46 protein-coding genes, 2 pseudogenes and 1 riboswitch (2 of these 49 only partly in view) are annotated in these 57,671 nt (G+C 53.3%); of the genes and pseudogenes, 21 read left to right on the plus strand and 27 right to left on the minus strand.

The features are described 5' to 3' along the window. The 7 genes in view from wcaD to L462_RS12785 are tightly spaced (at most 22 nt apart) and all read right to left on the minus strand, a layout consistent with a single transcriptional unit that may run on beyond the window. On the minus strand, window positions 1-867 hold the 5' portion of the coding sequence (gene wcaD / locus L462_RS12815; RefSeq protein WP_020883262.1) for a colanic acid polymerase WcaD. It extends 354 nt beyond the left edge of the window; only the first 867 of its 1,221 coding nucleotides appear in the window; it begins with the start codon at window positions 865-867; the stop codon falls past the left edge of the window. After that, entirely contained in the window at window positions 842-2,059 is a 1,218-nt protein-coding gene (wcaC, locus tag L462_RS12810) for a colanic acid biosynthesis glycosyltransferase WcaC (protein ID WP_014170823.1), read from the minus strand. Before wcaC ends, wcaD begins: the two co-directional genes overlap by 26 nt. After that, window positions 2,056-2,547 carry a colanic acid biosynthesis acetyltransferase WcaB gene (wcaB, locus tag L462_RS12805; protein ID WP_014170825.1) on the minus strand — a complete coding sequence of 164 codons (492 nt, stop codon included), beginning with the start codon at window positions 2,545-2,547 and terminating at the stop codon, window positions 2,056-2,058. Before wcaB ends, wcaC begins: the two co-directional genes overlap by 4 nt. After that, window positions 2,547-3,389 carry a colanic acid biosynthesis glycosyltransferase WcaA gene (wcaA, locus tag L462_RS12800; protein WP_014170826.1) on the minus strand — a complete coding sequence of 281 codons (843 nt, stop codon included), beginning with the start codon at window positions 3,387-3,389 and terminating at the stop codon, window positions 2,547-2,549. Before wcaA ends, wcaB begins: the two co-directional genes overlap by 1 nt. A 22-nt stretch (window positions 3,390-3,411) precedes the next feature. Beyond that, entirely contained in the window at window positions 3,412-5,574 is a 2,163-nt protein-coding gene (gene wzc / locus L462_RS12795; protein WP_032678534.1) for a tyrosine-protein kinase Wzc, read from the minus strand. Window positions 5,575-5,576: 2 nt separating this feature from the next. Next, window positions 5,577-6,020, minus strand: coding sequence for a low molecular weight protein-tyrosine-phosphatase Wzb (wzb, locus tag L462_RS12790; protein WP_032678535.1), 444 nt, complete (start codon window positions 6,018-6,020; stop codon window positions 5,577-5,579). 6 nt (window positions 6,021-6,026) lie between these two features. Continuing rightward, entirely contained in the window at window positions 6,027-7,166 is a 1,140-nt protein-coding gene (locus L462_RS12785) for a polysaccharide export protein (protein WP_014170829.1), read from the minus strand. 692 nt (window positions 7,167-7,858) lie between these two features. Here L462_RS12785 and L462_RS12780 point away from each other — a divergent pair. Continuing rightward, window positions 7,859-9,442 (plus strand): TerC family protein, encoded by a 1,584-nt coding sequence (locus L462_RS12780; protein ID WP_032678536.1) that lies wholly within the window; start codon window positions 7,859-7,861, stop codon window positions 9,440-9,442. A 46-nt stretch (window positions 9,443-9,488) separates the two neighbouring features. Here L462_RS12780 and asmA read toward each other — a convergent pair whose 3' ends face one another. From asmA to udk, 3 genes are all read right to left on the minus strand, one after another. Continuing rightward, entirely contained in the window at window positions 9,489-11,339 is a 1,851-nt protein-coding gene (gene asmA, locus L462_RS12775; protein WP_032678537.1) for an outer membrane assembly protein AsmA, read from the minus strand. Between the two features lie 22 nt (window positions 11,340-11,361). Further along, window positions 11,362-11,943 carry a dCTP deaminase gene (gene dcd / locus L462_RS12770; RefSeq protein WP_020883257.1) on the minus strand — a complete coding sequence of 194 codons (582 nt, stop codon included), beginning with the start codon at window positions 11,941-11,943 and terminating at the stop codon, window positions 11,362-11,364. A 91-nt stretch (window positions 11,944-12,034) separates the two neighbouring features. Further along, window positions 12,035-12,676: a uridine kinase gene (gene udk / locus L462_RS12765; RefSeq protein ID WP_020883256.1), complete on the minus strand. Its 642-nt coding sequence runs from the start codon at window positions 12,674-12,676 to the stop codon at window positions 12,035-12,037. Between the two features lie 343 nt (window positions 12,677-13,019). On the opposite strand from udk, the gene L462_RS12760 reads away from it, so the two are divergent. Continuing rightward, window positions 13,020-16,349 (plus strand): diguanylate cyclase, encoded by a 3,330-nt coding sequence (locus L462_RS12760; RefSeq protein WP_032679713.1) that lies wholly within the window; start codon window positions 13,020-13,022, stop codon window positions 16,347-16,349. On the opposite strand, the gene alkA is transcribed toward L462_RS12760, so the two are convergent. Continuing rightward, window positions 16,314-17,186 carry a DNA-3-methyladenine glycosylase 2 gene (alkA, locus tag L462_RS12755; RefSeq protein ID WP_032679714.1) on the minus strand — a complete coding sequence of 291 codons (873 nt, stop codon included), beginning with the start codon at window positions 17,184-17,186 and terminating at the stop codon, window positions 16,314-16,316. The genes L462_RS12760 and alkA overlap by 36 nt on opposite strands. Window positions 17,187-17,316: 130 nt before the next feature. Here alkA and yegD point away from each other — a divergent pair, with 130 nt between their 5' ends. Beyond that, window positions 17,317-18,669, plus strand: coding sequence for a molecular chaperone (gene yegD, locus L462_RS12750; RefSeq protein ID WP_032678538.1), 1,353 nt, complete (start codon window positions 17,317-17,319; stop codon window positions 18,667-18,669). Window positions 18,670-18,710: 41 nt separating this feature from the next. Here yegD and L462_RS12745 read toward each other — a convergent pair whose 3' ends face one another. From L462_RS12745 to L462_RS12710, 8 genes are all read right to left on the minus strand, one after another. Continuing rightward, complete coding sequence (locus L462_RS12745) at window positions 18,711-20,198, minus strand: EAL domain-containing protein (protein WP_050595778.1); 1,488 nt, start codon at window positions 20,196-20,198, stop codon at window positions 18,711-18,713. 358 nt (window positions 20,199-20,556) lie between these two features. After that, window positions 20,557-21,030: a hypothetical protein gene (locus L462_RS12740; protein ID WP_032678539.1), complete on the minus strand. Its 474-nt coding sequence runs from the start codon at window positions 21,028-21,030 to the stop codon at window positions 20,557-20,559. After that, window positions 21,005-21,733: a winged helix-turn-helix domain-containing protein gene (locus tag L462_RS12735; protein ID WP_032678540.1), complete on the minus strand. Its 729-nt coding sequence runs from the start codon at window positions 21,731-21,733 to the stop codon at window positions 21,005-21,007. The genes L462_RS12740 and L462_RS12735 overlap by 26 nt, the downstream gene beginning before the upstream one ends. 96 nt (window positions 21,734-21,829) lie before the next feature. Next, window positions 21,830-22,525, minus strand: coding sequence for a fimbrial biogenesis chaperone (locus L462_RS12730; RefSeq protein ID WP_032678541.1), 696 nt, complete (start codon window positions 22,523-22,525; stop codon window positions 21,830-21,832). Then, complete coding sequence (locus L462_RS12725) at window positions 22,522-24,138, minus strand: fimbrial protein (protein ID WP_164724163.1); 1,617 nt, start codon at window positions 24,136-24,138, stop codon at window positions 22,522-22,524. The genes L462_RS12730 and L462_RS12725 overlap by 4 nt, the downstream gene beginning before the upstream one ends. Window positions 24,139-24,142: 4 nt before the next feature. Next, window positions 24,143-26,635, minus strand: coding sequence for a TcfC E-set like domain-containing protein (locus tag L462_RS12720; protein WP_032678542.1), 2,493 nt, complete (start codon window positions 26,633-26,635; stop codon window positions 24,143-24,145). Window positions 26,636-26,690: 55 nt separating this feature from the next. Continuing rightward, the gene (locus L462_RS12715) at window positions 26,691-27,368 is read right to left on the minus strand and encodes an EcpB family pilus assembly chaperone (protein WP_032678543.1); all 678 of its coding nucleotides are present in this window, start codon (window positions 27,366-27,368) and stop codon (window positions 26,691-26,693) included. Between the two features lie 51 nt (window positions 27,369-27,419). Then, window positions 27,420-28,004, minus strand: coding sequence for a common pilus major fimbrillin subunit EcpA (locus L462_RS12710; RefSeq protein WP_020883247.1), 585 nt, complete (start codon window positions 28,002-28,004; stop codon window positions 27,420-27,422). Between the two features lie 729 nt (window positions 28,005-28,733). On the opposite strand from L462_RS12710, the gene L462_RS12705 reads away from it, so the two are divergent. The 9 genes from L462_RS12705 to yegS all read left to right on the plus strand — a co-directional run bounded on the left by L462_RS12705 (window position 28,734) and on the right by yegS (window position 42,809). Then, entirely contained in the window at window positions 28,734-29,942 is a 1,209-nt protein-coding gene (locus L462_RS12705) for an MdtA/MuxA family multidrug efflux RND transporter periplasmic adaptor subunit (protein WP_020883246.1), read from the plus strand. Then, window positions 29,942-33,064 (plus strand): MdtB/MuxB family multidrug efflux RND transporter permease subunit, encoded by a 3,123-nt coding sequence (locus tag L462_RS12700; protein WP_032678544.1) that lies wholly within the window; start codon window positions 29,942-29,944, stop codon window positions 33,062-33,064. Before L462_RS12705 ends, L462_RS12700 begins: the two co-directional genes overlap by 1 nt. Next, window positions 33,065-36,142: a multidrug efflux RND transporter permease subunit MdtC gene (gene mdtC, locus L462_RS12695; RefSeq protein WP_032678545.1), complete on the plus strand. Its 3,078-nt coding sequence runs from the start codon at window positions 33,065-33,067 to the stop codon at window positions 36,140-36,142. Continuing rightward, window positions 36,143-37,558 (plus strand): MFS transporter, encoded by a 1,416-nt coding sequence (locus tag L462_RS12690; protein ID WP_032678546.1) that lies wholly within the window; start codon window positions 36,143-36,145, stop codon window positions 37,556-37,558. Continuing rightward, entirely contained in the window at window positions 37,555-38,958 is a 1,404-nt protein-coding gene (baeS, locus tag L462_RS12685; RefSeq protein WP_020883244.1) for an envelope stress sensor histidine kinase BaeS, read from the plus strand. Before L462_RS12690 ends, baeS begins: the two co-directional genes overlap by 4 nt. Beyond that, window positions 38,955-39,677, plus strand: a complete 723-nt coding sequence (baeR, locus tag L462_RS12680; RefSeq protein WP_014170852.1) for an envelope stress response regulator BaeR — start codon at window positions 38,955-38,957, stop codon at window positions 39,675-39,677. The genes baeS and baeR overlap by 4 nt, the downstream gene beginning before the upstream one ends. Before the next feature lie 135 nt (window positions 39,678-39,812). Beyond that, a complete protein-coding gene (locus tag L462_RS12675) occupies window positions 39,813-40,145 on the plus strand; it encodes a YegP family protein (RefSeq protein ID WP_014170853.1) in 333 nt (110 codons plus the stop codon). A 154-nt stretch (window positions 40,146-40,299) separates the two neighbouring features. Then, a complete protein-coding gene (gene yegQ / locus L462_RS12670) occupies window positions 40,300-41,661 on the plus strand; it encodes a prephenate-dependent tRNA uridine(34) hydroxylase TrhP (RefSeq protein ID WP_014170855.1) in 1,362 nt (453 codons plus the stop codon). Window positions 41,662-41,909: 248 nt separating this feature from the next. Continuing rightward, window positions 41,910-42,809, plus strand: a complete 900-nt coding sequence (gene yegS, locus L462_RS12665; RefSeq protein WP_032678547.1) for a lipid kinase YegS — start codon at window positions 41,910-41,912, stop codon at window positions 42,807-42,809. Window positions 42,810-42,863: 54 nt separating this feature from the next. Here the strand turns inward: yegS and fbaB are convergent, their stop codons facing one another. Beyond that, window positions 42,864-43,916, minus strand: a complete 1,053-nt coding sequence (gene fbaB, locus L462_RS12660) for a class I fructose-bisphosphate aldolase (protein ID WP_014170857.1) — start codon at window positions 43,914-43,916, stop codon at window positions 42,864-42,866. A gap of 251 nt (window positions 43,917-44,167) precedes the next feature. On the opposite strand from fbaB, the gene L462_RS12655 reads away from it, so the two are divergent. The 3 genes from L462_RS12655 to L462_RS12645 are packed head-to-tail and all read left to right on the plus strand — an operon-like array spanning window position 44,168 to window position 47,396. Then, the gene (locus tag L462_RS12655; RefSeq protein WP_025203667.1) at window positions 44,168-45,445 is read left to right on the plus strand and encodes a nucleoside permease; all 1,278 of its coding nucleotides are present in this window, start codon (window positions 44,168-44,170) and stop codon (window positions 45,443-45,445) included. After that, window positions 45,442-46,446, plus strand: coding sequence for an ADP-ribosylglycohydrolase family protein (locus tag L462_RS12650; protein ID WP_032678548.1), 1,005 nt, complete (start codon window positions 45,442-45,444; stop codon window positions 46,444-46,446). The genes L462_RS12655 and L462_RS12650 overlap by 4 nt, the downstream gene beginning before the upstream one ends. Then, window positions 46,443-47,396: a PfkB family carbohydrate kinase gene (locus tag L462_RS12645; RefSeq protein ID WP_032678549.1), complete on the plus strand. Its 954-nt coding sequence runs from the start codon at window positions 46,443-46,445 to the stop codon at window positions 47,394-47,396. Before L462_RS12650 ends, L462_RS12645 begins: the two co-directional genes overlap by 4 nt. Here L462_RS12645 and L462_RS12640 read toward each other — a convergent pair. From L462_RS12640 to thiM, 3 genes are read right to left on the minus strand one after another with little or no spacing between them, the layout of a single operon-like run. Further along, a complete protein-coding gene (locus L462_RS12640) occupies window positions 47,370-48,116 on the minus strand; it encodes a GntR family transcriptional regulator (RefSeq protein ID WP_014170861.1) in 747 nt (248 codons plus the stop codon). The two genes, L462_RS12645 and L462_RS12640, sit on opposite strands and share 27 nt — an antisense overlap. A gap of 42 nt (window positions 48,117-48,158) precedes the next feature. After that, the gene (thiD, locus tag L462_RS12635; protein WP_032678550.1) at window positions 48,159-48,959 is read right to left on the minus strand and encodes a bifunctional hydroxymethylpyrimidine kinase/phosphomethylpyrimidine kinase; all 801 of its coding nucleotides are present in this window, start codon (window positions 48,957-48,959) and stop codon (window positions 48,159-48,161) included. Then, entirely contained in the window at window positions 48,956-49,726 is a 771-nt protein-coding gene (gene thiM / locus L462_RS12630; RefSeq protein WP_032678551.1) for a hydroxyethylthiazole kinase, read from the minus strand. Before thiM ends, thiD begins: the two co-directional genes overlap by 4 nt. Window positions 49,727-49,761: 35 nt before the next feature. Continuing rightward, window positions 49,762-49,859: riboswitch (TPP riboswitch) on the minus strand. 388 nt (window positions 49,860-50,247) lie between these two features. On the opposite strand from thiM, the gene L462_RS12625 reads away from it, so the two are divergent. After that, window positions 50,248-51,390, plus strand: coding sequence for an HNH endonuclease signature motif containing protein (locus tag L462_RS12625; RefSeq protein WP_032678552.1), 1,143 nt, complete (start codon window positions 50,248-50,250; stop codon window positions 51,388-51,390). Window positions 51,391-51,408: 18 nt separating this feature from the next. Beyond that, the gene (locus L462_RS12620; protein ID WP_032678553.1) at window positions 51,409-51,903 is read left to right on the plus strand and encodes a YrhA family protein; all 495 of its coding nucleotides are present in this window, start codon (window positions 51,409-51,411) and stop codon (window positions 51,901-51,903) included. A 122-nt stretch (window positions 51,904-52,025) separates the two neighbouring features. Here L462_RS12620 and L462_RS12615 read toward each other — a convergent pair whose 3' ends face one another. Then, window positions 52,026-52,706 (minus strand): RipA family octameric membrane protein, encoded by a 681-nt coding sequence (locus L462_RS12615; protein ID WP_032678554.1) that lies wholly within the window; start codon window positions 52,704-52,706, stop codon window positions 52,026-52,028. An 81-nt stretch (window positions 52,707-52,787) separates the two neighbouring features. On the opposite strand from L462_RS12615, the gene L462_RS25555 reads away from it, so the two are divergent. Continuing rightward, window positions 52,788-52,934 (plus strand): hypothetical protein, encoded by a 147-nt coding sequence (locus tag L462_RS25555; protein WP_236900318.1) that lies wholly within the window; start codon window positions 52,788-52,790, stop codon window positions 52,932-52,934. Window positions 52,935-52,937: 3 nt separating this feature from the next. Continuing rightward, window positions 52,938-53,596 (plus strand): annotated as a pseudogene (locus L462_RS0123585) (DUF4225 domain-containing protein). On the opposite strand, the gene L462_RS12610 reads toward L462_RS0123585, so the two are convergent. Next, window positions 53,593-53,907, minus strand: coding sequence for a hypothetical protein (locus tag L462_RS12610; protein ID WP_032679717.1), 315 nt, complete (start codon window positions 53,905-53,907; stop codon window positions 53,593-53,595). The pseudogene L462_RS0123585 and the gene L462_RS12610 sit on opposite strands and share 4 nt — an antisense overlap. A gap of 142 nt (window positions 53,908-54,049) precedes the next feature. Further along, a pseudogene (locus L462_RS25560) lies at window positions 54,050-54,196 on the minus strand (integrase); the annotation flags it as partial. Between the two features lie 336 nt (window positions 54,197-54,532). Here L462_RS25560 and L462_RS12605 point away from each other — a divergent pair. Next, window positions 54,533-55,909, plus strand: a complete 1,377-nt coding sequence (locus tag L462_RS12605; RefSeq protein ID WP_014170865.1) for a diaminobutyrate--2-oxoglutarate transaminase — start codon at window positions 54,533-54,535, stop codon at window positions 55,907-55,909. An 18-nt stretch (window positions 55,910-55,927) separates the two neighbouring features. Further along, entirely contained in the window at window positions 55,928-57,394 is a 1,467-nt protein-coding gene (locus tag L462_RS12600) for a pyridoxal phosphate-dependent decarboxylase family protein (RefSeq protein WP_032678556.1), read from the plus strand. Window positions 57,395-57,430: 36 nt separating this feature from the next. On the opposite strand, the gene L462_RS12595 is transcribed toward L462_RS12600, so the two are convergent. Beyond that, window positions 57,431-57,671, minus strand: the final stretch of a protein-coding gene (locus tag L462_RS12595) for a protein disulfide oxidoreductase (protein ID WP_032678557.1). It continues 275 nt past the right edge of the window; 241 of the gene's 516 nt are visible here — the last part of the coding sequence; the start codon falls outside the window, past its right edge — the gene reads right to left on this strand; it ends in the stop codon at window positions 57,431-57,433.

A 57,671-nucleotide genomic window follows, 5' to 3' on the forward strand; every position in this document is an offset into this window, starting at 1 on the left:
CACCATCACCAGCGGACCAATGATACGATAATAGGATGACGAGCCTTCGGTTCCCAAATCTCCCAGGCGTTCTGAGATGTATGGGAAGGCAAATATCACGCCAACCATAAATACTGTCAGAGAGATAATCGCCAGCGGCAGTTTTTTCTTAATCGCATCTTTGTTCAGGTACTGGAACGCCCACTCCAGCAGGTAAAACAGGATAAATGTCATTACCCCTGAGAACGATCCTGACAGAACAATTCCTGCAAGAATCATAGCATCGGTCTTAGGGGTTTTGATACCAAACTGTTTGATGCTGAGCCAAATTGAGATTAGTGCCAAAGCAAAAAACGCCGGTTCAAAATAGAGGGCTGTCGTACGCTTTCCGCCAAACTTGATGAAGTTCAATACATAGCTGTTACTGTAAATGAGATATTTCGAAATTATCTCCATCAGGCTACTGCCACCGGTCAAAATAATTTGTGCCATTTCCAGTGCAGCAAGCATAACAATTAACGCAACGGCAATATAAAAGAACCTAAGGATTTTCCGATAATTGTGTGGTGAAATAACCTTGAAGCGAATACTCCAGACCATGCCAATAATAATGACGATATAAACAAACAGCATGGTGGAGGTGACGTATTTACTGGCATCCAGAGACTGACCAAAGATGTAGTTAAATAGCGTCAGACCCACGCCCAGCCCTAAGGCCATCATCAGCTTCTTGAGGTTGATTTTGTCGACATACAGCAGAAGCAGAACGGGCAAGAAGGTCACTATGGTTATCGGGAAGCTTTCGCCAAGCTGGGCAATTTTGACGTTGACCAGCAGGTAAATCAGCGGCAGCAGCAGATAACTACAGACTCTGATAGAACGAGACATATTCCTCCAGCATCTGTTGTCCACTGTAGGCCTTGCGGCTGCGGTTGCGGAACGATTCCAGGTCGGTGCCAAAAACAGCCTGCGCGATCTGCGCCTTCGGCAGTTGCACCAGGGGCAGCACCTCATGCTCCGCAAACGTGGTCCCGCCCGATTTTTCCAGCACTTCACGTGCCGCATCGCTGTGGGTGGCAATCACCGGCACACCGATGGAGAGCGCTTCGCACAGGATCAGCGGGTAGTTATCCACGCGCGAACTGAATACCAGCGCATCCATCCCATTGAGGGCGCTCATCAGTTTGCGCTTGTCGGTTTCAAACCCGTGATTCACCACGTTAGCCCCTTCGAACGGCGAGAACTTGCCGAAGGTGTGCAGTTCAATCTTGTCACCCAGCGCCATCATGTCGCGCACCAGCTGCTGATTGGTTTTGCCGTCGTAACGCAGGTCATGCGCAACGATAGCGATTTTTGGTTTACCCGGGGTTTCTGCAACCGGGGTAAGTTCGGCCAGAATCGCTTCCGTCGCCACGTCGATACCGTTATTGATGATCTGACAGCGCCCTGCCCCATACAGACTGTTAAAGGCATCGGCCACGTGCTGGCTTGGGGAGATAAACGTACAGCCGAGCGAGAGCATGTCGCGAAACAGCTGGCGCTTTCCGGCCACCAGCTGATGGGCACGATCCACTTTCACCGGCGGATAGTTGCTCAGCGTCGGGCACTTCTGGCAGTTGCTTTTCCAGCCTTCACACCCGTCGGTAAAGGCGCAGCGACCGGTCACGCTCCAGTGATCGTGCAGCGTCCAGACGAAGCGGGTATCCGGTTTGTGGGCCTGCACCTTCTGGCAAAACGCCACCACCTCTTCCAGGTTCAGCCAGTAGCTGTGAAGCACATGGAAATGCAGCACAACCGGCCCCTGGGAGCGCGTTACTGTGCGATAAAGGGTATTAAGATTGCCAAACAGATCGCGGTTAAACAGGCGGAACAAGGCAATGTTGGCCACGGAAGTCAGGCGCGGCGTGTGCTTATGCACCTGCGGGTAGTTATCGTGACTGACGCTTTTCTTACCGCCTTTGCCATAACCGTAAATAAAACGAGACTGAAGTCCTTTTTGCAGCGCGCGCTGGTGAAGATCCAGCGCCACACCGGCCGCCCCGCCCTCTGCGAGACGGACGTTAAATTGCAGAATGTTCATTTGATCACCTTCACGCGGGCTTTCTCACCCACCACCAGCGCGTTATCCGGAATACTGTCCAGCACCACGCTCCCTGCGCCTATCGTGACGTTATTACCAATCGTGATGTCGCCAATGATGACCACGTTCGCGCCCAGCTCGACGTTATTGCCAATCACCGGGCAGGCCAGGCTGTCGGGCCCACGGTTACCGATGGTGACGGCGTGGCGAATAGTGAAATCATCACCGGCTACAACGAATTTGTTGATCACCACGGCATAACCGTGATGAATGGTAAAACGGCGACCAATGGTGGCAGCGGCCTGAATTTCATAACCAAAAAAACATTCAGTAATGATGCGGTACAGCACCAGCACCGGTGCTGCCCAGAGATTGTTTAAAACATTTTTCTTGCGCCACACCGAGCAAAAATGCGCGATGCGGTACGCCAGAACCATGCAGCACGGGCGCAGGCTCCAGCTGTTAGCGCGGCAATCTTCCAGAAACATTATTTCCCCCGAAGTCCATCAGCCAGACGCTTGCCGTTACGCACGGACAACAACGTGAGCAGCGTGCGCCAGTTCATGCGCTTATTGCGGATCTGATAGAGGGTAAACAGCTGATACTTCCGGCTGGCACGGTCGAACTTGTCCTTGTGCTTGCGGTAAAAGTGGAAGTAACCAGAGAATTTCTTCGGCGACGAGGTGATTTGCATCTCCCCGTGATTGATATGCAGGATCTGCGTCGCCTCTTCCACCTTCCACGGCTCGCCATACTCCATCACCATGCGCAGGAAGATGTCGTAATCCTGCGCAGCCTTCAGCTCGGTATCGAACAGGCACTCCTTAAAGCGCCACGCCCAGGTAAAGACCTGATTACCGATGATGTTGCGTTTATAGAACAGGCGGCGTGAGTAAGGCGATTTCGGGTACAACGGCAGGCTGGCAGGCTGCGAGTAAACTTCACCCTGACAGACATAGTCGTTGGCATACAAAAACGCATGCGTCACCAGCTGTGCTTTGTGCGACAGGAAGATCGACAGACGGTTCGGCGTCCATTCGTCATCGTCGTCGATGCCGGTCAGATACTGGCCTTTAGCCTGCATAATCGCCTGGTTACGCACCGCGCACGCACCGGAGTTAATCTCGTTGTGCGTGTAAACCACGCGCGGGTCGTTAAGGTCAGTCACAAACTTTTGCAGCTGTTCGTACGAGGAAGAACAGTCATCAACGATGATCAGTTCCCAGTTATCGTAATCCTGTCGCAGCACAGATTTTATTGCGCGGATCGCCAGCTGCTGACGATTCCATGTCGGCATATAAATAGAAACTAAAGGGCGTTGTGTAGTCATGGTCTTCCCCGAAAGCTAACGATTAGTGACTGTCAGACTTGTATTCGTACTCGTAGTAACCGTAGTCCTGGTAACCGGTCGCACGACGGAAGATGGAGTTCAGGATCACCCCTTTCACTTCAATTCCGTTTTGCTCGAAGCGGCTCAGGCTGGTTTCCACTTCCTTCAGCGTGTTCACCGCGTAACGCGCCACCATCAGCGTGGTGCCGGCATGGCGGCCCACAATGGCGGCATCGGTCACCGCCAGAATTGGTGGGGTATCAATCAACACCAGGTCATAGTTTTTGCTCGCCCACTCCACCAGCTCGCTAAAACGTTCACTCATCAGCAGCTCTGATGGATTCGGCGGCACCTGACCACGCGGAATAAGGTCAAACTTCGGCACCGTCGTCGGTTTTGCACTCTGGCTAATCTCACCTTTGCCCAGCAGGATTTCCGACAACCCGTTGACGTTATTGGTACCCAGCAGTTCGTGGGTATAGCCCTTACGCATATCACAGTCGATCAGCAGCACCCGTTTATTGGTCTGGCTCACCACCGCCGCCAGGTTGGCACAAACAAAGGTCTTACCAATTGACGGGCTGACACCGGTCAGCATCAGGACGTTGTTTTTGGCCTGCATCATGGCGAAGTGCAGACTGGTACGCAGACTACGAATCGCTTCGATGGCCAGATCGGTTGGGTTACCCACGGCCAGCAGCTGGCTTTGTTTGTAACGCTTAACGCCTTTGGTGGTTTTGGCGCTGTCACGTGATTTTTGCCACTCCGACAGCGGGATGCTGGCGTAGACGTTGATACCGCTCTCTTCCAGTGCCTGCGGGCTTTCGATTCCACGGTTGAACAGCGAGCGAAGCAGCACGCCAACGATGGAGAGGATAAGACCCAGAATAATGCTGCCGAGAATGATGAGGGCTTTCTTCGGCTTCAACACCCCAGGCTGGGTGATGGCCGGGTCAACGATGCGCACATCACCAACGGTACTGGCTTCGGTGATTTTCAGCTCCTGCTGTTTATTCAGCAGCTGCATGTACACCTGCTGTCCGGATTCCACATCGCGGGTCAGACGTACGATTTCCTGCTGCGTTTTAGGCATCGCAGTGACGCGGTCGTTGAGTTTCGCCTTCTCTTCTTCCAGCGTGCGGCGTTTCTCAAGCAGCGTACGGTAGGCCGGGTGACGCTTGGTATAAAGCTTGGAAATTTCCGCCTCTTTGAAGGTCAGCTCGTTAAGCTGGGCATCAATGTTAACCATCGAGTCGAGAACGGATTTCGCTTCCAGCGGCAGGTCGACAGAGTCTTTATCCTGACGATAGGCGTTCAGCTTGTTCTCGGCATCATCCAGACGGGCGCGGACTTCCGGAAGCTGTTTGGCGAGGAATGCCAGGCTTTTCGCTGCTTCAGCCGATTTACGCTCAACGTTCTGCTCAAGATAGTTACGGGTGATGCTGTTGAGGATGTCGCGGATCTGATCCTTATCTTCACCGGTAAAGGTCATGCTCAGGACACCGGTGTCCTTGCCGTTTTCGGTGACGGTCAGGTTGTTCTGCAGATTGTTAATCATTCCCAGCGTGGAGAATTTGGTCACGGTAAATTCACCGCCCTCCTGGGCGTGGATCGCGCTGACCATCATGCTGACACCCTCTTTCGTCAGCATCTGCCCCACTTCACCGCGCGCGCTAAAGCCCGCATCGCTGGTCAACTGGTACTGTTTCGGGCCTAACACCGTCAGGGTAAAGGTCTGATCCGCGCTTCCTTTTGGCAGCACAAAGTCAGTCACTTTGACCGTGTCGTTGCTGCGTCCCATCAGACGGTCCCAGCCGGCACCAAAGATCGGGAAGGTATTTTTGGTGACGGAGATATCAAGGCCGAGGTCGTGAACGGTTTTACCCAGAACCAGGCGCGACTGGATCAGCTGAATTTCCGCATCGGAGGCCGGCGGTTTGTTCGCCAGTGCGGAGCCAATGTCCTGCACCAGCGAGTTACCGGTATTCTGCTCAATCTGCACCAGCGCATCGGCACTGTAGATGGGCGTCGCAAACAGCGTATAGACGACGGCCGCCGCGGCAAACACGGCGGTGATCCCAAGCACCCACCACTTTGCCTCTACGACGGTGCCGACCAGGCGACCAATATCGATTTCATCACTGCCCGAAGTCGGGGCGGCAGAAGGTTTTGTTTTTTCTGTCATTGTTATCCCTGCTGAACTTTCAGTGCCTGCGCCCACTGACGGGCAGACTGGTCAAGTAAGGTGTATACCGCCTCGAAGGCCTCATGGCTTTTGCGATATGGATCGGGGATTTCGCGTTCATTGTCCCAGTGACCAAACAGCATCACCTTGCCGCGCATCTCCGGTGCGATATCACACAGCGCATGGATATGGCGTTTTTCCATCGTCAGGATCAGGTCATACTCCCGGCACATACGGCCGGTGACCTGACGGGCGATGTGCCCGTCGAGAGAAAGGTTATGATCGCGGGCCACGCTCGTTGCGCGCTCATCGGCACCTTTACCGACCAGCGCACCCAGCCCTGCGGATTCAACGGTCAGTTCGGGCTGGTAGAGTTTCAGCAGCCGTTCAGCCGTGGGGGAACGGCAAATGTTCCCCACGCATACCACCAGAATTTTGTTAAACATCGCGGATTACCAGGTATGAATGTCGCGCGCCGTATCCGTCATGTAGCGAACGCCACTGATGGTTGGCAGCAACTGGTTGATCAGACGGTTCCAGCGGGCAACCGGTGCGGTGGTGACATACACCACATCGTATGGCTGGAGACGGAACTCCGTTGCCATCACCAGAGACGTCGCATCGGACATATCCAGCTGGTAGATGTTGGCAATCTTGCCTTTCGCACTGCCCTCACCTTTCAGCGGACGGATCACGAAGATACCGGTGGCGTTGGAGGTGGTCAGATCAATACCCTCTGCATTACCCAGCGCTTCGGTCAGGGTCATGCCGCTGAAGTCCATTTTGAGGGTGCTCTGTTTCTTAACTTCGCCCATCACGAACACTTTCAGATCGTCATTGCGCGGTACGTAGAGAATGTCGCCCGGATAGAGCAGACGGTTCTGAGTCAGGTCACCGTTTTGCATCAGCGCCTGCAGCGAAATGCGCTGCTCTTTGCCGTTGTGCGTCAGAACCACGTTGCGCCAGTCGGCACCGTCGGTTAAACCACCAGCGGCGTTAATGGCATCCAGAACGGTCAGCGGTACGTTGGTGATGGCCTGTTGACCGGATTTATTCACCTGTCCGGAGATATAGGCTTTTTGCGAGCGGAATGCGGCGATATTAACGTCCACCTGCGGATCGGCGATGTACTGCGCTAAGCGGCCGGTAATATCACTGCGGATTTCGGCGAGCGTTTTCCCGGCAACGTGTACCTTGCCAATATAGGGATAGAACATGGTGCCGTCTGACTGTACCCAGTTACCGGTGTCGCTTGAGCTACGGTACTGGCCCGCTGGTGTGGTCAGTTCAGGGTGGTCCCAGACGGTGACGTTGATGACATCACCCGGCCCCACGCGGTACTGGTAGGAGGCAATCTCCTGATCCAGAGACATATTCGGCTGAGCAACATTCGGACGTGGACGTAATTGTTCGACCAGACGTGGCGTGAGTGGATAAACATTCACCATTTTGTCGAGATCAAAATCGGCATCCTGCTGCTTGATCACATCCTTACCCATTGTTGACATATTGCTGCCGGGAAAGACCGTACAACCACTCATCAAGGTCACAGACACCAATAATGGCATCAATTTCATTTTGGATTTCATCATTGATTATTTATCACTTTGGCAGAGTAATTATCCTGTGCAATTTAAAATAAGCCGGGTCGTATTGGGTTTCAGCATGCAGTTAATCAAATAGAAATATAACTGGCATCAGTCCTAAAAAAAGCTTATTCATCCATTGGCTATTGACAGAATAATCGAGGCTGATTCACACGCTTTCAGGCACGCTACCGCCCTTGGCTTTCAGTTACCAATCCACTGACTAAACAATGTGTTATGGATAGACACCCTCTTGAACAAGGTCTTCTGGAAATATATCAGCCGCAAAAACGCCCGACGGATAATCAATAACCATTCCTGAAGACCGAAACAATAATAGCAACAAGGAGATTTAACATTTGATGCTGGAGGAATTGTTGCAGCTAACCTAATAGCAGGCAAGGAGACAACTGTCCTAATAACTGTTTTTAAGATTAATATTAAGAGCAAAGTTTTGACCTTTTAGGATTTTCTTTATATTGACAAAGCAACAATAAAAACCATTAATTGCGATATATCCTAAAATGTACTGTGCGTAATAAAATATACGTAATTACCTTATTTACAGCGCCAGCGTATTGCTCTCTTTTTGTTCGGCCTTATTAAGAGAAATCTCAGCCCGGCATTGCAATTTCCCGCCGCTTTATCCATGATCGAAGTGTGACATTCGTCATATAACAGAAGGTATTGCTATTACTATGGAATGGATTGCCGATCCATCAATCTGGGCCGGACTGGTGACGCTGGTCGTCATCGAATTGGTGCTCGGTATTGATAATCTGGTCTTTATCGCCATCCTCGCCGAAAAACTGCCCCCTTCTCAGCGTGACCGCGCTCGCGTAACGGGCCTGCTTTTGGCGATGGTGATGCGGTTGCTGCTGCTGGCCTCTATCTCCTGGCTGGTCACGCTGACACAGCCTCTGTTCTCCGTTCACGGCCTGAGCTTCAGCGCCCGTGACCTGATCATGCTCTTCGGTGGCTTGTTCCTGCTGTTTAAAGCGACAGTTGAACTTAATGAGCGGCTCGAAGGCAAAGACAGTGAAAACCCGACCCAGCGACGCGGGGCAAAATTCTGGCCTGTGGTGGCGCAAATCGTGGTGCTGGACGCCGTCTTCTCACTGGACTCGGTGATCACCGCCGTCGGGATGGTTGACCACCTGGCCGTGATGATGGCCGCAGTGATCATTGCCATCACGCTGATGGTGATGGCAAGTAAAGCCCTGACCCGGTTCGTTAACAGCCACCCGACCATTGTTATTCTCTGCCTGAGTTTCCTGCTGATGATTGGCTTTAGCCTGGTGGCAGACGGGTTTGGATTCCACATTCCGAAAGGCTATCTGTATGCCGCCATTGGTTTCTCAGTAATGATTGAAGCGCTGAACCAGCTGGCGATATTCAACCGTCGCCGCTTCCTCTCAGCAAATCAGACGTTACGTCAACGCACGGCCGACACGGTCATGCGCCTGCTGAGCGGGAAAAAAGAGGATGCAGAACTGGATGCGGAATCCGCCGCGATGCTTGCCGATCACAGTGACGGGCTGATCTTTAATCCGCAGGAGCGACTGATGATTGAGCGGGTGCTCAATCTGAATCAGCGGACGGTCAGCAGCATCATGACATCACGGCATGACATTGAGCATATCGACCTGACGGCACCGGAGGAGCACATTCGCGCCCTGCTGGATAAAAACCAGCACACCCGCGTGGTTGTCACCGGCGGCGAAGAGGAAGAGGAGTTGCTGGGCGTGGTGCACGTCATCGACCTGCTGCAACAGCAGCTGCACGGTGAAGCACTCAATCTGCGCGCCCTGGTACGCCAGCCGCTGGTCTTCCCTGAGGGACTGCAGCTGCTTTCTGCTCTTGAGCAGTTCCGTAACGCGCGTACTCACTTTGCCTTTGTGGTGGATGAATTCGGTTCCGTTGAAGGACTTGTCACGCTCAGCGACGTCATGGAAACCATCGCCGGTAATTTGCCCAACGAGGTGGATGAGATTGATGCGCGCCACGACATCCAGAAAAATGCCGACGGGTCGTGGACGGCGAACGGCCATATGCCGCTGGAAGACCTGGTGCAATATGTGCCGCTACCGCTGGATGAAAAACGCGAGTATCACACTATTGCCGGTCTGCTGATGGAATATTTGCAGCGTATCCCGCAACAGGGAGAAGAGGTTCAGGTGGGCGACTATCTGCTTAAAACGTTGCAGGTTGAGAGCCACCGTGTACAGAAGGTACAGCTCATTCCACTGCGGGATGAAGAAGAACTGGACTATGAGGTTTAGTGAGTTGTTTTGCCCGGTAGCATGTGCGCTACCGGGCGCTCGGGCATCAAAGCTTATCTAACAGCTTTTTCACATCCTTCCCTGACTGTGAATCTTTATTCCGATCCGCCCAGTCGTTCAGACGACGTTTCGCTTCGTCCTGCAGATGTTTGCGCAGGATCTGATCCACCTGAAGGCTGTAATTCAGCGCCTGCCATTTGCCATAAACAGTGAGCGGAACCGGCGTCTCTTTAAGGAAGTCGATCAGTTTACTTTCACCCTGCCAGCCGGAAAGTACCCGCACGTTAAATCGGGTATCCGCCGTCTCTTTCACCAGATCCAGCTTACCTTCACCGGTTAACGACAGGAGTGAAGAGGTCCCCTGCATTCCGTCGAGAGTGAGCTGCCCGTTGTCCAGCGTCAGGTCAGTGGTAAAGCTGTCGAGGCGCGTTGCGCTGTCGTAGTTTTCCTGGGCTTTAACATCACTGCTGCGCTCCACCGCCTGCTGCACCAGCTGCTGGAAGTTAAGCCCTTCCATACGGGAATCTTTCAGGTCAAGATGAGCCTGCCCCTGCCATTCGCGGCGGAAAGCCTCAGCATCAATCTTCGTCCCCGAGAAGTCACCCGCCAGCGTCAATTGGCCCGTTAAGGAGATCGGGTAATTAAAGGCTTTAAGGATGGTACCAATCTCAACGTTGTCGAGACGCGGCTGGAATTCGGCGCTGGCCGTCTCTTTACGCACGTCCAGCGTGCCCGGCAGAGAAAGATGTCCGGCACCCATTTTGCCGCTCAGTTCGGAGATCACCAGCAAACCGTTATGGTTAAACATCTGGCTGCTCACGTCGGTAAAATCGATACCGCGCCAGCGCAGGCTGTTAGCTTTCAGTAAGATATCGGCCGTGAATCCACGAAGACCGTTATAGTCTGGCTGATCAAGACTCGAGGAGATGACCGGACGCGGCTTGGACGGCTGGCTTTGCCCATTCTGAGCAGCGTTACCGTCGGTTGCACCTGCTGGCTGAGGCGGAAGTAAGTTCTCCAGATTGAGCTTGTCAAACTGCAGATTCATTACCCACTTCGGCTTCTCCTCAAGCGTGACGCTCGCCTGCCCTGTCAGACTGCTGTCGTTCGCCTGCAGATTGAGGTTATCCAGCTCAAGCTGTTTTTGCTCTTCGCGCCACACGGCCTGCAGCGTTCCCTGACCGGTGATCCCCTGGGCAGGAAGATCGGCTCCCGTCAGTTGCCAGTTCAGTTGCTGAATATCCGCCGTGAGCTGATGGGGGTAATCTGAGGCATTCACGTTGGCGTTCAGCGACAGATTCAGATCGCGCTGATCGCGGTTCAGCCTTCCGCTAAACTCCAGCGAGGCAACATGATGGTCGTCCTGCTCCATCTTCAGGTTGATGTTACGGACGGTTACCTGCTCGTCGGACTCATGCTGGAAAACCAGCACGCTGTCGGCGACTTTCAGTTTGGCTATATCAAATGACCAGCCCGTATCCGTCGGCTCGTCGGGCAGCGTATTTTCCCGCGGGGCGACCGGTGCATCCGAGTCACGCACGGCTTCAGTTTGCGGCGTCAGCTGAATCACCGCCCCTTTCAGCATCACCTGGTCGACCTGCAACTGGTGTGAAAAGAGCGGGATCAACGCCACATCAAGACGCATGTTATCGGCAGAGACCAGCGGCTGGGAGGCACCCGGCGCGGTTAACGACATGCGGCCTGAGAGAATGCTGAGTTGCGGCCAGACGTGCCAGCGCAGCGGCCCATCAAGCTTCAGTTGATAACCACTACGCGCTTCGACCTGCCGCACCATGTAAGCACGGAAATCATTAGGGTTAACAAGCAGGACTAACGCCGAAAGGCCAGCAACCAGAACCACCAGCAAAATCATCAGCGTTGTCAGAACTCTTCTCATAGCATCCTCAGTGGACTAACGATCAGTCTTTATCAATACGGCTCGCGACCGCACCCTGCTGGTCGCGATATTTAGCGTCCTGACGGCGGTTATAAGGACGATCTGCCGGACCGGTTAGCGGTTCAAAGCTCAGCGCACCGATCATCATCCCCGGACGCAGTGCCAGAGGCAGTTTACCGGCATTGAAGAACTCGAGCACGATACGGCCCGACCAGCCTGGATCGATACGGTGCGCGGTCACGTGAACCATCAACCCCAGTCGCGCCAGAGAAGAACGGCCATCAAGCCAGCCGACCAGGTCCGCAGGCAGCGTCACGGATTCATAGGTCACCGCCAGCGCCAGTTCACCCGGATGCAGATAAAAGGCTTCGCCCTCGTCAATAACGATTTCATCACTCATCACGCGATCAAGCGCGGCGCTGACTTCATCCTTCGGCCCGCTAAGGTCGATGAACGGTGCGGTATGGCCGCTAAAGGTGCGGAATTTATTTCCCAGGCGCACATCAACAGTCACACCATTGATACGCTCCACGGGTGGACGTGGTGTAATAGACAGACGGCCTTCATCCAGCCAGGCTTCAATATCGCGATCACAAAGACGCATCGCACTTTCTCCTTTCATGCATCGTACCCTGAAGCCATAAAGACTCAGGGCAAAACCAGGTTATCCCTGAACGGTACACAATTCGCGCGGCTTATTCAAAAAACTGGCTGATTTTCGCTTTTAAGATATCAATGGCTATGCGGTTTTTACCGCCGCGAGGCACGATGATATCGGCGTATTGCTTGGATGGTTCAATGAATTGCAGGAACATCGGGCGGACAGTTTTCTGGTATTGCGCCATCACGGAGTCCATCGAACGTCCACGCTCATTCACGTCACGCTTAATGCGGCGCATCAGGCAGATATCCAGCGGCGTATCGACGAAAATCGAGAAGTTCATTGATTCACGCAGACGGGAGTCGGTCAGAAGCAAAATACCTTCAAGGATAATGACCTTCTTCGGTTCGATACGGATCGTTTCCTGCGTACGGGTATGTTCTACATAACTATAGACGGGAAGTTCAATTGCCTGGCCGCTTTTAAGTGCTTCTAAATGCTGGAACAGTAAGCTGTGATCCATCGCATTAGGATGGTCATAGTTAGTTTTTACGCGTTCTTCCATCGACAGATGGGATTGATCTTTGTAATAGCTGTCTTCGGGAATGACGCCGATATGCTCATCACCAACTTGTTCACGCAGTTCGCGGTAAAGCGTACTGGCAATAAGACTTTTACCTGAAGCCGATGCGCCGGCGATGCCTATAATGACGCACTGATGAGACTTATCAGTCATAAATTTAGCGACCTGATTAACCTGGATGTTAAGGAAGGACGACGCCGGAGCGTCAAACGCGGCAATTATAGGGATTTCGCGGGCATGATACCAGTCGAAAGCGCAGGTTCTGCGAGACAGGGTGAAAAGCGACGAAATGATCCCTTTGTGAAATTTAAACGCACGTTTTTTCAGCGTTTGCCGGGGATTTTTTACCGAGTAACTATTTAATAAGTCTATGATGTCAAATTATGAGCAGTCGCCATATGAATTGTAAATTGTTTGTACTAGCATAAACCAAATTATCAAATTCACTCGTCCGGACTTCTCTCCTGACGGCATGGCGTCTCTGGATAAAGCGGTAATGAATAAACAATACCAGCGGGTTTTGGTTACCACCCCACATCCTTTATTGCGACTTGTCTGTCTGGGCCTGGTCACCTTTATCTTTACCTTATTTTCGCTGGAGCTGACCCGCTTCGGCACCCTGCTCGCCCCGCTCTGGTTCCCTACCGCCATCATGATGGTGGCCTTTTACCGTCATGCAGGAAAGATGTGGCCGGGTATCGCTCTGGCCTGCTCGTTTGGCAATATCCTGGCCGCGTGGATGCTTTTCTCCTGGTCGTCGATCAACCCGACCTATACCGTTATCAACGTGGTTGAAGCCGTGATTGGCGCGGTGTTACTGCGTAAACTGCTCCCGTGGTATAACCCCCTGCAGAATCTGAATGACTGGATCCGTCTGTCCATCGGCAGTGCGCTGGTGCCACCGCTGGTTGGCGGGGTGCTGGTGTATCTTCTGGTGCCGGGTCCGGAGCCGCTGCGTAATTTCCTCGTCTGGGTGTTATCAGAAGCCATTGGCGCGCTGGCGCTGGTGCCGTTAGGGTTACTGTTTAAACCTCATTATCTGCTGCGTCACCGCAACCCAAAATTGCTGCTGGAAACGCTCGCCACCATGGCCGTGACGCTTGCTCTCAGTTGGATGGCGATTACCTGGCTGCCGTGGCCCTTCACCTGCGTTATCGTTCTGCTTATGTGGAGCGCCGTGCGCCTGCCACGAATGGAGGCGTTTCTGGTGTTTCTGGTCACCGTGATGGTGGTCTCGCTGATCATGACGCGTAACCCTGCATCCATGACGCCGCAAAACCTGCTGGTGACGCTAAACGCGCCCTGGCTGCCCTTTTTGATGATGCTGTTGCCGGCCAATATTATGACCATGGTGATGTATGCCTTTCGCGCCGAACGCAAACATATCACCGAAAGTGAAGCGCGTTTTCGTAACGCAATGGAGTATTCCGCCATCGGCATGGCGCTGGTCAGCATTGAGGGGCAGTGGCTTCAGGCCAATAAAGCCCTGTGTAACTTCCTGGGATACAGCCAGACGGAGCTTCAGGCCCTCACCTTCCAACAGTTAACCTGGCCGGAAGATTTGAATACCGATCTCGAACAGCTGGAGCAGCTGGTCAACGGCGACATCAACACCTACACCCTTGAGAAGCGTTACTACACCCGCAATGGTGAAGTGGTCTGGGCCCTGCTTGCCGTCTCCGTGGTGCGCCACACCGACGGTTCACCGCTCTATTTTATCGCCCAGATTGAAGATATTAACGACCTGAAGCAGACCGAGTGGGTCAATAAACGCCTGATGGAGCGCATCACCCTCGCCAACGAAGCGGGCGGTATCGGCATCTGGGAGTGGGATCTGGAGCCAGACATTATCAGCTGGGATAAGCGGATGTTTGAGCTGTATGAGATCCCGCCGCACATCAAGCCCACCTGGCAACTCTGGCACGAAACGATGCTCCCGGAAGACCGCGCTCACGCTGAAAAGGTGCTCAGGGATTCCCTCATTTCACGTTTGCCGTTTAAGCTTGAGTTCCGCATTCGTGTTAAAGAAGGCGTGCGCCATATACGCTCTCTGGCGAACCGGGTACTGAACAAACAGGGTGAAGTCGAACGCCTGCTCGGCATCAACATGGACATGACCGAGGTGAAGCAGCTCAACGAAGCGCTGTTCCAGGAAAAAGAGCGTTTGCACATTACCCTCGATTCCATCGGCGAAGCGGTGTTGTGTACCGATATCGACATGAATGTCACCTTTATGAACCCGGTTGCCGAGAAGATGAGCGGCTGGCTGCAGACCGAGGCTATCGGGCAGCCAGTCCTGAAGGTGTTGCACATCACCTTTGGTGAAAAGGGACCGCTGATGGAGAATATTCACAGCGGCGATATGTCCCGTTCCGATATAGACCAGGACGTGGTGCTGAACTGCCGTACCGGCGGCAACTACGATATCCATTACAGCATCACCCCGCTCAGTACGCTGGACGGGCAGAACATTGGCTCCGTGATCGTAATTCAGGACGTGACGGAATCGCGCAAAATGCTACGTCAGCTCAGTTACAGTGCCTCGCACGATGCCCTCACCCACCTCGCAAACCGGGTCAGTTTCGAAAATCACCTCAAACGGCTCTTACAGACCGTACAGGAGACACGCCAGCGTCATGCGCTGGTGTTTATCGATCTCGATCGTTTTAAAGCCGTCAACGACACCGCAGGCCATGCGGCGGGTGATGCTCTGCTGCGGGAGCTTTCGTCATTAATGTTGACCATGCTCCGCTCCAGCGACGTGCTGGCTCGTCTCGGCGGGGACGAATTCGGGTTGTTGCTCCCGGACTGCAATATCGAAAGCGCGCGTTATATTACCGGCCGCCTGATTAACACCATCAATGACTATCACTTTATGTGGGAAGGACGTCTGCACCGGATCGGCGCCAGCGCGGGTATCACTCTGATTGATGAAAATAACCATCAGGCTTCAGAAATCATGTCACAGGCGGATATCGCCTGTTACGCCTCGAAAAACAGCGGACGCGGCGTCGTCACGGTTTACGAACCCCAGCAGGAACGGGACCACGGCATGCGCAGCATGATGTCGCTTGATGAGCAGTGGCACATGATTAAAGACAATCACCTGATGATGATTGCCCGCAGCGTCGCGTCTCCACGGATACCGGAAAGCTGCAACTTCTGGCTGATTTCATTACGCCTGTGGACCAGCCAGGGCGAAGTGCAGGAAGAGCATGCGTTCCGCTCCGGACTTGCGGAGCCTGAACTGTTGCACGCCCTTGACAGACGTATCTTCAACGAGTTTTTCCGCACCTCCGCCGCACAGGTCGCCCACAAAGGCATGGGGGTCGCGCTTCCGCTGTCTGAAGCAGGTTTAGCAAGCGTCACGCTGGTTGATGAACTTGTCGACCTGCTGGAGAAGAGCCCCATGCCAGGCCGTCTGCTGCATCTGGTTATCGCTGCCGACGTGGTATGTAACCCGGATAAGAACCTGCAGCAAGGCCTGCAAAAGCTTCGCCATGCTGGCTGCCGCGTCGTGCTCAGCCAGGTGGGACGCGATATGAACGTCTTTAGCCACCTCAGCGCCAATATGGCCGATTATCTGATGCTTGATACGGAAATGGTGACGAATGTTTATGGCAACCTGATGGATGAGATGATGGTGACGATCGTTCAGGGGCACGCCCAGCGCCTGGGCATGAAAACCATCGCTGGTCCGTGTAACCAGCCCATCATGATGGACACGCTCTCCGGCATCGGCATTGATTTTATTTACGGCGACACCATCGCCGAGCCGCAGCCGTTGGATCTACTGCTTAATACCAGCTATTTCGCCATCAACTGATGGCGCCCAGCCGTCGGTATACCAGATGTGCAGCAACGCATACGAGCGCCAGGGCTGCCAGCGCTGGGCGTAGCGCCGAATTTGCGCAGGCGTCATCCCGGCAAAACGTTGCTTTATCAGATAATCATCCGGCAGAAAAACGTCCTTCGCCTGCCAGCCACGCAGGGCCAGGTAGTTTGCCGTCCAGCGTCCTATTCCGGGCCGCTGCTGTAAGGCTTTCATTCCCGCCTCAATATCCGCAGGAGGGGAAAGCGGAAACGTCCCGTCCACCACAGACTGAGCCAGGTGAACGATCGACTCCGCCCGCTTTACCGGCATTCCAAGCGCTTTCAACGCCAGCGGGTCCGCTGCGGCCAGCGCGTGCGGGGTCGGGAAGCAGAGATAACCCGGGGCGTCTTCAACCGGCTCCCCGCACAGGGCGACAACGCGGGAAGCCAGCTTTGCCGCCATCGCCACGCTAACCAGTTGCCCGAGTATCGCCCGCACACCCTGCTCCCAGGCATCCATCGCCCCCGGCAACCGTAAGCCTGGCCGTGCGGCCCCCAGATCCCCCAGTGTCGAGCGGATCGCCTGAGGATCGCAGCCAAGATCGAAAAGTCGCCCGATACGCTCAAGGCAGGTCTGCGCAACCGGAATCAAGCCCGGGCTGAGCGTCACGGCAAGCGTAGGGGTTTGGCTGTCCGGCGTAACGCGAAATATCCCCTGATGCCCCTCGCAGGCGAAACTGCGCTCGTAATAGTGGTCCGTGACGGTCTCTACGCCCGCTACCGCACGTGCGCTAAGGAAACCAAACATCCATTGCCAGTCGTAAGGGGGTTGCCAGGTCAGGGTATACATCATCGCTCCTTTTTTGTTCCCCTCAGCATAAACCGAAAGGCCTTGTTTCGCCTTGCTTTCATATTCCTGTTGTCGCCAGGCAGACATTTCGCTAAAGTCTCGCCCCTTCTCACTGGCATGGGGACTAATCGTGTTTATTGGATTTGACTACGGTACGGCAAACTGTTCGGTTGCCATTATGCAAAACGGGCAACCACAGCTCCTGAAGATGGAAAACGAGAGCACGCTGCTGCCATCAATGCTCTGCGCACCCACACGAGAAGCGGTCAGCGAATGGCTGTTCCGTCATCATCAGGTGCCCGCTACCGCAGCGGAAACCCAGGCGCTGCTGCGCCGGGCGGTCAGTTTTAACCGCGACGAAGATATCGACGTGACCCCTTCCAGCGTGCAGTTTGGCCTCTCATCGCTGGGCCATTACATTGACGATCCGGAAGAGGTTTACTTCGTTAAATCACCGAAGTCGTTTCTGGGTGCCAGTGGGTTAAAACCACAGCAGGTGGCGATGTTCGAAGACCTGGTGTGCGCCATGATGCTGCACATCCGTAACCAGGCGCAGACCCAGGTACCCGATCCCATCACGCAGGCCGTTATTGGTCGCCCGATCAACTTCCAGGGTCTGGGCGGTGAAGAGGCTAACCAGCAAGCGCAGGGGATCCTCGAGCGCGCCGCACACCGAGCCGGTTTCCGTGACGTGGTCTTCCAGTATGAGCCGGTAGCGGCAGGACTGGATTTTGAAGCCACATTAACGCAAGAGCAACGCGTGCTCGTTGTGGATATTGGCGGGGGCACCACCGACTGCTCTTTACTGCTGATGGGGCCACAATGGCATCAGCGTCGTGACCGCGAAACCAGCCTGTTGGGCCACAGCGGCTGCCGCGTAGGCGGTAACGACCTGGACATTGCTCTGGCATTTAAAAGCCTGATGCCGCTGCTCGGCATGGGCGGACAAACCGAAAAAGGCATTGCCCTGCCAATTCTGCCCTGGTGGAACGCCATCGCCATCAACGACGTTCCGGCGCAGAGTGATTTTTACAGCACCGCGAACGGGCGCTTCCTGAACGATCTGGTACGCGACGCGCAGGACGCGGATAAAGTCGCCCTGCTCTATAAAGTGTGGCGTCAGCGTCTCAGCTATCGCGTGGTGCGTACCGCTGAAGAGAGCAAAATCGCCCTCTCTGACCGTGCTGAACACGCTGTCTCATTACCTTTTATCAGTGATGAGCTGGCGACCGCGATATCGCAGGAAGGGCTGGAAACGGCACTCGCCCAGCCGCTGCAGCGGATCCTCGAGCAGGTGCAACTGGCGCTGGAGAATGGTAAAGAGAAGCCGGATGTGATTTACCTGACCGGCGGTAGCGCCCGTTCACCGCTTATCAAGAAAGCGCTGGCGGAACAGCTTCCGGGTATTCCGATTGCCGGTGGCGATGACTTTGGCTCCGTAACGGCAGGTCTGGCCCGCTGGGCACAGGTGATGTTCCGTTAAGCCCCGACGGAAGCCCTCGAAATGCGCAGGGCTTCCGTCGTTTACAGCGCGTTAAAACGCGCATTTTCCTTTTTACCTGGCAGCACGCTGCCCTTTTTACATGCCGCTTCTCTTGTCGCCGGCTGGCTTTGCTCGACGAATCGCCGGAAATCAGCGAACGGCACCGGGGGCAGGAAATGATACCCCTGCAGGTAATCCACCTGTTTGCTGATAAGCCACTCTCGCTGATAAGCGTACTCCACCCCTTCCGCCACGGTACGCAGCCCCAGAATCATCGCCAGATTAATAATCGATTCCAGCATCGGCAGCGGTTGGTTATCAGCCTGGATAGCGTTGATAAAGGTCTTATCAATTTTTATGACATCCAGCTCGAGTTCATTCAGATAGCATAAATTCGCGTATCCTGTACCAAAGTCATCCAGAGCAAACATCACCCCGCGATTACGCAGTGAACGGATCAGTTCTTTTATTGCAGGCGTCACGGCCAGCGTTTGATTTTCGGTGATCTCAATCATGAGCTTCACCGGTAACGATTCTGTCAGCTCTAAAAAATTGAGGCACTCCCAATAAAACACCGGGTTACTTAACGTGGTTGGACTGACATTAAACGCCACAAACAGCGGTGTATTTAACCCGTTGCTCTTTTGCTTTAAGTCACTGGCAACTTTATGCATTAAATAGCTGGTGAGTTCGTTAATCAGGCCACAACTTTCTGCCAGCGGAATAAATTCTCGCTGCGAAATGGTGTAATTATGCCCTAATGGCCAGCGGGCCAAAATCTCTATACCGCACAGCTCACCGCCTGCACCGACAACGGGTTGATAATAAGGTAAAATTTCATCATTTTTGAGTGCCAGACTCAGACGCCCCGCATCATTATTATCATAACTACGCCCGGTGGATTTGCGCATTAGCATACTGTTCTGCCCCACATCCCTTTCAGTCAGGAAACCATTGCGGATAAGAAAAATAATAGATTCAATAAAATTTTTAAAACCAAGCCTGTGCGTTATTTTATCCCGGTAGCGATACAGGGATTTTGTGGTCAATGAATTTGCCCGGCAGAATTCGGCCTGCCCCTCTTTCGTCATCATGGCATTAAGCATGTCTGCCTCAAATTCGGTTAACGCGAAAACGTCCAGCTCATCTGATTTTACGCGTGATTCCGGTTGCGGGGTGGTCATCAGTATACGCGTGAGTATATCGATGACGGTCGTATAATGCAGTGTTACATCAATTGAGGTACTGTATTCATAGCCTCGATTAATACACTCATTTTCGCTCACCCTGAGAACAACGCTGTTTACCATGATAAACTGGCTACTGTTACGATGTAGCCATTTCTTCACCAGGAAAAAGGGCATCCGGTTATCAACAATTAACAGACAGGAGTTGTATTGCTGAAAAGAAAGGTCTGACTCTGATATAAATGTCTGACTGTCGACCAGTACCAGATTAGGCAAAAAAGCCCTAAGCCCGGCGAAAAGATAAATGTCATAACTGAGCAGGAAGACCTTTTTCTTATTCATAATAATCACCATCACGTTTTCATTGTAAAACGCAGCCTTCCCGAACAGGAAAGTGTATTCACAATTGACCTGGTATTCACATAGACTTAAGGTAAAACAAATAAAATGCCTTTAGGTTGCATAGTGTGTAGTAGCTCATCCCCCTTACAATAAAACTGAGCGCAGGGGAATGATAAGAATATTCTTGCTGTATCGGTAGCGAATTCTGAGGTCCGAAATGAGTACAAACTTATGCGCTTATATTCACATTCAGACAAACTTTAGTGATAATAAACCCGATTTTAACAGAATAAAAAGCCATAAATAATGCGACACATAGGTTATTATTTCAGGATAAGGCGATACCCTATTCTGAGGATTACGCTGCCCGACACACCAACAGGGTGCGTCGCAAATCGCGTATACCGTACACATTGTGCGCAATATGCATTATTTTATAATAGAAGTTGTGTTGCTTAGACATAATTAATCCCGTGATCTCATCAGGCAAATCATCATTATCATTTTTGATCACAGAAACCCGTTGGGTACGTATGTAGCCGTCACTATCATTACCTAAAAATTTAAGCATCGTGGAACGGTTAATGGCGTAGCTTTTCCCATTAACATTAATCACGCCCACTTGTGACAATACCCCCTCTTCAGCAGATGATATCCTGAAAACCAGCAATACCTCCCCTTCGATGTGCATACCTGTTTTTTGCGTATTGAGCACAAGATGGTTCTTCGCTGAGCATACCAGCGCTGCCGGAACCTCATGACGTTTAAATAAAAACAAAAAAATGATAACAAGCACTACGGCAAGACTAAAATACATAATTTTCGCACGCATGTGCAACTCCCCGGGAGCCTAACGTACAAATACTGAAAAATGATTCCTTTAGTTTATTACCTGCAGACAATCCATTGTCATCATAAAACACAATGACCTTATTTCTTCCCTTACAGATAGATTTGAATTGCTGCCATCGGGATGAATTCAAAAAAGTGGATATTTTCTCAACTGAATTATCATCTGTCGTAAATATTTCACAGGAACCGGATTTTTGTACATGCACGACACCATCGGTATCTCGTAATAATTTTGGCAGAAGGACAAAGCCAGATACCACCAGGCTGATGCCTAACATTCCGCCAACGATCATTTTACCGTATCGCCTTAACCCGGGTTTGGTGGCGGAGGTTAATGCAGTGATGCTATGCGGCAACGCATCTTCTTTTACGTTTTCGATCTGCGCCTGAAAAACAAATCCTTCTCGGGGGATAGTTGCGATCAGATTATCCATTCCCAGTTCTGCTAACGTTTTGCGCAAAAGACTGACATTTTTATTCAGACTGTGACCTGATGGGATCAACCCATACCTTCCCCACACTTCTTCTATAATCAGATCCCGATATAATTGTTTGCGGTTATTCGCAATAAAGAGCTCCAGTAATCTTGCCGTTGCAGCGGACAGAACCACTCTTTCTCCCTGTACACTTAGCGCTCTGGTCTCTGAATCGTATACAATATGATCATTGATTATCTTTTTCATCCGGGAACTCTTTTATTATCGGCGGCAATGCCAGCACGCAGTACAGAATATATTCCCAGAGTTCAGTTAGCAATATAAGAACTGTTTCTTTAAACTTTAACTGTTATTTTTAAAACAACCATCCCCTATCGGTATATATTTTTTCAACGCAACGATGAATTTTTTATTTTTAGTGTTTAACGCGCTGCTTTGGTAGGTCTCTCCAGGCAGCAGGTAGCGCATCGTCGCCTCGTCATCGGTTGACTGGCATCCCTTGTGTACGATGATCCTGAAAAACGTATTGCCGGTATTTGTCAGCACCCCTTTTTGCTCATCCAGAGTATAATCTAGCGTCAGCTTTCTGGGCCTGACCACCAGTATCGTATCCAATGCAATAGCGGGCACAGCTTCACTTGCTTTGCCTGAATGACGTTCAGCAAACAGCGTTACCGGCATCTCGCGAAACTGAATCCGGTAGTAACGCTCTTTGTCATCCTCGGGCCCGCGATAGAAGATCTTAAAATACTCCCCGGCGTCCGGGGCGAGCGAAAACGTGAGCGGTGTAAACAGCAACTCCCCGTCCTCTATTGGCAGACGCTTTTCCCCACCCGGTCCTGGACGGTCGATTTTAATCGCCGAAATGCTGTACACATTCTGTTTGTGGCTGTCGTTGTAAATACGTTTGCTAATGAACGACCGCTCTGCGGGGATATCATAGATCGTGGAGTCCAGATACAGCGCGTGGGCAGAAAGCGTGTAAAGCGCAATGCAGAGTCCCACCACACCCTCCGTGACCTTCCGCCAGCGCATCATTTTGTTACTCCCAGCCAGTTCGCGGTGACTTTGATTTCACCACTGGCGCTGACCACGCCTTCCCAGTCAGCGCCAGCCACCGTCAGTGCTGAGCGGGAATCATTCATCGGGAACAGCAGCGTTAAGTTGGTGCTGAAAAAGCTGCCATCATCCGTGTTGTTGGCATCCCATGGCACCTGTTGCCATAACGCATCGTTCAGACTAATGGCATTTTCACTGCAGCTGTTCCTCACCTGAGTAGGGCTTCCCGACGCGGTGTTGTATTGCAGATAGGCAGGGACAGGCACGTTTATCCCCCCCTGGGCCGACGTAAACAGGCAATAAGGGGTATCGTTGATTGTCGTGCTGTCCCCGATAACCTGGGCCGTAATACTGTCAGCCTGACGGGGTCCCGATACGGTGACGACGTAATCCATCTCGATCGGCGCGTCATCTCCGATGGTGCCGCTTCCACTGGCAGAGGCCGTATTATTCGATGAGACAATGCTAATCCCATACTCCTTCGGCACAATATTGAGCTGCAAAGAGGGGGTAAACTGGTAATAGCCTGACTCCGGGGTTAATGCATTCGTAAACGCAAACGTAAAGGGCTGGCTGTTGGTAATACTGACGCCTGCATCCACCAGATTCTTAAGGAATGTTTTCGACAAAAAGACATAGATATACTGGCCAGATGTCGAAAAGACGTTGTAATACGCCGTCGAGGCGCTGAAGTTATACCATGTCGAGCCATTTCCCGAATATTTCACGGTGGTTGCGGAAGGGGTAAAACCCAGTGCAGCAGAATCGATATACGCTCTGAACGTCAACGATGCCGTCAAATTTTGTGTCTGCTCAAGGTTGTATTTGACCATTTTACAAATTACGCCATCAACGTTACTGACGACACCCAGCTCACAGGATCCGGAATCATTTGTGATGCTTGGGGTTCCATCACTGGCGATCCACAGCTCCTGAAAGGCACTTGTTGATTCCAGCGCCAGATGTCCCCGCTTGTTTAACGTGTAATTGATGTAATTCCAGCGACCTGTGGTCTGATCCTTACAGCGTTGTCCTGAGGCGTAATCATAGTTAACCGAGGTATAGCAGCGGTTAAAAACATAGGTTTCGCTGCCACCCGTCGGCATATTACGAAAATACTCATAGGCTGAGTTGCTCAGCGAAGCAAAGCCATACGCTCCGCCAATAACCCCCGCCACGGATCCAACCTGCGCGTGGTAAAAACCATTGTTATCCACCCCCTGCCCGGCAATGTAGCCCGTCGTCGGACACTGCGAACCTCGGTAGCAGCGTATTCCTGTGAAAGGAGCATCAATGGGCGAATTATCAATCCACATATCCTGATAATTATTGGCCGGCGCAGTCCAAATGACATAACCCAGATAACCGAGGCTGACCTGGGATGTGCCGTATTTAACCCAGGTATTTGAGCCGCTGAAACGGGGATCTAACGCGGACGGCGTAATGAAATACTCACCGTCAATGTCGTTCTCGATAAATAAAAACGTGTTGTTGATCGCCCCTGACGATGAGGCGGTCAGTGCCCTTGCGGTGAAGGGAATCAATCCCGCCAAAAACAGGAGCGGAATAAAAACGGAAGCACTTTTTTTCATAGCATTATCTCTGCGCCATCGTGGTTTGCGGTGCACATTTAACATCCCCGACCCACGCAGCGCCCCTGGCTTTTTCCAGATCTAAATCCGCTTCGCAGATATTACCGTTGGCGGACACCAGGGTAATAACGGGATACTTCTTATCAATATCAATGGCGAACTCACCTTTCGCGTCGGTGCGCGTTTTGCCAATGTGGTTATGAATGTCGGTATTTGACGCCAGTTCACCATTGGGATATCGCACCCGGCCAAACACGGTCACCATGCTTTTCACCTCAGGTGACACCACGCCGACGTTACCGGGATAAAGGTTAAGCGCCTGTTTACGGCCCGAGACAATGTCAAAACTGTCTTCAGAGTTTTTATCATTCATAATTTCCAGCTTGTATTGCGCGTAAGGCGGGAGTGCAATAAAGCTCGATTTGCCGCTAAGAATATAATTTCGGTTATTTATTTTTGCGGCCAGCTTTCCATCACCCACAAGATCGGTTTTCACAATAATGCCCGAGCGCTGTCGCTCTTTGCTCAGACCAAAATCGCCGCCCGCCCAGGCAACGGAACCCTGAGAGGAGAAGTTCATATTGGTCGAGTTGTCCGCTGAACGGGTCACCGAAACCGTACCGCCGTTATAGCGGGTGTCATAACTCAGGTTGCCATTTACAGCGTAATTGTTGTCGTAGTTCTGCTCTCCACTCAGGCGAGTCGAGGCGGAAATGCCTGCAGACGTAATGACGCTATCCTCAAATTGTTTACGCGCGCTGATATTGCCCTGTGTTGCGCCGTAACGATCGCGTGAAACCCCGACACTCATCCACGAGGCCAGCGGCAGCGATAAATCCAGGCTGACATAGCGTTCCTGACGTCCGTCATCATTCGTATTGTTGTAGTAATAGCGCTGTACCCCGGCCCGTAACCCCACTGTGGCGTACCGTCCCGCATAGAGGGTGGTACTGTAATCCAGGTTCCGGTAGGTATTACCGGAATAGCGGTTTTCGGTCTGGCTGACCGTTAACGTGCCACCGTGCGGAATAAACCGGCTCAGGTTCAATGTTGCGCCAATCGAATAGTTATCCCGCTCCTGCACCGGCAGACGGTTACCGATTTTGCTGTCTTCCCGCGACGCCCACAGCGATCCAAACCCGCCTGGAGCATTAAGACTGGCGCTGCTGACGTTGCGCCATGTTCCGTCGTTCGCCACCAGCGTTTGTGTCCCGACGCTGACATATTCGTTGACGTTAAGAGTAATGTCCGTTTCATTGACGGCATTGTCATCAAACCCATAACCTGTCGTTTTCAGGGTGAGCCCGGAGAGCATTGCCAGGGTTAACGAGGCCGCACCACCCGCAATCCAGGTCTGTTCACTGCCGGCATCACGGTAATGATTGCGCTTATAACTCACGCGGTCGTAATCAAGTGAACCGCCAAAAATTTGCCATGCGACTTCATGCAGGCCTGCGGCCTGCTGGCGGGCAAAAATTTTATTCACACGACTGACGCGGGTGTTCACCGTCCGGCCATTGACCACGACATCCACCGTGACGTCATACACACCGTAAGGGAACCGGCTGGTGTCAATTTCGTAGCTGCCCATGTTGAAGTTCTGAACGCTTAACAAGCGCCCATCACGAAACACATGCACTTCACCGGCAGACGGTAAAAATATGGTTATTGGGATCAAGGACAGGGAGGTGTTTTCAACCACCGTACTGCCTTTATTGCCGTAGCTGAGGCCGTAGATCTTGCCGCCATTCAGCGCATTGAGGCTGGCGATCGACTGAACGTTCCAGGTGTCGAGCATGCCCAACGCCAGACGATAACCCTCATAATCGCGCTCATACATGGCACGATACAGTTTGCTGGAGCGGTTACTCTCGCCAATACCATAGACCGAGCCATTGATATTGAGGTGGTGCTCTCTCAACGAGGTGGTGTTATCCAGGGTTAAATAACTGCGAGAGCTGCTGCCATTGCGGTAGTCATTGTAATAGGTGCCAAAGTTGTAATTCAGCACAGTAGACAGTCGATCAACGCTGGACGGTCCCAGCAATGAACTGCGGGCGACCACCGCTTCAGTCAGGGCATCCCGACTGACAATCATCTCCAGATGAAAAGAGGAGACGTTTAATTTCAGCCGTGCGTCTCGCGAAAGGGCAAGAGAGGTATTGTCGATAAATTTCGCATCGCCTATTTTTTCCACCATCTCGCGCGTTTTTTCTGAAAGCACCGCGTTATTGGGCAAATCGGCAACCATAATGGATTTTACAACGATATTTCCCTCAACCAGCGAGATGACCGCATCAGCAATTTTTTGTTGGCTTTTTGTATCCGTCTCCTGGTAGCGGATATAAACGGGGACCGTCATCCCCTGTTCAAGAGAACGCGCGAATGCCCCTGGAATAACATAATTACCAATCTTAACCGGTGCAGAATGCGCAACCCCTGATGTTAGCGCATAAGAGAGTAATAAACTCCCTCCTATAAGATATTTAAAAGACATACGCATCCTTACTTTTCGGTATTTTTATTACTGGTACCGGAAATGACGCCGTGTATTACTTCACTGTAATAAATTGCTTGCCATGCCAAATCCCAATGCGGGTGCGACTGTTTGACACATCGCTTTTCTGCAATCTTATTTTTGTGCCTGGCATGACGTAATAACGCTCGCGACACCCGCGTCCCCGATCCTGTGACGCCTCTTTGCAGGCTCCGTAAGCAATGACCCGAAACGAGACGTTGCCTTTGTTGGTGATGACATCCCCGTCACGACCGTATTCAAATCGTTCCTTGCGTGGCGCCACGACCAGTATTGTCCCGATTTCTGCCGACGCTGTCGCAATCGCGGCTTTGCCAGCCTTAGTCGATGCGCTTTCGCTTACGGGTTCGTCAACCCACTGCAGCCGGTAATAACGTTCTTTGTCATCTTCAGGGCCCTTATAGAAAAAGCGAAAAACATCTTTCGCATCACCGGGTAAAATAAGGCTCGCCGGTGTAGAAAGTAATTCTCCCGACGTTTCAAATTGCATTTCTGTTCCGTCAGGCAGCGGTGAAGAGAGCCTTTTTACGGTAACGCTCACATAGCGGGCGGAATCAGTGGTGTTAATAATTTCTTTTGATAACGCGTTTTGATCGGCCGTCATTATCGACGTGATATCACCCACATTAATCGCCAGACTGGAAAAGGATATAGCCATCCCTGCCAGCGCTGCGAGTGGCAAATATTTCTTCATCAGTGCATTCCTGCGAAATTCGGGAGAGAGCCTCTCCCGAATTAATATTCATTACGCTGGAGTGGTCCAGGTTGCATTGAACTGAACTTTTACGTCACCCGTCCAGTAACCATCCGGCAGCGCAGAATAGTCAGTTACAGCAGTCGAACCGTCAGAAGTCGCTGAAGCGATGGAGAATTTGAAGCTGGACTGATCGCTTACACGCTCCGCGCCGTTATAGGCGCCATCGGCCAGCAGGCTTTCCAGACCTGAAGTGGAAGCCGCATTCACCAGAACGGTTTCGGCAGAGTTAGACAGCGCCTGACCATTCCATGCCACGCCCACATTCAGGGTAGATGCATCACCGCTTGCATTGGTCAGCGTATTGCTGATGACCTGAGCAGTCAGTTCAAAATCGGTTGCACTTTCCTGTCCCTGAATCGTCACATCAAAAGCGCCATCCTGAGTGTTAAACCCATTCAGGCCCTCTGCATACTGGAACGTCAGCGAGTTCAATGGGGTCACGACCAGCAGGCTGGTTGTATCTTTCGTTGCCGTTGCATCCCATGATGCGGTGGCAGATGCCGTAACATCAGCCATAGCATTTGCAGCAGCAAATACAGAAACCAGAGAGGCCACCAGTAATAATTTTTTCATTTTCATCTCCTGAGAACAAACGTACTGCCAGGTGCCATTTAATAAATAACCTGGAAGCTCCATTTAAATGCGAACGGGATTTACCGCGCCCAAAAAGTATTATTTGAATTATGTTTCAGGACAACCAATCGAATGACGAAAAAACCCTCCGTCGTTAGGATTTTTCTCATAATCATTCATGACGAGATCGCTTAAATAAAAACATAAAACCATTTAAATAACATTTTTAAAATAAAAATCTATAATTATCGCAATTTTAGGTAATTTAAACTGTTTTAGCTTTTTGATACAAATCAAAAGTGGTGCATTGAAAGGAATAACAAAAACATATTTCAAATCAAATAAATACGTCACATTGCAAAAAATCATTAGTTTGTTAATGATTTGATAACAAGATGAAAAATATTGGTATAACAGAGAATATTCCGATCCTTACATGATGAATAATGAAATTTTCCTAAAGACAAATTAAATAATAAAACCAATTATTATCTTTCTCCGTTTCTCACCCGGCAGATAAATAATAAGAATATTTCAGGTGGCAGGGAATATTCCTGGTAAATTATGCACTGCCAATTGATCCGATTTGAAGTCCGCCTCACGCCGCGCCCCTTCCCCTGCCAATCAGACAAATCCAGACAGTCTTCCATATTTCCTCCATTTTTCTGCCGTGTTGCCTGACTAAACTAGTATCATTCCCCGAAGTATTCAGGATGAGAACGTATAACGATGAAAGGCAGTAACAAATCCCGCTGGGCAATCGCCGCTGGCATCATTGTGGTGGCTCTTGCCGCCGCCTGGTTCTGGCACAATCACTCTTCTGACACTTCCGCAGGTGCCAGCAGCCCATCTCAGCGTCCCGCGAGTGGCGGACGTCACGGCATGCGCGGCGGTGCGCTGGCTCCCGTTCAGGCGGCTACTGCGGTAAATAAAGCGGTGCCCCGTTATCTCTCCGGGCTGGGAACCATTACCGCCGCCAACACCGTTACGGTTCGCAGCCGTGTGGACGGGCAGCTGATGGCGCTTCACTTCCAGGAAGGCCAGCAGGTTAAAGCCGGGGACTTACTGGCAGAAATTGACCCAAGCCAGTTTAAAGTCACCCTCGCGCAGGCGCAGGGCCAGCTCGCGAAAGACAAGGCCACGCTCGCGAACGCCCGACGCGATTTGGCACGCTATCAGCAACTGGTGAAAACCAACCTGGTATCGCGTCAGGAACTGGATACGCAGCAGTCTCTGGTCAGCGAAGCGCTGGGCACCCTTAAAGCTGACGAAGCCGCCGTGGCCAGCGCACAGTTACAGCTCGACTGGAGCCGCATCACCGCCCCGATTGACGGCCGCGTCGGTCTGAAGCAGGTTGATATTGGCAACCAGATTTCCAGCGGCGATACCACCGGTATCGTGGTCATCACCCAGACGCATCCTGTCGATTTAGTCTTTACCCTGCCGGAGAGCGACATCGCAACCGTGGTTCAGGCGCAAAAAGCCGGCAAAGGGCTGGTTGTGGAAGCCTGGGATCGCACCAACAAGCAAAAATTGAGCGAAGGCACCCTGCTCAGTCTGGATAACCAGATTGACACCACCACCGGCACCATCAAGTTAAAAGCCCGCTTTAACAATCAGGATGATGCGCTTTTCCCGAATCAGTTCGTGAATGCGCGGATGCTGGTCGCAACGCAGGAAAATGCGGTCGTTATCCCAACGGCGGCGCTGCAGATGGGCAACGAAGGGAACTTTGTCTGGGTGCTTAACAGTGAGAATAACGTCAGCAAGCATCTGGTGAAAACCGGCATTCAGGACAGCCAGACGGTGGTGATCAGCGCCGGCCTTTCCGCAGGTGACCGCGTGGTTACCGACGGTATTGATCGTCTCACCGAGGGGGCGAAAGTCGAAGTGGTTGAAGGCCAGCAACAGCCTGCTAAGCAGGGAGCGACTTCCTGATGCAGGTTATGCCCCCGAGCTCTACAGGTGGGCCTTCACGCCTGTTTATTCTGCGCCCTGTTGCCACCACGCTGTTAATGGTGGCAATCCTGCTGGCCGGGATTATTGGCTATCGCTTCCTGCCCGTCTCGGCGCTGCCGGAAGTGGATTATCCCACCATCCAGGTGGTCACCCTTTATCCGGGTGCGAGCCCGGATGTGGTGACATCGGCCATCACCGCGCCGCTGGAGCGCCAGTTTGGTCAGATGTCTGGCCTGAAGCAAATGTCCTCGCAAAGCTCCGGCGGAGCATCCGTGGTGACGCTGCAGTTCCAGCTTACGCTCTCACTCGACGTTGCCGAACAGGAAGTACAGGCCGCGATTAATGCAGCCACCAACCTGCTGCCATCGGACCTGCCCAACCCACCGGTCTACAGCAAAGTAAACCCGGCGGATCCGCCGATCATGACGCTCGCCGTCACCTCCTCCGCCATGCCGATGACTCAGGTCGAAGACATGGTCGAAACGCGCGTGGCGCAGAAAATTTCACAGGTCTCTGGCGTGGGGCTGGTTACGCTTGCCGGCGGTCAACGTCCGGCGGTGCGCGTGAAGCTCAATGCCCAGGCCATTGCCGCGCTGGGCCTCACCAGCGAAACCATCCGCAGCGCCATCAGTAACGCCAACGTCAACTCGGCGAAAGGCTCGCTTGATGGCCCTACCCGGGCCGTGACCCTTTCGGCGAACGATCAAATGCAGTCCGCGGATGAATATCGACAGCTGATCGTCGCGTACCAGAACGGTGCGCCGGTGCGTCTGGGCGATGTGGCAACCGTTGAGCAAGGTGCGGAAAACAGCTGGCTCGGCGCCTGGGCCAACAAACAGCAGGCAATCGTAATGAACGTCCAGCGCCAGCCGGGTGCCAATATCATTGAAACCGCAGACAGCATTCGCACTATGCTGCCGCAGCTGATTGAAAGCCTGCCCAGGTCAGTTAGCGTGAAAGTGCTGTCTGACCGGACCACCAATATTCGCGCGTCCGTGACTGACACCCAGTTTGAACTAATGCTGGCGATTGCGCTGGTGGTGATGATCATCTACCTGTTCCTGCGTAACGTCCCGGCAACCCTCATTCCTGCCGTCGCCGTGCCGCTCTCACTGGTGGGAACATTTGCCGTCATGGTGTTCCTCGATTTTTCGATAAACAACCTGACGCTGATGGCCCTTACCATTGCCACCGGCTTTGTGGTCGATGACGCTATCGTTGTTATCGAGAACATCTCGCGCTATATCGAAAAAGGCGAAAAGCCGTTAGCCGCGGCGCTGAAAGGAGCGGGCGAGATCGGCTTTACCATTATCTCCCTCACCTTCTCACTGATTGCGGTACTGATCCCACTGCTGTTTATGGGCGATATCGTCGGGCGTTTGTTCCGCGAATTTGCCGTGACGCTGGCCGTCGCCATTCTGATTTCCGCCGTGGTGTCACTGACCCTCACGCCGATGATGTGCGCCCGTATGCTGAGCCACGCCTCCCTGCGCAAGCAAAACCGCTTCTCGCGCGCCTCTGAGCGGATGTTCGAACGCATTATTGCCGCTTACGGACGGGTGCTGGCGAAAGTGCTTAACCATCCATGGGCAACCCTTGGCGTGGCGCTTGGTACGCTGGCGCTCAGCGTTATGCTGTGGATTTTCATCCCGAAAGGCTTCTTTCCGATTCAGGACAACGGCATTATCCAGGGCACGCTTCAGGCACCGCAGACGGTCTCCTTCGCTAACATGGCGCAGCGTCAGCAGCAGGTGTCAGAGATCATCATGAAAGATCCGGCAGTAGAGAGCCTGACATCGTATGTCGGTGTCGATGGCACCAACCCGTCGCTGAACAGTGCCCGCCTGCAGATCAACCTTAAACCGCTTGACGATCGCGACGACCGCGTGCAAACGGTGATCGACCGCCTGCAAACTGCCGTGGCGCGCGTGCCGGGTATTGAGCTGTACCTCCAGCCAACTCAGGATTTAACCATCGATACCCAGGTGAGCCGTACCCAGTACCAGTTCACGCTGCAGGCCACCACCCTTGATGCGCTCAGCACCTGGGTACCGCAGCTGGTGGATAAACTCAACGCCCTGCCGCAGCTCTCTGACGTCAGCAGCGACTGGCAGGACAAAGGGCTGGCGGCATATGTGAACGTTAACCGCGATACCGCCAGCCGGCTTGGGATCACCATGGCCGACGTGGATAACGCGCTGTATAACGCATTCGGTCAGCGTCTGATCTCCACCATCTATACCCAGGCGAATCAGTATCGCGTGGTGCTGGAACACAACACAGAAAACACGCCCGGCCTGGCCGCGCTCGATTCGGTGCGCCTGACCAGCAAAGACGGGGGCATCGTGCCCCTCAGCGCCATCGCGACGGTAGAGGAGCGCTACACACCGCTGTCGATTAACCATCTGGATCAGTTCCCGTCCACCACCATCTCGTTTAACGTACCGGACGGTTATTCACTGGGCGAAGCGGTGGAGTCCATTCTGGCCGCAGAGAAGACGCTGAACTTCCCGTCCGATATTCAGACCCAGTTCCAGGGCAGCACGCTGGCGTTCCAGGCCGCGCTGGGCAACACCATCTGGCTGATTGTCGCGGCCGTGGTGGCGATGTATATCGTGCTCGGTGTGCTGTATGAAAGCTTCATTCACCCCATTACCATCCTCTCCACCCTGCCAACGGCGGGCGTGGGGGCACTGCTGGCATTGATGCTGGCGGGGAGCGAGCTGGACGTGATTGCCATCATTGGGATCATCCTGCTTATCGGGATCGTGAAGAAAAACGCCATCATGATGATCGACTTTGCCCTTGCCGCCGAGCGCGAGCAGGGGATGTCGCCGCGCGAGGCAATTTTCCAGGCCTGCCTGCTGCGTTTTCGCCCGATCCTGATGACCACGCTCGCCGCCCTGCTAGGTGCCCTGCCGCTGATGCTCAGTACCGGCGTCGGTGCCGAGCTGCGTCGTCCGCTGGGGATTGGTATGGTCGGTGGCCTGCTGGTAAGCCAGGTCCTGACCCTGTTCACCACGCCGGTCATTTATCTGCTGTTTGACCGTCTGGCGCTGTGGACGAAAAGCCGCTTCCCGAAACGTGAAGAGGAGGCGTAAATGAAGTTTTTCGCCCTCTTCATTTATCGCCCGGTGGCGACGATTTTACTCTCACTCGCCATCACCCTGTGCGGCGTCCTGGGCTTCCGGCTGCTGCCGGTGGCCCCGCTGCCGCAGGTGGATTTCCCGGTGATCATGGTCAGCGCCTCGCTGCCCGGTGCATCACCGGAAACCATGGCCTCGTCGGTTGCCACACCGCTGGAACGTTCACTCGGGCGAATTGCCGGGGTCAACGAGATGACCTCCAGCAGCTCGCTTGGCAGCACGCGTATCATTCTGGAATTCAGCTTCGACCGGGATATTAACGGCGCCGCGCGCGATGTGCAGGCGGCGATCAACGCCGCGCAGAACCTGCTACCGAGCGGGATGCCGGGCCGTCCGACATACCGTAAAGCGAACCCGTCCGATGCGCCTATCATGATCCTGACGCTTACCTCGGACACCTATTCGCAGGGGCAACTGTACGATTTCGCCTCCACCCAACTGGCGCAGACTCTCGCCCAGATTAACGGCGTGGGTGATGTCAGCGTTGGCGGAAGCTCTCTGCCCGCCGTGCGCGTGGGCTTAAACCCGCAGGCGCTGTTTAACCAGGGTGTTTCCCTGGACGATGTGCGCTCCGCCATCAGCAATGCAAACGTGCGCAAACCGCAGGGGGCCATTGAGGACAGTAGCCACCGCTGGCAGATCCAGACTAACGATGAGCTGAAAACCGCTGCGGAATACCAGCCGCTGATCATTCACTACAACAACGGTGCGGCGGTGCGCCTGAGCGATGTCGCGAGCGTCACCGACTCGGTGCAGGACGTGCGAAACGCCGGGATGACCAACGCCAAACCGGCCATTTTACTGATGATCCGCAAGCTGCCGGAAGCCAACATTATTGAGACGGTGAACGGTATCCGCGCGAGATTGCCGGAACTCCAGCAGACCATCCCGGCGGCGATCGATCTGCAGATTGCCCAGGATCGTTCCCCCACCATTCGCGCCTCGCTCGAAGAGGTGGAGCAGACGCTTGTGATCTCCGTTGCGCTGGTGATTCTGGTGGTCTTCCTGTTTCTGCGTTCAGGCCGGGCCACGCTGATCCCTGCGGTGGCTGTGCCTGTCTCGCTGATAGGGACCTTCGCGGCGATGTACCTGTGCGGATTTAGCCTTAACAACCTGTCGCTGATGGCGCTGACGATTGCCACCGGCTTCGTGGTGGATGATGCCATTGTGGTGCTGGAGAACATCTCGCGCCATCTGGAGGCGGGGATGAAACCGCTGCAGGCCGCACTGCAGGGAACGCGTGAAGTGGGCTTTACGGTACTGTCGATGAGCCTGTCGCTGGTGGCGGTGTTCCTGCCGTTACTGCTAATGGGCGGCCTGCCTGGCCGGCTGTTACGGGAGTTTGCCGTCACGCTCTCGGTCGCCATCGGTATTTCATTGATTGTGTCCCTCACGCTTACGCCGATGATGTGCGGCTGGATGTTAAAACGCAGCAAGCCACACTCTCAGCCGCGCCGTAAGGGGTTTGGTCGCTTCCTGCTGGCGATGCAGGAGAGCTATGGTAAGTCTCTGAAGTGGGTGCTGAGGCATACGCGCATTGTCGGCCTGGTGCTGATTGGCACCATCGTGCTCAACGTCTGGATGTACATTACTATCCCGAAAACCTTCTTCCCGGAGCAGGACACCGGGGTGCTGATGGGCGGGATCCAGGCAGACCAGAGTATTTCGTTTCAGGCCATGCGCGGCAAGCTGCAGGACTTTATGAAGATCATCCGCGAAGATAAAGCGGTAGATAACGTAACCGGCTTTACCGGCGGTTCACGGGTGAACAGCGGGATGATGTTTATCACCCTGAAGCCGCGTGACGAGCGCAATGAAACCGCCCAGCAGGTTATCGACCGCCTGCGCGTGAAGCTCGCCAAAGAGCCGGGCGCAAATCTGTTTTTGATGGCCGTTCAGGATATCCGCGTCGGCGGGCGTCAGGCTAACGCCAGCTATCAGTACACGTTACTCTCTGACGATTTAGCCGCCCTGCGCGAGTGGGAGCCTAAGATCCGCAAGGCGCTGGCCGCCCTGCCACAGCTGGCGGACGTTAACTCCGATCAGCAGGACAACGGCGCAGAAATGGCGCTGACCTACAATCGTGAAACCATGTCACGTCTGGGGATTAACGTCGATGCCGCCAACAGCCTGCTGAACAATGCCTTCGGCCAGCGTGAGATTTCCACCATCTACCAGCCCATGAACCAATACAAGGTGGTGATGGAGGTGGACCCGCGTTACACCCAGGACATCAGCGCGCTGGACAAAATGTTTGTGATTAATAACGACGGTAAGGCGATCCCGCTCTCTTACTTTGCCAGCTGGCAGCCGGCGAACGCGCCGCTGTCGGTGAACCACCAGGGCCTTTCGGCGGCATCGACCATCTCCTTTAACCTGCCAGCCGGTTCGTCCCTCTCTGAGGCCAGCGATGCGATCAACCGTGCGATGACCCAGCTTGGCGTGCCGTCCACGGTACGCGGCAGTTTTGCCGGTACCGCGCAGGTGTTCCAGGAGACCATGAATTCGCAGGTGATTTTGATTCTGGCGGCCATTGCGACAGTCTATATCGTGCTGGGCGTGCTTTATGAAAGCTACGTCCATCCGCTGACCATTCTCTCCACGCTGCCGTCGGCGGGCGTCGGGGCGCTGCTGGCGCTGGAGCTGTTCGGCGCGCCCTTCAGCCTGATTGCGCTGATTGGTATCATGCTGTTAATTGGCATCGTGAAGAAAAACGCCATCATGATGGTGGACTTCGCGCTGGACGCCCAGCGAAATGGCAACCTGACGCCAGAAGAGGCCATATTCCAGGCCTGTCTGCTGCGTTTTCGTCCGATCATGATGACCACGCTGGCGGCGCTGTTTGGCGCGCTGCCGCTGGTGATTTCCAGCGGTGACGGCTCAGAATTGCGCCAGCCGCTGGGGATCACAATTGTCGGGGGGCTGGTGATGAGCCAGCTGCTGACGCTCTACACCACGCCGGTGGTCTATCTGTTCTTTGACCGTCTGCGGGTGCGTTTTTCGCGTAAAAACAGAACGACGGTAACCGAATAAATGACCGACCTCCCACGTCACGTGCGCTGGCAGCTGTGGATTGTCGCCTTCGGCTTCTTTATGCAGTCGCTGGATACAACCATCGTCAATACCGCCCTCCCCTCGATGGCAAAAAGCCTGGGGGAGAGTCCGCTGCATATGCATATGGTGATTGTCTCCTATGTATTAACGGTGGCCGTTATGCTTCCGGCCAGCGGCTGGCTGGCGGACAAAGTGGGCGTGCGGAATATCTTTTTCACCGCCATCGTGCTGTTTACCACAGGCTCGCTGTTTTGCGCCCAGGCGAATACGCTGGATCAGCTGGTGATGGCCCGCGCGTTACAGGGCATTGGCGGGGCGATGATGGTGCCTGTCGGGCGGCTGACGGTGATGAAGATTGTGCCCCGCGAGCAGTACATGGCCGCAATGACCTTCGTCACCCTGCCCGGCCAGGTCGGCCCGCTGCTTGGCCCGGCGCTGGGTGGAGTGCTGGTGGAGTATGCCTCCTGGCACTGGATCTTCTTAATCAACCTGCCGGTGGGCATCATCGGCGCGATTGCCACCCTGATGCTGATGCCTAACTACACCATGCAGACCCGGCGCTTTGATTTCCTGGGTTTTATCCTGCTGGCGGCGGGGATGGCGATGCTCACCCTCGCGCTTGATGGCCAAAAAGGCCTCGGGATTTCAGCCCTGACGCTTGGCCTTCTGGTGGCGCTCGGCATTACCGCTATCCTGTGGTACCTCTGGCATGCCAGAGGTAACGAGAGCGCGTTGTTCATGCTCGATCTGTTTAAAAACCCCACCTATCGTCTGGGCCTGTTCGGGAGCTTTGCCGGGCGCGTCGGCAGCGGCATGTTGCCCTTTATGACGCCGGTCTTTTTGCAGATTGGAATGGGATTTTCACCGTTTCACGCCGGGTTGATGATGATCCCGATGGTACTTGGCAGCATGGGAATGAAACGCATCGTGGTGCAGGTGGTTAACCGTTTTGGTTATCGCCACGTCCTGGTCGCCGCGACGCTTGGGCTGGCCCTGGTGAGCCTGCTGTTTATGGCCGTGGCGCTACTGGGCTGGTACTACGCGCTGCCGCTGGTGCTGTTCTGTCAGGGCATAATTAACTCTGTGCGCTTTTCGTCAATGAATACCCTGACGTTAAAAGCACTCCCGGATGACCTGGCGAGTAGCGGAAACAGCCTGCTGTCGATGATCATGCAGCTCTCCATGAGCGTAGGGGTGACCCTTGCCGGTTTACTGCTCGGCATGTACGGACAGCATCATCTCAGCGTCGACACGCCGGTCGCCCATCAGATCTTTTTGTATACCTATCTCAGCATGGCGGTGATTATCGCCCTGCCCGCGTTCATCTTCGCCAGAGTGCCGGATGATACCCGTAAGAACGTCGTTATCCGACACGGCAAAAGGAGTGCACCATGAAATTCTGGCGTCCGGGCATTACCGGTAAACTCTTTGTGGCGATATTTGCCACCTGTATCGTGCTGCTGGTCACCATGCACTGGGCCGTGCGGGTCAGTTTCGAACGGGGTTTTATTGATTACATTAAGCATGGTAATGAACAGCGTTTACAGGGGCTGAGCGATGCGCTGAGCGATCAATATGCCCTGCACGGTAACTGGCGTTTTCTGCGCAATAACGACCGCTTCGTATTCCAGATCCTGCGCTCGCTTGAGCATGATACCGGTGACGATCGCCCGGGGCCCGGGATGCCGCCGCACGGCTGGCGCACCCAGTTCTGGGTGATAGACCAGGATATGCGCGTACTGGTTGGCCCGCGCGCGCCCATTCCGCCAGATGGCACAAAGCGGGCGATCACAGTGAATAACGCCACCGTCGGCTGGGTGATCGCCTCGCCGGTTGAACGCCTGACGCGTAACACCGATATCAACTTTGATCGTCAGCAGCGCCGCACCAGCTGGTTGATTGTCGCGCTCTCCACCCTGCTGGCCGCGCTCGCGACCTTCCCGCTGGCCCGTGGCCTGCTCGCGCCGGTTAAACGGCTGGTGGAAGGGACGCATAAGCTGGCCGCCGGGGATTTCTCCACCCGCGTCGATACCCGTAGCCAGGACGAACTCGGCAAGCTGGCGCAGGACTTTAACCAGCTCGCCAGTACCCTGGAAAAAAACCAGCAGATGCGACGCGATTTTATGGCCGATATTTCCCATGAACTCCGCACGCCGCTGGCGGTGCTGCGCGGCGAGCTGGAAGCTATTCAGGACGGCGTGCGTCAGTTCACTCCCGAATCGGTGGCCTCGCTGCAGGCGGAAGTGGGCACGCTGACCAAACTGGTCGATGACCTCCACCAGCTCTCCATGTCGGACGAAGGCGCGCTGGCCTACCAGAAAGCGCCCGTCGATGTGATAAACGTGCTGGAGGTGGTAAGCGGTGCCTTCCGCGAACGTTTCGCCAGCCGCAACCTGAAAATCGATCTCTCACTGCCTGACAGCGCCGTGGTGTTTGGCGACAAAGACCGCCTGATGCAGCTGTTCAACAATCTGCTGGAAAATAGCCTGCGCTACACCGACAGCGGCGGTGGCCTGCATATTTCCGGCAAACAAGAAAACGGGCATTTTGCCCTGACCTTTGCGGATTCCGCTCCCGGCGTGCAGGATGCACAGCTGGAAAAACTGTTTGAGCGATTTTATCGCACCGAAGGCTCCCGCAATCGCGCCAGCGGCGGGTCCGGTCTGGGACTGGCGATTTGCGTAAACATCGTCGAGGCCCATAATGGCACGATCCGCGCCGCCCATTCGCCTTTTGGCGGGGTAAGCATTACAGTAGAGTTACCTCTGGAACGGGATTTATCGAGAGAAGCATGACCGAGTTACCGATTGACGAAAACACGCCACGCATTTTGATTGTCGAAGACGAGCCGAAGCTCGGGCAGTTACTGATCGACTATTTACGCGCGGCAAGCTATGCCCCCACGCTTATCAGCCATGGCGATCAGGTGCTGCCTTATGTGCGCCAGACGCCGCCGGACCTGATCCTGCTGGATCTGATGCTCCCCGGAACCGATGGCCTGACCCTGTGCCGGGAAATTCGTCGCTTCTCAGACGTGCCGGTGGTAATGGTGACGGCGAAAATCGAAGAGATCGACCGCCTGCTGGGCCTCGAAATTGGCGCGGACGATTACATCTGCAAGCCATACAGCCCGCGTGAAGTGGTCGCGCGCGTAAAAACCATTCTGCGCCGCTGCAAGCCCCATCGTGAACTGCAGGTACTGGACGCGGAAAGCCCACTTATCGTCGATGAAAGCCGCTTCCAGGCGAGCTGGCGCGGCAAGCTGCTGGATCTCACCCCCGCCGAATTCCGCCTGTTGAAAACCCTCTCCCACGAGCCGGGGAAGGTCTTCTCCCGCGAGCAACTGCTGAACCGTCTGTATGATGATTACCGCGTCGTGACTGACCGTACCATCGACAGCCATATTAAAAACCTGCGCCGCAAGCTGGAAGCGCTCGATGCGGAGCAGTCATTTATCCGCGCGGTGTATGGCGTGGGCTACCGATGGGAAGCCGATGCCTGCAGGATAGCCTGAGCATTTAGCTTACCGAACCCGCCTGCTGGCGGGTTTTTCATTTCTGGAAAGCAACGAAGAATCAACCATACTCACATTACCGGTTCGCTTATTGATAACTGGTGCAGATAATTCCACTTCGTTCAAGGAGTTCCTATGTCTGGTTGGTTCGAGTTAAACAAAAGCAGTGATGGTCAGTTCAGGTTTGTTCTCAAAGCAGGAAACGGAGAAACGATCCTGACCAGTGAGCTTTACACCACCAAAAATTCCGCCGAAAACGGTATCGCCTCCGTTCGCACCAATAGCCCTTCTGATGAACGTTATGAGAAGAAAGTGGCCACCAACGGTAAATTCCACTTCAATCTGAAGGCCGGGAATCATCAGGTTATTGGCAGCAGCCAGATGTATGCCTCGGAACAGTCGCGAGATAAAGGCATCGCGTCGGTCAAAACTAACGGTTCAAGCCAGACGGTAAAAGACAATACCTGACGACACGCCTCCGGCCGGGTTAGCGATGGTACGACCCGGCGCTTTACCTCCCTGTCCCTCAGCGCTACAATGCCCGCCCTTAAAGTGGGGGATCTCCCCTTACCGCTGCACCTGGTGCATGCGGATCTGACCTGTCATCAGAACGAGAACAAACATGTTTAAACCGGAACTCCTTTCCCCGGCGGGAACGCTGCAAAATATGCGTTACGCTTTCGCCTATGGCGCTGACGCCGTCTATGCTGGCCAGCCGCGCTACTCGCTGCGCGTGCGTAACAATGAATTCAACCACGAGAACCTGCAGCTCGGCATTAACGAAGCACATGCCCTGGGCAAAAAATTCTACGTGGTGGTCAACATTGCGCCGCATAACGCCAAGTTGAAAACGTTCATCCGCGATCTGAAGCCGGTGGTTGATATGGGACCGGACGCGCTGATCATGTCGGACCCGGGTTTAATTATGCTGGTTCGGGAGAACTTCCCGGAGATGGATATTCACCTCTCCGTTCAGGCCAACGCCGTTAACTGGGCAACGGTGAAATTCTGGAAACAGATGGGGCTGACCCGCGTCATTCTGTCTCGTGAACTTTCGCTGGAAGAGATTGAAGAGATCCGCACGCAGGTGCCGGATATGGAAATCGAAATCTTCGTTCACGGCGCGCTGTGCATGGCCTACTCCGGTCGTTGCCTGCTCTCGGGATACATCAACAAGCGTGACCCGAACCAGGGTACCTGCACCAACGCCTGCCGCTGGGAATATAACGTTCAGGAAGGCAAAGAAGACGACATTGGCAATATCGTCCACAAACATGAGCCGATCCCGGTGACCAACGTGGAGCCAACCTTAGGCATCGGCGCGCCAACTGACAGCGTGTTCATGATTGAAGAGGCCAAACGCCCGGGTGAGTACATGACCGCCTTTGAAGACGAGCATGGCACTTACATCATGAACTCCAAAGACCTGCGTGCGATTGCGCACGTTGAGCGTCTGACGCAGATGGGCGTGCATTCCCTGAAAATTGAAGGCCGTACCAAGTCCTACTACTACTGCGCGCGTACTGCTCAGGTGTACCGTAAAGCCATCGACGATGCCGCTGCCGGCAAACCGTTCGATACCAGCCTGCTGGAAACCCTGGAAGGCCTGGCGCATCGCGGTTATACCGAAGGCTTCCTGCGTCGTCACACCCATGACGATTACCAGAACTACGAACACGGCTATTCCGTTTCCGAGCGCCAGCAGTTTGTCGGTGATTTTACCGGTGAGCGCAAAGGTGCGCTGGCCGCCGTGGCGGTGAAGAACAAATTCACCAAAGGCGACAGCCTGGAGTTGATGACCCCGCAGGGCAACATGAACTTCACCCTGGAACATCTGGAAAACGGTAAAGGCGAAGCAATTGACGTGGCACCAGGCAACGGCCATACCGTCTGGCTGCCGGTACCCGAAGAAGTGGAGCTGGAGTTTGCGCTGCTGATGCGTAATTTCAACGGTGAAAGTACCCGTAACCCGCACAGTAAATAGTCAAGCAGGGAAATTTTTTCGCGCTGGGATAATTCTTAGAATCGGATCACATACCGCTTCGTTCAATACGGGTATTATCCCCCCGCTGAAAAACATAACCCATAAATGCTAGCTGTACCAGGAACCACCTCCTTAGCCTGCGTAATCTCCCTTACGCGGGCTTATTTTTTGCCTTTCATCCTGTTCTTACCCGCTTTTTTCCTCCCTGCTATACACTCTTACTAACGCTAAAAAAGGGAGCAGCGCGGATGGCAATCTATCCAGACAGTTTATTGATTCTCAATGGCAAAAGTGCGGGCAACGATTTGTTGCGCCAGGCAGTGACGGATTTGCGTGAAGACGGTGCGCGTATACACGTGCGAGTGACGTGGGAAAAAGGTGATGCGGCACGCTATATCGACGAAGGCCTGAAGCTCGGGGTCGAAACCATTATTTCTGGCGGGGGCGATGGCACCATTAATGAAATTGCTGGCGCTCTGATAGATCTTCCCGCAACCGACCGCCCGGTGATGGGCATTTTGCCGCTCGGTACGGCCAACGATTTCGCCACCAGCGCCGGCATCCCCGAAGAGCTGGGAAAAGCCTTGCAGCTGGCTATCCTCGGCAAAGCCACCGCCGTGGATATTGCTCAGGTGAATGAAAAAACCTGTTTTATCAATATGGCGACCGGTGGATTCGGGACGCGCATTACCAGCGAAACCCCTGAAAAGCTGAAGGCAGCGCTGGGCGGCGTCTCGTATCTGATCCATGGCCTGATGCGCATGGATACCCTGAAGCCGGACCGCTGTGAGATTCACGGCGAGAACTTTCAGTGGCAGGGTGATGCGCTGGTGATTGGTATCGGCAATGGCCGTCAGGCCGGTGGCGGACAGCAGTTATGCCCGGAGGCGCTGATCAATGATGGTCAGTTACAGCTGCGTATTTTCACGGGTGATGGCCTGCTGCCTGCGCTGTTTACCACCCTGACCCAGCCAGAGGAGAGCCCGAATATTATTGCCGGTAAATCCGCGTGGTTTGAAGTGAATACCCCACACGGCATGACGTTTAATCTTGACGGAGAGCCGCTGAGCGGGGAGCAGTTCCGCATTGAGGTGTTACCGGGCGCGCTACAGTGCCGGCTGCCACCGGACTGCCAGCTTCTGCGTTGACAGTGTGGCCGGGCGGCGGTAACGCCTGACCCGGCCAGCGTTTTACAAAAAGTCTTAAGCGATAGTCACTTTGCTGTCCAGGTACACATCCTGCACGGCATTGATCAGCTTCACGCCGTCCGCCATCGATTTTTTAAACGCCTTACGGCCCAGGATCAGCCCCATACCGCCCGCGCGCTTATTGATAACCGCCGTGCGCACCGCGTCGGAGAGATCGGTGTCGCCACCCGCCGCACCACCGGAGTTAATTAACCCGGCACGTCCCATATAGCAGTTCGCCAGCTGGTAACGCACCAGATCGATAGGGTTTTCACTGGTCAGTTTGCTGTAGACCCGGTCATCGGTGTAACCGAAGTTTACCGCTTTATAACCGCCGTTATTTTCCGCCATCTTCTGCTTCACGATATCCGCGCCAATGGTTGCCGCCAGATGGTTCGCCTGGCCGGTCAGGTCGGCAGAAACGTGGTAGTCCACTCCGTCTTTCTTGAATGCCGAGTTACGCAGATACGCCCACAGAACGGTGACCATACCCAGCTCATGCGCGCGTTCGAAGGCAGCAGAAATTTCTTCAATCTGGCGACGCGACTGCTCAGAACCAAAGTAGATCGTCGCCCCGACCGCGACCGCACCCATATTGAACGCCTGCTCTACGCTGGCGTAAAGCGTCTGATCGTATTCGGTCGGGTAGCTCAGGGTTTCGTTGTGATTCAGTTTGACGAGGAATGGAATGCGGTGGGCATAGCGACGCGATACGGAGGCCAGTACGCCATAGGTGGACGCCACGCAGTTACAGCCCGCTTCTATCGCCAGTTCGACGATGTTCTTCGGATCGAAATACAGCGGGTTCGCCGCAAAGGAGGCGCCCGCGGAGTGCTCAACGCCCTGGTCAACCGGCAGAATAGAAAGATACCCGGTTCCCCCCAGTCGCCCGGTATTATAGAGGGTCTGCATATTTCGCAGTACCGCAGGCGGACGGTTGTTATCAACCATCACGCGGTCGACGTAATCGTGGCCAGGCAGATAAAGCTGGTCGGCTGGAATGGTCATACAACGATGCTGTAAAAGGCTGTCGGCGTCTTTGCCAAGCAACTGCGCAATATCAGTCATGTGATGCTCCCGTAAGCCCGACGTGATGTCGGTGAGTGTTTATCCAGACCCATAGCGTTATGGGCAGACTAAGCCTGGTACCGACTTAACAGATTTTCCAGCATTTGCATTTTTTTTCAGCACAATCTGCTGGCTCGATTCGTGTACAACAAAACTGTTACATTGATCAAACAATCACCGCAAAGGTATTTAAAAGGTATTATTAAGTGGTATGTTAAAGGCGTACCCTCTCTGACATGCAGGATTAAACAATGAAAACGAAAGTCCAACTGTCATTCATGATGTTTGTTGAATGGTTTATCTGGGGCGCGTGGTTTGTACCGCTGTGGCTGTGGCTGAGCAAAAGCGGTTTTACCGCCGGGGAAATTGGCTGGTCTTATGCCTGTACCGCGATTGCCGCGATCCTCTCCCCCATTCTGGTGGGTTCACTGACCGACCGCTTTTTCGCTGCGCAGAAAGTACTGGCCGTACTGATGTTCGCCGGTGCCATTGTGATGTACTTCGCCGCACAGCAAACCCAGTTCAGCACCTTTTTCCCGCTGCTGCTGGTTTACTCCCTGACCTATATGCCGACCATTGCGCTGACCAACAGTATTGCCTTCGCCAATGTGGATGATGTGGAGGCTGATTTCCCGCGTATCCGCGTGATGGGCACCCTCGGCTGGATCGCCTCGGGACTGGCGTGCGGTTTCCTGCCGCAGATGATGGGCTATAACGACATTTCCGATACCAATATTCCGCTGCTGATGACGGCGGGGAGCTCCGCCCTGCTCGGTGTCTTTGCGCTGTTCCTGCCGAACACCCCGCCGAAGAGTACCGGCAAGATGGATTTCAAAGTCATGCTCGGGCTGGATGCGCTGATCCTGCTGCGCGATAAAAACTTCCTGGTGTTCTTCTTCTGCTCATTTCTGTTCGCAATGCCGCTGGCCTTTTATTACATCTTTGCCAACGGCTATCTCACCGAAGTGGGGATGAAAAACGCCACCGGCTGGATGACGCTCGGCCAGTTCTCCGAAATTTTCTTTATGCTGGCGCTGCCGTTCTTCACCAAACGCTTTGGTATTAAGAAGGTCTTGCTGCTGGGCCTGCTCACCGCCGCCATCCGCTATGGCTTCTTTGTTTACGGTGGTGCCGACCAGTACTTCACCTATGCCCTGCTGTTCCTCGGCATTCTGCTGCATGGCGTGAGCTACGACTTCTACTATGTGACCGCGTATATCTACGTGGATAAAAAAGCGCCGGTGCATATGCGCACCGCCGCACAAGGCCTGATTACGCTGTGCTGTCAGGGGTTTGGTAGCCTGTTAGGTTACCGCCTGGGCGGCGTGATGATGGAAAAAATGTTCGCATACAAAGAGCCGGTGAATGGGTTGACCTTCAACTGGGCCGGAATGTGGGCATTCGGAGGGATCATGATTGCCGTGATCGCCGTGCTGTTTATGCTGTTTTTCCGCGAATCGGACAAAGAGATCACCGCAATTGAGGTGGTTGAAGGCGATACCGCGCTGACACGAGGGGAAGTTAAATGAAACAAGAACGTATTCTCGGTGCCCTTTACGGGCAAGCGTTAGGGGATGCGATGGGCATGCCGTCGGAGCTTTGGCCGAGAAAGCGCGTCAAAGCGCACTTCGGCTGGATCGACCGTTTTTTACCCGGACCGGCTGAAAATAACGCCGCCTGCTATTTTAAGCAGGCAGAATTCACCGACGATACGTCAATGGCGTTATGCCTGGCGGATGCGATTATCGAATGCGACGGGCAGATCAACGCAGATGTTATCGGCAAACATATTCTGCACTGGGCGGAATCGTTCGATGCGTTTAACAAGAATGTGTTAGGTCCGACATCGAAGATTGCGCTTAACGCTATTCGTGACGGCAAGCCGGTCAGTGAACTGGAAAACAACGGCGTCACCAACGGTGCGGCGATGCGCGCCTCTCCGCTGGGCTGCCTGCTGCCGGCCACGCGTCTGGAGCACTTTGTCGCAGAGGTGGCGCTGGCCTCCAGCCCGACCCATAAATCCGACCTCGCGATTGCCGGCGCGGTGGTGATTGCCTGGGCGGTGTCGCGTGCCATTGACGGTGAACGCTGGCAGAACATCGTCGATGCCCTGCCAGGTGTTGCCCGCTACGCACAGGAAGCGAAAACAACCACCTTCAGCGCATCGCTGGCGGCACGGATTGAGCTCGCCCTTAAGACCGTGCGTGAAGCCAACGGCATCGATTCCGCCAGCGAGCAGGTTTACCAGCTTATTGGCGCGGGCACCAGCACGCTTGAGTCGGTTCCAGCGGCGATTGCGATGGTCGAACTGGCAGGCACCGACCCGAACCGCTGCGCCATTTTGTGCGCCAACCTCGGCGGTGATACGGACACCATCGGCGCGATGGCGACGGCAATCTGCGGTGCGCTTCACGGCGTACAGGCGATTGACCCGGCGTACAAGGAGGAACTCGACGCCGTAAACCGCCTCGACTTTAACCACTACTGTGAAAAACTGCTGCACTTCCGGGAGCAAAGGGAGGGCGTATGAGTGCTTTTGCTGCACGCCTTGAAACACTGCACGCCACTCGCCCGGTCACGGTGTTGGGTGCTGCGGTCATCGACGTGATCGCCGACGCCTATGCCCTGCCCTGGCGCGGGTGTGATATCGAACTCAAACAACAGGGTGTCAATATCGGCGGCTGTGCGCTGAATATTGCTATTGCGCTGAAACGGCTCGGGATCGCCGCGCAAAACGCGCTCCCCGTCGGTCACGGAGTGTGGTCAGACATCATCCGTAACGCCATGGCCAAACAGGATCTGCACAGCGTCGTCGAAGTAGAAACGGGCGACAACGGCTGGTGTCTGGCGCTGGTCGAACCGGACGGTGAGCGGACCTTTATGTCGTTTAGCGGCGTGGAGAACCAGTGGCAACAGCGCTGGCTGGATGCGCTGCACGTGCCGCCTGAAAGCCTGGTCTACCTCTCAGGCTATCAGCTGGCGTCACCGTGCGGAGAGCGTCTGACGGCCTGGCTGGAAGGCCTGGAAAACGTTACCGCGTTTATCGACTTTGGGCCGCGCATTGCCGATATTCCTGATGCGCTGATGGCGCGGATCATGGCCTGTAAGCCGATGGTATCGCTTAATCGCCAGGAAGCGGAGATGGCAGCGGGACGATTTGGCATGGAAGCTGAAACACTCGGCCCGCAGTGGCTACAGCGGTTTAGTTCTGCGCTGATTATTCGCCACGATAAAGACGGTGCCGCCTGGTATGAGGGTGATAAATCGGGCTACGTTCCGGCGTTTCCCGCAACCGTCGTCGACACGATCGGTGCGGGCGACAGCCACGCCGGTGGCACGCTTGCCGGGCTGGCGGCAGGATGGTCGCTGGCTGATGCCGTTACGCTTGGCAATGCAGTGGCGGCCTGGGTCGTTAGCCACCGCGGCGGCGACTGTGCGCCAGGACGCGAGGCGTTACTCCTCGCACACAAAGACGTATAAATCGCTACGGCAGTAGCTGATGCTGAACTCAATGGGCCGGTTCTGCTGATCAAGTGCAACCTGCTTGATCACCAGCACCGGGATTTTGTCATCCATGCGGATATGCGTCTGAAACTCGCTGTCCGGCATGCGGGCACTGACGCGTGAGCGGGTGCGTTGCGGGAAGATATTCTGGCTACGGAAGTAGTCATACAGGGAAATCCCAATTGCATCCGGATCGTGAATCAACCCTACCGGCACCCAGGACTCCTCAATCGATACGGCGTCATCATCCACATAGCGGATGCGCTTAAGCAAAAAGACCTCGCTCTCCGGCGGTACTGACAGCTGGCTGGCCACCTCTTCCGGGCATTTCACCACCCGTTTATTCACCCACAGCGTGTTGGGCTTTTTGCCGCGCAGCACCACCTGCTGAGAAAAACCGCGCGCTTCCTTGAGCGAGTATTCAAAGATGTTATTGATTTGCGTCCCGTAGCCGCGGGCGCGCGTCACTACGCCCTCGGCTTCCAGAGCCTGCATCGCTTTGCGCACGGTAATGCGCGACACGCCGGTTAACTGACTGAGATCGCGCTCGCCGGGCAGTATATTCCCATGCTCCAGCACCCCGTTGCGTACCGCGTTTTTTACCGTTTCGGCAAATTTCAGATACAGCGGCGTGTTGTCCGGGGCGGCAATGCGTTCATTCAGTTGGTCGATTAACCGGGTATGCGCTTGTTCCATCTCTGTTTTTCTCAGGCCTGGTGTGTGTTGCCAGTATACGGCTTACCACCAGGCATGAAAATGGTGTACCGGACCAATACCGTGACCAACCTCGAGAGTATCGGCTTTTGCCAGCGCTTCGGAGAGCCAGATTTTAGCGTCGCGGACCGTATCCCCCCAGTTGTCACGACGGGGGCGCAAAGCCGCCAGCGCGGCAGAGAGCGTGCAGCCGGTCCCGTGGGTGTTTTTGGTCTGTACCCGCGGGGCCGTGAAACGCAGCGCACCGTCGTGGGTAAACAACCAGTCAGGGCTTTCTTCATCATCAAGATGACCACCTTTCATCAGCACGGCGCCGCAGCCCATCGCCAGGAGCGCATTCCCCTGCTCTTTCATTTCGCGCTCATTCTGCGCGTGCGGCGCATCCAGCAGCGCAGCAGCTTCAGGCAGATTAGGCGTGATAAGCGCCACCTGCGGCAGCAGCTTATTTCGCAGCGTCTCGACGGCGGAGGCGGACAGCAGCGGGTCACCGCTTTTTGCCAGCATCACGGTATCCAGCACCACATTTTGCACCTGGTAACGTTTAAGCCGTTCTGCCACCGCTTCAACAATGTCGGTCTCGGCCAGCATCCCAATCTTGGTGGTGTCGATTCGCACATCGCTGAAAACCGAATCCAGCTGTGCGGCGACAAAGTCCGGCTCAATGCGGTAAACCGACTGCACGCCACGCGTATTTTGCGCCACCAGCGCGGTAATCACCGAGCAGCCGTACGCCCCGAGTGCAGAGAAAGTTTTCAAATCAGCCTGAATGCCCGCGCCGCCGCTTGGGTCGGTACCGGCAATGGTAAGGGCGTTAATCCGATTCATACCCGTTCCTCCAGAGTGTAGAGCGCGTCGAGGAACGCGCTGGCAAAACTGCCGGGACCACCGGACCGGGCGATGGCTGCCGATCCGGCACGTTTCATCCATCCGCAAGCGGCGGCGATGTTGTCCAGCCGGTCGTCGGGAAGCGAGCAGCTCGCCGCCACGACTGCCGAGAGCGCGCATCCCGTTCCCACCACGCGGGTCATCATCGGGTCACCGCCCACGACCGTGCGGGTGCGCTGCCCGTCTGTGACGTAATCCCGTTCACCGGTGACCACCACAATGGCATTCGTCTGGCGAGCCAGCGCCTGCGCGGCAGGCAGCGCAGTTGCCGCCGTGTCGGTGGTATCGACGCCGCGCCCGCCCGCACTCATCCCGGCAAGGGCGAGAATTTCCGAGGCATTGCCGCGAATGGCCGCCGGTTTCAGGGCGAGGATTTGGTGGCAAAAACGGGTGCGGAACGTCAGCGCCCCTACGGCAACCGGGTCAAGCGTCCAGGGTTTCCCTGCTGCCACTGCACGCTCAATCGCCCGGCGCATCGACTGGGCGCGCGGCGCCGTCAGCGTCCCGACGTTTATCAGCAGGGCATCTGCGAGCGCGGCAAACTGCTCGGCCTCTTCGGCTTCAATCACCATAGCCGGAGAAGCGCCAAGCGCCAGTAACACATTGGCCGTAAAGGTCTGTACCACATCGTTGGTCATACAGTGGGTAAGCGGGGAACGGGTTCGAAACTGATGTAAAACGTGTAAATCGAGCAGGTCAGGCTGCATGGTATCGCTCCTGCCGTGCGTGAAGAAGCGATGACCGGGAAGGCATCTGACTTCCCTACGCTGGCATTATCCAGATCAGGTAATACGGGTATTTCTCAGCCTTCATTTAAGAAGGGCACCCCGAGTCATGAAGATTACATTTCTTTATCAATTAGTAGGTTACGCCAAGTCACGTGCTGATACAAGATTGATCTTACGAATATTACATCTTCACGCTGTACCTCACCTTGTACCCCATTTTGTACCTCATAGGAAAACAATAGAACTTAATACTTTTCAAATCAACTTCTGACCTGATCCACCATCACAATCTCTATAATCAATATCAATCGATATATATACGGCGTCAGATTAAATGTGCGAGCCTGCGTACATGGTACTCGATCGCTCTCAATGATTGCTGTGTTAAAAAAGGTCGCGTAAGCGGCCTTTTTCATAATGAATGATGCTGAGACGCAATCATTTGTTTTCAGTGTTCTCTGGTTATAAAATGCAAAAACCGTTACCAAAAGGAGCTGGTTATGAGTTTTAGTCTGCCGGGGTTTAACTTGTTCTACCTTTCAAGGGATAACCTTGAACCAGAGAAGTATGAACTGATAACCCGTCCTTCTGTTACATGGGATTACATCAGGCAGGAATACGAGTTCGATGACAGATATCGCGATCATTATCACGTTGAAGGGCTAAGACCTCGCCCGTCATATTCACGTAGCTATGCTTACCAAAACAATCATACCTATGGGTTCAATACTGAAAGACGCCTGAGATACCTTGTCTTCAGAGGTGAAATCGTGATGTTAGACCGCTATGGTTCCCCTGGAGAGCTTTTCTATATCGACGACCAAGGTCAGCTTATCTGTAAGAAGTACCAGGCGTTTGAAATGAATGGTGCTGAACAGATCCTGAAAGAATACAGGAGTTCTGTAGGATGCAGGTACTACTGTTCAGGAAAGCCCCGCCCAACTTCGTTTTTACTATCTTTCTCCGGTGGAACATCAGCACCAGCTTCTGAGCCGACATACCAGACGATTAACAGCAAGGCCGCAGGACGCCTACTGGCGGCTGGCGGTGTCTACAATGGTAATGTTGAGGGCTTCAGGAAAACAGCAGAGCAGTTAGGTGGAGACGCTGTTAAGGGATATGATCAAGTACTGAATGAGCAAACAGCAGGTACAGCTATTGCGGCGGCTTCCATTCTGTTAGCGAAACGACCTAACCCACAACTATATGATGAAATGACAAGCTATCTGGGGAAACTCAGAGGTGAATCCAGATTAGTTAATGGAATTACAGTTACCGATATTAATTATACTAAAAGAAATCCAGCAGAAGCAGCATTATTAAGAAAAGAATTCGATAGCACAGTAAGAAAGAAATTTGTTAAAGAAATTGCTGCTACTCCTGATGCAGCTAATATTTTTTCACCATCACAGTTACTTAGGATGAATAGTGGGAAGTCTCCAGATGGATGGGATGTTCACCACAAACTTCCATTAGATGATGGTGGTACTAATTCTTTTAAGAACTTAGTGTTAATCGAAAAGGAACCATTTCATAAGATTTTTACAAACATGCAGAGGTCAGCAGTTAAAAATTTAGTACCAGGGGAAAGTAGAGTAACACCGTGGGCAATACCTACTGGTTCAATTTACCCACTTAAATAACTTTATGGAATCAAGAAAATGAAAATAGAAAACATTCTTGCAGAACTGAAAAGTGAAATGATTAAGTGGGAGTATCCAGTTCAAGACCCAATTGGGAAATCATTTCTTAATAGTATTTTGAACAGAAAACCTGATTCAACTACAACACCAATGTTAGAAAATTTAGTAGACGAACTGTGTGTTTTATTTTCCAACCAACCCGACTACATCACATTTTTAGAGTATATGGACGGATTTGAATATGACGGTCTTACTCTATTCAGTTTGTCTACCCCTGAACCATTAGTTAAAAATCTATTTGTAATGAATGATTTCTATAGAGATAATGAAGATTTTATAGATCCTGATCTTGCAGAAAGATTAGTAATAGGTGAAAATAGCATATCATTATTCACATATGACACTAAATCCAATCTATTTGAAATTAGGGATAATATATCTACAGAAAGTGTATTTGGATCATTTGACAATTTCTATGATTTTCTAAAAGAAATACTTGAAGCAGTCAAGTAAGTACTATCTCTGTAAACCGCCCCCTATTGATTAAACGTTGCACAGGGGGCTTTCCTAAAATAAAAACATGAACTTCGCTTTATTACATTTACTGGCAACCATTCCAGACTAACTATGGAAGACTATACCTCTCTCTGCTTTATGTTCCATTTTTTCTTGCTGAAAGGGTTGTATTTTAACTTGTAGGTAATCAATATAAAAGAAAATACTAAAACTGTAAGTTGCTGCCAGGTAGAGAATGGTGTTTGGGTTGCTGAAGAAGTAAGAATAAGAACCCATAACAATATCAATATTAGATTGACTGTATCTTGTAATTCAGATATTGAATATGGCTGAGGGCGGCGTGAAATATGAGTTTTAAAAAGATGTCCACAAAAGAAAGGCTCAAGCATATCTAAATGGTACTCCCAGTTTTCTTGCCAGTACTTCCCGCTTTGAGAAATACCACTACTAATCATGGAAATCAGGTATCCTAATAAAGAAATAACTGATATTGCTAAAAAGTATTCTGTCCGCTTCTCAAGTGGGGCATCATAAAATAGTTTTGCAAATATACCAATAAGAACAAGTAATGCTCCATTTACAGGCCACATAAAAGTAGCCCTTTTCCAGTATAATTCAATCTCAAATTTTCTTGTATCCAGCGTTTGCTTATATGCTTCACTTAATATAGTTAATTGTTTCTCTGTTGGAGCTGATTGTTTATAAACTTCTTCACCTAATATTGCGGCAAAATAATCGATATTTTTTTGGAAGTGATTGTTTTGTAATGAATTGTCTTTTTCATTTGTAATGGATTGCATGGTAAGCCCTTATCCGTTATAACCTACACAAAATAACAGCATAGCTATGACATGAAAGCGAGTTTTTGGGAAGGAATCTTTATGGATATCACGCTGCTCAACAGGGGCTGGAACAGAACATGGTCAGATACCATGGTGAATCTGGAAGCCCGGAAACTCGTCGAAACAGCAAATCGGCTGTCAGCATTCTATTTGCAAGATGGGATAACTCGTATCAAGTTTGTTTAAGAGATAAAACAGGTTGTAGAGAAAGAATTTGAAACAGCACGACGAGCTATAACCGATGAAGAATGCATTGTATGCATCAAAAATCTGCGTGCTGAAACACACAATCTATTGAACATGAGCGTCTGTTAAGAACCAAGTCCGCACAGCTTTACGCGAAGATAGAATTTGTTCGAGAAAATAATAAAATCGTTGGTTATGTTATATCAGCTGTAAATGTGGTTCTATCAGGCGTGGTTCTCTTTGGTGGCTTTATGATGTTATCCACTATGGGGCCGATTGGTATGCTGGCTGGGGCAGTCTTGATTGCCGATGGAATGAACGGATTAACGAAAGAAGTGCTCAACTTTGATCAGCCAGCAGGACATAAACCCTCGCAAGGTATTATTGCTGACTCTGCGATGCATACGGCCCAGTTTATGGGATTTAATCCTAACACGGGCCTGGCTCTCTATAATGGTGTTACTCTTGCTGCCGGTGTGTACAGCATAGCTGGACTCGCTCGAAAAACCGGAGCCTGGAGATTATTCCGCTGGCTTCCACACGATTACTATCGCAAAGTCAGTACAATGAGCCCCCCTAAGTTAACAATGAAGATTGTCGGTTATGGTGTTAAAGCAAAAGTGATTTTCGACCTTTTGACAACAGAAAATGGAACCAGTTAATCCTTGATGGTTTTACGGTAACGCCAGGATTTATAGGAAATTACCGGAGGCTGTGCGAAGGACATAATGGCAACCCCAAAGACCATCGCCAGCCCCCATGCAATTGCTCTGTCAGGTGAGCTGAAGACGACAAGTAGCAATAGGACAAAGGTACACGCACTCACCACTCCCGCCAAGGTAACAAATCGTCTAGCGAGGTCATTTATGGCCTCTCCAAGCGTTCCTCCATATTTTTCAATATTGCATTTTATCTTCTGCAATTCGGGCTGCGTAAAACCAGAACGTAACAAAGCCTCATCAGTCACTTTCATATCGTATCGACCCTTGTCTACCATAAATGGTTTCTCAATCCCTGCTTGAGTCAGCAATCATACTGATGAACTTTACAGCAATCCAGCCGAAACTTTGCGGCAGACTCTACCGCCCCTTTCCTTAGCCCTAAGTACCAAGACGTTACAACCAGTCCAAACCATGAATCACGTAACAAACTGAACATAAAGGAAAAGTGTGCAAAAAGCGTCTTGTAATCCCTGAACCGCTTTTCTCATGTCCTACCACCTGTTGCAAGTGTGCCAGGCTACCAACCCAGCCAGCTAAATATTTTGCAGGTAATGTCGAGATAATGCGCTTAAAGGGGCTATCTGCCCCCCTTAACGTCCCTCAATGGCACGATTTGTCACACACTTTTCTCTCTTTTTACAGTCCTGACAAAATACGCGTAACCGGCTGTTTTTGTTTGGCATAAAGCGCAATTTTTATTCTTAAAATGAGGATATTCCCTCCCCCGTACCGCATGTCATAAAACAGTAAACAAATTAACCATTGAGCCTCGTGACAAAAGGCTCTATATTGGCGGCGTTTTTTTCAGGCCCCCATCTGTTTTTTAACTTTTTATTCAATCGTTGCTCATAACGAAGCGGCGGTTGTAGGAGTGATATGATGACGGATAAAGTCCGTATTGACACCGTAGATGCCCACAAAAGCAACGAAACCTATCTGGCCCGTCAGGCCGAGTTTGAATCTAACGTCAGGAGTTATCCGCGCAAACTGCCTTTAGCAATCACTAAAGCAGAAGGCGTGTGGATCACCGATGCAGACAATAAAGAATACCTTGACTGTTTAGCAGGCGCAGGCACCCTTGCGCTTGGACATAACCATCCTGATGTGCTGAAAAGCATCCAAAATGTCATTACCAGCGGCTTGCCGTTACATACTCTGGATCTGACTACGCCTCTGAAAGACGCGTTCTCAGAATATCTGCTCTCTCTGCTGCCTGGTCAGGGCAAAGAGTACTGCCTGCAGTTCACCGGTCCATCCGGTGCTGACGCCGTTGAAGCGGCGCTGAAACTGGCGAAAAAAGTGACCGGTCGTAGCGGTATCATCAGCTTCTCTGGTGGTTACCACGGTATGACTCACGGCGCACTGGCCGTTACCGGCAACCTGTCTCCGAAAGAAGCGGTTAACGGTATGATGCCAGAAGTGCAGTTCATGCCTTACCCACACCAGTACCGTTGCCCACTGGGTATCGGCGGTGAGGCGGGTGTGAAAGCGCTGACCTACTATTTCGAAAACCTGATCAACGACGTTGAAAGCGGCGTGCGTAAACCTGCGGCAGTGATCCTTGAAGCCGTTCAGGGTGAAGGCGGCGTTAACCCGGCTCCGGTTGAGTGGCTGCAGCGCATCCGTAAAGTGACTCAGGAACACGGCATTCTGCTGATCCTCGACGAAGTTCAGGCTGGCTTTGCCCGTACCGGTAAATTCTTCGCCTTCGAACACGCGGGCATTGAGCCAGACATCATCGTGATGTCTAAAGCGGTTGGCGGCGGTCTGCCACTGGCGGTACTCGGCATCAAAAAACAGTTCGACGCGTGGGCACCAGGCCACCACACCGGTACCTTCCGCGGTAACCAGCTGGCAATGGCAACCGGTCTGACAACGCTGAAAATCCTGAAAGACCAGAACATCGCGGGCAAAGTGGCCGCACAGGGCGAATGGCTGAAAGGCCAGCTGAACGAAATGGCGAAACGCTATCCGGTTATCGGCCACGTTCGCGGCCTGGGCATGATGATCGGGATTGAGATCGTTAAGCCACACGAAGCGGCAGACCACATGGGTTGCTACCCGGGTGATGGCGAGCTGTCTGCACTGATTCAGAAGAAGTGCTTCGAAGCCGGCCTGATTCTGGAACGCGGTGGCCGCAACGGTATTGTTCTGCGTCTGCTGCCTTCCCTGCTGATCAGCGATGATGAGCTGAAAGTCTTCCTGGATAAATTCGAGCAGGCACTGCTTGCTGCGGGCGTTCGCCCGGCGTAACCGGAGTTGTTGAACACGATGTCAGATTCAAACCCAATTTTGTTCTCCTCTGCACAGAGCATTGAAGCTTACCAGCAGGCGATTGAACAAAGCACTCAGGCTGTGATGCAGTGGCTGAAACAGCCTGAGATGTATCAGGGCAAAACGGTCGCGGAACTGCGCGACCGTATTAAGCTGGATTTCAACCCGAAAGGGCTGGGCAACGAAGCGGCGATTGAACGCGCCGTGGAGTTCTTCCTGAAAGACAGCCTGTCCGTTCATCACCCGCAGTGTGTGGCGCACCTGCACTGCCCAAGCCTGGTGGTTAGCCAGGCAGCGGAAGTGCTGATTAACGCCACTAACCAGAGCATGGACTCCTGGGATCAAAGCCCGTCCGCAACCATCATTGAGATCAAGCTGATCGAATGGCTGCGTACCCGCGTGGGTTATCAGGCTGGCGACGCCGGTGTGTTCACCAGCGGCGGCACGCAGAGCAACCTGATGGGTCTGATGCTGGCCCGTGATGCGTTCTTCGCGCGTCAGGGTCATTCCGTTCAGCAGGACGGCCTGGTTGGCGATCTGCGTAAAATCCGCGTGCTGTGCTCTGAAAACGCACATTTTTCCGTGCAGAAGAACATGGCGCTGATGGGTCTGGGCTACCAGTCCGTCGTGCAGGTGAAAACGGATGAATTTTCGCGCATGGATCTCAACGATCTGGCAGCGAAAATTGAGCAGTGCAATGCTAACGGCGAGCAGATCCTGGCGATTGTTGCCACTGCCGGTACTACCGATGCAGGTGCAATCGATCCGCTGCGTGCCATTGCTGAACTGGCGGCGAAACAGAATATCTGGGTACACGTTGATGCGGCCTGGGGCGGCGCGCTGCTGATGTCTGAGCAGTATCGTCACTACCTGGACGGTATCGAGCTGGTGGATTCCGTTACTCTGGACTTCCACAAGCAGTTCTTCCAGACCATCAGCTGCGGTGCGTTCCTGCTCAAAGAAGCGCGCCACTATGAGCTGATGCGCTATCAGGCGGCCTATCTGAACTCTGAGTTCGATGAAGAAGCTGGCGTGCCTAACCTGGTGTCCAAATCTCTGCAGACGACCCGTCGTTTCGACGCGCTGAAGCTGTGGATGAGCCTGGAAGCGCTGGGTCAGGAACAATATGCGGCGATCATCGATCACGGTGTTACGCTGGCACAGCAGGTTGCGGCTTACGTGAGAGAGCAGCCTGCTCTGGAACTGGTTATGCAGCCGCAGCTGGCAAGCGTACTGTTCCGCTTCCGTGGACAGGTACAGATGGACGACGCGGGTATCGCCCTGTTGAACCAGAAAATTGGTGATGCGCTGCTGGAATCCGGCCGTGCTAACGTCGGCGTGACCGAGCATAACGGCGTCACCTGCCTGAAGCTGACTCTGCTGAACCCAACCGTGACCCTGGAGGACATTAAAGTCCTGCTGTCGCTGGTTGAGCGTACCGCACAGGAAGTTCTGGCGAAGTAATATCCAGCCCCTCTTCCGCCGGAAGAGGGGCTCTCTTTACAGCCCTGCCCACCACAGTCTGAGCTTCATTCCCCAGTAACTTGTCCACCCCGTAGTAGTACTGACCACTTCCCCCTTCGACACGATCACCAGCGTCGGTGTTACGCTCACCTGCCACGCCTGTGACAGCGCACCGTTGGCATCGTTGACCACCGGCATGACCAGCTGTTTCTTGTCGACCCAGCGCGCCAGCTTTGCATCGTCGCCGGAACGCATGGCGATACTCACGACGTTGCCA

This window comes from Enterobacter sp. BIDMC 26 (assembly GCF_000534435.1).
Classification (GTDB): domain Bacteria; phylum Pseudomonadota; class Gammaproteobacteria; order Enterobacterales; family Enterobacteriaceae; genus Enterobacter; species Enterobacter ludwigii.

Coding starts and splice junctions, on each gene's coding strand:
- wcaC (WP_014170823.1), bottom strand. CDS start 2,059: ATGAACATTCTGCAATTTAACGTCCGTCTCGCAGAGGGCGGGGCGGCC.
- baeS (WP_020883244.1), top strand. CDS start 37,555: ATGAAATTCTGGCGTCCGGGCATTACCGGTAAACTCTTTGTGGCGATA.
- L462_RS12720 (WP_032678542.1), bottom strand. CDS start 26,635: ATGTCTTTTAAATATCTTATAGGAGGGAGTTTATTACTCTCTTATGCG.
- wcaB (WP_014170825.1), bottom strand. CDS start 2,547: ATGTTTCTGGAAGATTGCCGCGCTAACAGCTGGAGCCTGCGCCCGTGC.
- L462_RS12735 (WP_032678540.1), bottom strand. CDS start 21,733: ATGAAAAAGATAATCAATGATCATATTGTATACGATTCAGAGACCAGA.
- L462_RS12715 (WP_032678543.1), bottom strand. CDS start 27,368: ATGAAGAAATATTTGCCACTCGCAGCGCTGGCAGGGATGGCTATATCC.
- L462_RS12705 (WP_020883246.1), top strand. CDS start 28,734: ATGAAAGGCAGTAACAAATCCCGCTGGGCAATCGCCGCTGGCATCATT.
- L462_RS12780 (WP_032678536.1), top strand. CDS start 7,859: ATGGAATGGATTGCCGATCCATCAATCTGGGCCGGACTGGTGACGCTG.
- baeR (WP_014170852.1), top strand. CDS start 38,955: ATGACCGAGTTACCGATTGACGAAAACACGCCACGCATTTTGATTGTC.
- L462_RS12785 (WP_014170829.1), bottom strand. CDS start 7,166: ATGATGAAATCCAAAATGAAATTGATGCCATTATTGGTGTCTGTGACC.
- L462_RS12745 (WP_050595778.1), bottom strand. CDS start 20,198: ATGAATAAGAAAAAGGTCTTCCTGCTCAGTTATGACATTTATCTTTTC.
- yegQ (WP_014170855.1), top strand. CDS start 40,300: ATGTTTAAACCGGAACTCCTTTCCCCGGCGGGAACGCTGCAAAATATG.
- L462_RS12625 (WP_032678552.1), top strand. CDS start 50,248: ATGAGTTTTAGTCTGCCGGGGTTTAACTTGTTCTACCTTTCAAGGGAT.
- L462_RS12725 (WP_164724163.1), bottom strand. CDS start 24,138: ATGAAAAAAAGTGCTTCCGTTTTTATTCCGCTCCTGTTTTTGGCGGGA.
- dcd (WP_020883257.1), bottom strand. CDS start 11,943: ATGCGTCTTTGTGATCGCGATATTGAAGCCTGGCTGGATGAAGGCCGT.
- L462_RS12655 (WP_025203667.1), top strand. CDS start 44,168: ATGAAAACGAAAGTCCAACTGTCATTCATGATGTTTGTTGAATGGTTT.
- L462_RS12710 (WP_020883247.1), bottom strand. CDS start 28,004: ATGAAAAAATTATTACTGGTGGCCTCTCTGGTTTCTGTATTTGCTGCT.
- asmA (WP_032678537.1), bottom strand. CDS start 11,339: ATGAGAAGAGTTCTGACAACGCTGATGATTTTGCTGGTGGTTCTGGTT.
- thiD (WP_032678550.1), bottom strand. CDS start 48,959: ATGAATCGGATTAACGCCCTTACCATTGCCGGTACCGACCCAAGCGGC.
- L462_RS12610 (WP_032679717.1), bottom strand. CDS start 53,907: ATGAAAGTGACTGATGAGGCTTTGTTACGTTCTGGTTTTACGCAGCCC.
- alkA (WP_032679714.1), bottom strand. CDS start 17,186: ATGTATACCCTGACCTGGCAACCCCCTTACGACTGGCAATGGATGTTT.
- L462_RS12740 (WP_032678539.1), bottom strand. CDS start 21,030: ATGCGTGCGAAAATTATGTATTTTAGTCTTGCCGTAGTGCTTGTTATC.
- L462_RS12760 (WP_032679713.1), top strand. CDS start 13,020: ATGAATAAACAATACCAGCGGGTTTTGGTTACCACCCCACATCCTTTA.
- L462_RS12675 (WP_014170853.1), top strand. CDS start 39,813: ATGTCTGGTTGGTTCGAGTTAAACAAAAGCAGTGATGGTCAGTTCAGG.
- thiM (WP_032678551.1), bottom strand. CDS start 49,726: ATGCAGCCTGACCTGCTCGATTTACACGTTTTACATCAGTTTCGAACC.
- wzc (WP_032678534.1), bottom strand. CDS start 5,574: ATGACAGAAAAAACAAAACCTTCTGCCGCCCCGACTTCGGGCAGTGAT.
- fbaB (WP_014170857.1), bottom strand. CDS start 43,916: ATGACTGATATTGCGCAGTTGCTTGGCAAAGACGCCGACAGCCTTTTA.
- mdtC (WP_032678545.1), top strand. CDS start 33,065: ATGAAGTTTTTCGCCCTCTTCATTTATCGCCCGGTGGCGACGATTTTA.
- L462_RS12615 (WP_032678554.1), bottom strand. CDS start 52,706: ATGCAATCCATTACAAATGAAAAAGACAATTCATTACAAAACAATCAC.
- L462_RS12650 (WP_032678548.1), top strand. CDS start 45,442: ATGAAACAAGAACGTATTCTCGGTGCCCTTTACGGGCAAGCGTTAGGG.
- wzb (WP_032678535.1), bottom strand. CDS start 6,020: ATGTTTAACAAAATTCTGGTGGTATGCGTGGGGAACATTTGCCGTTCC.
- L462_RS12605 (WP_014170865.1), top strand. CDS start 54,533: ATGATGACGGATAAAGTCCGTATTGACACCGTAGATGCCCACAAAAGC.
- L462_RS25555 (WP_236900318.1), top strand. CDS start 52,788: ATGGATATCACGCTGCTCAACAGGGGCTGGAACAGAACATGGTCAGAT.
- yegS (WP_032678547.1), top strand. CDS start 41,910: ATGGCAATCTATCCAGACAGTTTATTGATTCTCAATGGCAAAAGTGCG.
- L462_RS12640 (WP_014170861.1), bottom strand. CDS start 48,116: ATGGAACAAGCGCATACCCGGTTAATCGACCAACTGAATGAACGCATT.
- L462_RS12600 (WP_032678556.1), top strand. CDS start 55,928: ATGTCAGATTCAAACCCAATTTTGTTCTCCTCTGCACAGAGCATTGAA.
- udk (WP_020883256.1), bottom strand. CDS start 12,676: ATGACTGATAAGTCTCATCAGTGCGTCATTATAGGCATCGCCGGCGCA.
- L462_RS12645 (WP_032678549.1), top strand. CDS start 46,443: ATGAGTGCTTTTGCTGCACGCCTTGAAACACTGCACGCCACTCGCCCG.
- L462_RS12690 (WP_032678546.1), top strand. CDS start 36,143: ATGACCGACCTCCCACGTCACGTGCGCTGGCAGCTGTGGATTGTCGCC.
- wcaA (WP_014170826.1), bottom strand. CDS start 3,389: ATGACTACACAACGCCCTTTAGTTTCTATTTATATGCCGACATGGAAT.
- L462_RS12620 (WP_032678553.1), top strand. CDS start 51,409: ATGAAAATAGAAAACATTCTTGCAGAACTGAAAAGTGAAATGATTAAG.
- L462_RS12700 (WP_032678544.1), top strand. CDS start 29,942: ATGCAGGTTATGCCCCCGAGCTCTACAGGTGGGCCTTCACGCCTGTTT.
- L462_RS12730 (WP_032678541.1), bottom strand. CDS start 22,525: ATGATGCGCTGGCGGAAGGTCACGGAGGGTGTGGTGGGACTCTGCATT.